General features: G+C 60.1%; 58 protein-coding genes and 5 tRNA genes (1 of these 63 only partly in view). 20 read left to right on the top strand and 43 right to left on the bottom strand.

Going from position 1 to position 54627, the window contains the following annotated elements; translation table 11 throughout:
* Positions 1-221 precede the first annotated feature (221 nt).
* Entirely contained in the window at positions 222-2627 is a 2406-nt protein-coding gene (locus tag CWC48_RS20845) for a TonB-dependent receptor (RefSeq protein WP_100490201.1), read from the bottom strand.
* 218 nt (positions 2628-2845) lie between these two features.
* Between CWC48_RS20845 and CWC48_RS20840 the strand changes: the two genes are divergently transcribed.
* The gene (locus CWC48_RS20840) at positions 2846-3697 is read left to right on the top strand and encodes a lipopolysaccharide biosynthesis protein (RefSeq protein WP_100490200.1); all 852 of its coding nucleotides are present in this window, start codon (positions 2846-2848) and stop codon (positions 3695-3697) included.
* A 66-nt stretch (positions 3698-3763) separates the two neighbouring features.
* Here CWC48_RS20840 and CWC48_RS20835 read toward each other — a convergent pair.
* From CWC48_RS20835 to thrS, 9 genes are all read right to left on the bottom strand, one after another.
* Positions 3764-3840: transfer RNA gene (locus CWC48_RS20835), tRNA-Pro, on the bottom strand.
* 90 nt (positions 3841-3930) lie between these two features.
* A complete protein-coding gene (locus CWC48_RS20830; protein ID WP_003174972.1) occupies positions 3931-4287 on the bottom strand; it encodes a MerR family transcriptional regulator in 357 nt (118 codons plus the stop codon).
* Positions 4268-4570 carry an integration host factor subunit alpha gene (gene ihfA, locus CWC48_RS20825; protein WP_002553164.1) on the bottom strand — a complete coding sequence of 101 codons (303 nt, stop codon included), beginning with the start codon at positions 4568-4570 and terminating at the stop codon, positions 4268-4270. The genes CWC48_RS20830 and ihfA overlap by 20 nt, the downstream gene beginning before the upstream one ends.
* Before the next feature lie 3 nt (positions 4571-4573).
* Positions 4574-6952: a phenylalanine--tRNA ligase subunit beta gene (pheT, locus tag CWC48_RS20820; protein WP_100490199.1), complete on the bottom strand. Its 2379-nt coding sequence runs from the start codon at positions 6950-6952 to the stop codon at positions 4574-4576.
* A gap of 26 nt (positions 6953-6978) precedes the next feature.
* Complete coding sequence (gene pheS, locus CWC48_RS20815; protein WP_100490198.1) at positions 6979-7995, bottom strand: phenylalanine--tRNA ligase subunit alpha; 1017 nt, start codon at positions 7993-7995, stop codon at positions 6979-6981.
* 108 nt (positions 7996-8103) lie between these two features.
* Positions 8104-8460, bottom strand: a complete 357-nt coding sequence (rplT, locus tag CWC48_RS20810) for a 50S ribosomal protein L20 (RefSeq protein ID WP_002553161.1) — start codon at positions 8458-8460, stop codon at positions 8104-8106.
* A gap of 30 nt (positions 8461-8490) precedes the next feature.
* Positions 8491-8685: a 50S ribosomal protein L35 gene (gene rpmI / locus CWC48_RS20805; RefSeq protein WP_002553160.1), complete on the bottom strand. Its 195-nt coding sequence runs from the start codon at positions 8683-8685 to the stop codon at positions 8491-8493.
* 60 nt (positions 8686-8745) lie between these two features.
* Positions 8746-9297, bottom strand: coding sequence for a translation initiation factor IF-3 (gene infC, locus CWC48_RS20800; RefSeq protein WP_169850653.1), 552 nt, complete (start codon positions 9295-9297; stop codon positions 8746-8748).
* Positions 9297-11219: a threonine--tRNA ligase gene (gene thrS / locus CWC48_RS20795; protein WP_025857830.1), complete on the bottom strand. Its 1923-nt coding sequence runs from the start codon at positions 11217-11219 to the stop codon at positions 9297-9299. The genes infC and thrS overlap by 1 nt, the downstream gene beginning before the upstream one ends.
* A 367-nt stretch (positions 11220-11586) precedes the next feature.
* On the opposite strand from thrS, the gene CWC48_RS20790 reads away from it, so the two are divergent.
* A complete protein-coding gene (locus CWC48_RS20790; RefSeq protein ID WP_016978147.1) occupies positions 11587-11901 on the top strand; it encodes a hypothetical protein in 315 nt (104 codons plus the stop codon).
* 289 nt (positions 11902-12190) lie between these two features.
* A complete protein-coding gene (locus tag CWC48_RS20785) occupies positions 12191-12403 on the top strand; it encodes a cold-shock protein (RefSeq protein ID WP_003234260.1) in 213 nt (70 codons plus the stop codon).
* Positions 12404-12476: 73 nt separating this feature from the next.
* Here the strand turns inward: CWC48_RS20785 and CWC48_RS20780 are convergent, their stop codons facing one another.
* Entirely contained in the window at positions 12477-12797 is a 321-nt protein-coding gene (locus CWC48_RS20780; protein ID WP_025857833.1) for an I78 family peptidase inhibitor, read from the bottom strand.
* A gap of 144 nt (positions 12798-12941) precedes the next feature.
* Entirely contained in the window at positions 12942-13250 is a 309-nt protein-coding gene (locus CWC48_RS20775) for a hypothetical protein (protein WP_100490197.1), read from the bottom strand.
* A gap of 171 nt (positions 13251-13421) precedes the next feature.
* On the opposite strand from CWC48_RS20775, the gene CWC48_RS20770 reads away from it, so the two are divergent.
* Positions 13422-13634, top strand: coding sequence for a hypothetical protein (locus CWC48_RS20770; protein ID WP_010209115.1), 213 nt, complete (start codon positions 13422-13424; stop codon positions 13632-13634).
* Positions 13635-13667: 33 nt separating this feature from the next.
* On the opposite strand, the gene CWC48_RS20765 is transcribed toward CWC48_RS20770, so the two are convergent.
* The 7 genes from CWC48_RS20765 to CWC48_RS20735 are packed head-to-tail and all read right to left on the bottom strand — an operon-like array spanning position 13668 to position 20631.
* The gene (locus CWC48_RS20765; protein ID WP_078049392.1) at positions 13668-14696 is read right to left on the bottom strand and encodes a nucleoside hydrolase; all 1029 of its coding nucleotides are present in this window, start codon (positions 14694-14696) and stop codon (positions 13668-13670) included.
* A 25-nt stretch (positions 14697-14721) separates the two neighbouring features.
* Positions 14722-15126, bottom strand: coding sequence for a D-ribose pyranase (gene rbsD / locus CWC48_RS20760; protein WP_078049393.1), 405 nt, complete (start codon positions 15124-15126; stop codon positions 14722-14724).
* The gene (gene rbsK / locus CWC48_RS20755; protein ID WP_100490195.1) at positions 15123-16040 is read right to left on the bottom strand and encodes a ribokinase; all 918 of its coding nucleotides are present in this window, start codon (positions 16038-16040) and stop codon (positions 15123-15125) included. The genes rbsD and rbsK overlap by 4 nt, the downstream gene beginning before the upstream one ends.
* Positions 16041-16063: 23 nt before the next feature.
* Complete coding sequence (locus CWC48_RS20750) at positions 16064-17086, bottom strand: LacI family DNA-binding transcriptional regulator (protein ID WP_078049395.1); 1023 nt, start codon at positions 17084-17086, stop codon at positions 16064-16066.
* 3 nt (positions 17087-17089) lie between these two features.
* Positions 17090-18067: an ABC transporter permease gene (locus CWC48_RS20745; RefSeq protein ID WP_010209107.1), complete on the bottom strand. Its 978-nt coding sequence runs from the start codon at positions 18065-18067 to the stop codon at positions 17090-17092.
* Positions 18064-19617, bottom strand: coding sequence for a sugar ABC transporter ATP-binding protein (locus CWC48_RS20740; protein ID WP_058426259.1), 1554 nt, complete (start codon positions 19615-19617; stop codon positions 18064-18066). The genes CWC48_RS20745 and CWC48_RS20740 overlap by 4 nt, the downstream gene beginning before the upstream one ends.
* A 57-nt stretch (positions 19618-19674) precedes the next feature.
* A complete protein-coding gene (locus CWC48_RS20735) occupies positions 19675-20631 on the bottom strand; it encodes a sugar ABC transporter substrate-binding protein (RefSeq protein ID WP_099492564.1) in 957 nt (318 codons plus the stop codon).
* Between the two features lie 561 nt (positions 20632-21192).
* Between CWC48_RS20735 and CWC48_RS20730 the strand changes: the two genes are divergently transcribed.
* The 3 genes from CWC48_RS20730 to CWC48_RS20720 all read left to right on the top strand — a co-directional run bounded on the left by CWC48_RS20730 (position 21193) and on the right by CWC48_RS20720 (position 23469).
* The gene (locus CWC48_RS20730; protein ID WP_078049397.1) at positions 21193-22281 is read left to right on the top strand and encodes an asparaginase; all 1089 of its coding nucleotides are present in this window, start codon (positions 21193-21195) and stop codon (positions 22279-22281) included.
* Positions 22282-22523: 242 nt separating this feature from the next.
* Positions 22524-22775, top strand: coding sequence for a DUF1654 domain-containing protein (locus CWC48_RS20725; protein WP_177409445.1), 252 nt, complete (start codon positions 22524-22526; stop codon positions 22773-22775).
* 4 nt (positions 22776-22779) lie between these two features.
* On the top strand, positions 22780-23469 hold the full coding sequence (locus CWC48_RS20720) for an endonuclease (RefSeq protein WP_078049398.1): 690 nt from the start codon (positions 22780-22782) through the stop codon (positions 23467-23469).
* Positions 23470-23500: 31 nt separating this feature from the next.
* Here the strand turns inward: CWC48_RS20720 and CWC48_RS20715 are convergent, their stop codons facing one another.
* Positions 23501-23866 carry an SPOR domain-containing protein gene (locus CWC48_RS20715; RefSeq protein WP_032864195.1) on the bottom strand — a complete coding sequence of 122 codons (366 nt, stop codon included), beginning with the start codon at positions 23864-23866 and terminating at the stop codon, positions 23501-23503.
* Positions 23867-24128: 262 nt separating this feature from the next.
* Here CWC48_RS20715 and csrA point away from each other — a divergent pair, with 262 nt between their 5' ends.
* From csrA to CWC48_RS20700, 3 genes are all read left to right on the top strand, one after another.
* Positions 24129-24323 carry a carbon storage regulator CsrA gene (csrA, locus tag CWC48_RS20710; RefSeq protein ID WP_003192511.1) on the top strand — a complete coding sequence of 65 codons (195 nt, stop codon included), beginning with the start codon at positions 24129-24131 and terminating at the stop codon, positions 24321-24323.
* A 210-nt stretch (positions 24324-24533) separates the two neighbouring features.
* Positions 24534-24770 carry a hypothetical protein gene (locus CWC48_RS30580; RefSeq protein ID WP_099492562.1) on the top strand — a complete coding sequence of 79 codons (237 nt, stop codon included), beginning with the start codon at positions 24534-24536 and terminating at the stop codon, positions 24768-24770.
* Positions 24771-24864: 94 nt separating this feature from the next.
* A complete protein-coding gene (locus tag CWC48_RS20700) occupies positions 24865-25158 on the top strand; it encodes a hypothetical protein (protein WP_078049402.1) in 294 nt (97 codons plus the stop codon).
* A 19-nt stretch (positions 25159-25177) separates the two neighbouring features.
* Here CWC48_RS20700 and CWC48_RS20695 read toward each other — a convergent pair whose 3' ends face one another.
* Positions 25178-25855: an HAD family hydrolase gene (locus CWC48_RS20695; protein ID WP_078049404.1), complete on the bottom strand. Its 678-nt coding sequence runs from the start codon at positions 25853-25855 to the stop codon at positions 25178-25180.
* A 207-nt stretch (positions 25856-26062) separates the two neighbouring features.
* Here CWC48_RS20695 and CWC48_RS20690 point away from each other — a divergent pair, with 207 nt between their 5' ends.
* The 5 genes from CWC48_RS20690 (at position 26063) to CWC48_RS20670 (ending at position 29650) form a co-directional block, all read left to right on the top strand.
* Positions 26063-26833, top strand: coding sequence for an alpha/beta fold hydrolase (locus CWC48_RS20690; protein WP_078049406.1), 771 nt, complete (start codon positions 26063-26065; stop codon positions 26831-26833).
* A 111-nt stretch (positions 26834-26944) separates the two neighbouring features.
* Positions 26945-27190 carry a DUF2790 domain-containing protein gene (locus tag CWC48_RS20685; protein WP_025857849.1) on the top strand — a complete coding sequence of 82 codons (246 nt, stop codon included), beginning with the start codon at positions 26945-26947 and terminating at the stop codon, positions 27188-27190.
* 42 nt (positions 27191-27232) lie between these two features.
* Positions 27233-27904 carry a heavy metal response regulator transcription factor gene (locus tag CWC48_RS20680; protein ID WP_010209090.1) on the top strand — a complete coding sequence of 224 codons (672 nt, stop codon included), beginning with the start codon at positions 27233-27235 and terminating at the stop codon, positions 27902-27904.
* A complete protein-coding gene (locus tag CWC48_RS20675) occupies positions 27901-29301 on the top strand; it encodes a heavy metal sensor histidine kinase (protein WP_078049407.1) in 1401 nt (466 codons plus the stop codon). The genes CWC48_RS20680 and CWC48_RS20675 overlap by 4 nt, the downstream gene beginning before the upstream one ends.
* A gap of 124 nt (positions 29302-29425) precedes the next feature.
* Positions 29426-29650 carry a hypothetical protein gene (locus CWC48_RS20670; RefSeq protein ID WP_100490194.1) on the top strand — a complete coding sequence of 75 codons (225 nt, stop codon included), beginning with the start codon at positions 29426-29428 and terminating at the stop codon, positions 29648-29650.
* A gap of 15 nt (positions 29651-29665) precedes the next feature.
* On the opposite strand, the gene pcp is transcribed toward CWC48_RS20670, so the two are convergent.
* The 3 genes from pcp to CWC48_RS20655 are packed head-to-tail and all read right to left on the bottom strand — an operon-like array spanning position 29666 to position 31978.
* The gene (gene pcp, locus CWC48_RS20665; RefSeq protein ID WP_099492560.1) at positions 29666-30307 is read right to left on the bottom strand and encodes a pyroglutamyl-peptidase I; all 642 of its coding nucleotides are present in this window, start codon (positions 30305-30307) and stop codon (positions 29666-29668) included.
* A 7-nt stretch (positions 30308-30314) separates the two neighbouring features.
* Positions 30315-31265, bottom strand: coding sequence for a DUF979 domain-containing protein (locus CWC48_RS20660; RefSeq protein WP_078049409.1), 951 nt, complete (start codon positions 31263-31265; stop codon positions 30315-30317).
* Positions 31262-31978 (bottom strand): DUF969 domain-containing protein, encoded by a 717-nt coding sequence (locus CWC48_RS20655; protein WP_100490192.1) that lies wholly within the window; start codon positions 31976-31978, stop codon positions 31262-31264. Before CWC48_RS20655 ends, CWC48_RS20660 begins: the two co-directional genes overlap by 4 nt.
* 339 nt (positions 31979-32317) lie before the next feature.
* Here CWC48_RS20655 and CWC48_RS20650 point away from each other — a divergent pair, with 339 nt between their 5' ends.
* From CWC48_RS20650 to CWC48_RS20640, 3 genes are read left to right on the top strand one after another with little or no spacing between them, the layout of a single operon-like run.
* Positions 32318-32863: a DUF4410 domain-containing protein gene (locus CWC48_RS20650; RefSeq protein ID WP_100490191.1), complete on the top strand. Its 546-nt coding sequence runs from the start codon at positions 32318-32320 to the stop codon at positions 32861-32863.
* A 9-nt stretch (positions 32864-32872) separates the two neighbouring features.
* Positions 32873-33058: a hypothetical protein gene (locus CWC48_RS20645; RefSeq protein WP_100490190.1), complete on the top strand. Its 186-nt coding sequence runs from the start codon at positions 32873-32875 to the stop codon at positions 33056-33058.
* A gap of 57 nt (positions 33059-33115) precedes the next feature.
* Positions 33116-34537 carry an MFS transporter gene (locus tag CWC48_RS20640; RefSeq protein ID WP_100490188.1) on the top strand — a complete coding sequence of 474 codons (1422 nt, stop codon included), beginning with the start codon at positions 33116-33118 and terminating at the stop codon, positions 34535-34537.
* A 214-nt stretch (positions 34538-34751) separates the two neighbouring features.
* Here CWC48_RS20640 and CWC48_RS20635 read toward each other — a convergent pair.
* A tRNA-Val gene (locus CWC48_RS20635) sits at positions 34752-34828 on the bottom strand.
* A 184-nt stretch (positions 34829-35012) separates the two neighbouring features.
* Between CWC48_RS20635 and CWC48_RS20630 the strand changes: the two genes are divergently transcribed.
* Positions 35013-36296 carry an FAD-binding oxidoreductase gene (locus tag CWC48_RS20630; RefSeq protein ID WP_099492556.1) on the top strand — a complete coding sequence of 428 codons (1284 nt, stop codon included), beginning with the start codon at positions 35013-35015 and terminating at the stop codon, positions 36294-36296.
* Between the two features lie 163 nt (positions 36297-36459).
* Here the strand turns inward: CWC48_RS20630 and CWC48_RS20625 are convergent.
* From CWC48_RS20625 to CWC48_RS20560, 14 genes are all read right to left on the bottom strand, one after another.
* Positions 36460-36536, bottom strand: a tRNA-Asp gene (locus CWC48_RS20625).
* A 105-nt stretch (positions 36537-36641) separates the two neighbouring features.
* Positions 36642-36718 (bottom strand) — tRNA-Asp (locus CWC48_RS20620).
* A 55-nt stretch (positions 36719-36773) separates the two neighbouring features.
* Positions 36774-36849 (bottom strand) — tRNA-Val (locus CWC48_RS20615).
* 107 nt (positions 36850-36956) lie between these two features.
* Positions 36957-37721, bottom strand: coding sequence for an SDR family oxidoreductase (locus CWC48_RS20610; protein ID WP_078049415.1), 765 nt, complete (start codon positions 37719-37721; stop codon positions 36957-36959).
* Positions 37722-37732: 11 nt separating this feature from the next.
* On the bottom strand, positions 37733-38944 hold the full coding sequence (locus CWC48_RS20605; RefSeq protein ID WP_100490187.1) for an O-succinylhomoserine sulfhydrylase: 1212 nt from the start codon (positions 38942-38944) through the stop codon (positions 37733-37735).
* A gap of 65 nt (positions 38945-39009) precedes the next feature.
* Positions 39010-40515, bottom strand: coding sequence for an amidophosphoribosyltransferase (gene purF / locus CWC48_RS20600; RefSeq protein WP_078049417.1), 1506 nt, complete (start codon positions 40513-40515; stop codon positions 39010-39012).
* A 41-nt stretch (positions 40516-40556) separates the two neighbouring features.
* Complete coding sequence (locus CWC48_RS20595; protein WP_003192538.1) at positions 40557-41114, bottom strand: CvpA family protein; 558 nt, start codon at positions 41112-41114, stop codon at positions 40557-40559.
* Between the two features lie 202 nt (positions 41115-41316).
* On the bottom strand, positions 41317-41979 hold the full coding sequence (locus tag CWC48_RS20590; protein ID WP_078049418.1) for an SPOR domain-containing protein: 663 nt from the start codon (positions 41977-41979) through the stop codon (positions 41317-41319).
* Entirely contained in the window at positions 41963-43270 is a 1308-nt protein-coding gene (gene folC / locus CWC48_RS20585) for a bifunctional tetrahydrofolate synthase/dihydrofolate synthase (protein WP_099492917.1), read from the bottom strand. Before folC ends, CWC48_RS20590 begins: the two co-directional genes overlap by 17 nt.
* Positions 43267-44187, bottom strand: coding sequence for an acetyl-CoA carboxylase, carboxyltransferase subunit beta (accD, locus tag CWC48_RS20580; protein ID WP_078049420.1), 921 nt, complete (start codon positions 44185-44187; stop codon positions 43267-43269). The genes folC and accD overlap by 4 nt, the downstream gene beginning before the upstream one ends.
* A 244-nt stretch (positions 44188-44431) precedes the next feature.
* Entirely contained in the window at positions 44432-45064 is a 633-nt protein-coding gene (locus tag CWC48_RS20575) for a phosphoribosylanthranilate isomerase (protein WP_099492916.1), read from the bottom strand.
* Between the two features lie 64 nt (positions 45065-45128).
* Positions 45129-45953, bottom strand: coding sequence for a tRNA pseudouridine(38-40) synthase TruA (truA, locus tag CWC48_RS20570; RefSeq protein ID WP_078049422.1), 825 nt, complete (start codon positions 45951-45953; stop codon positions 45129-45131).
* A gap of 230 nt (positions 45954-46183) precedes the next feature.
* Complete coding sequence (locus tag CWC48_RS20565) at positions 46184-48748, bottom strand: FimV/HubP family polar landmark protein (protein ID WP_100490186.1); 2565 nt, start codon at positions 48746-48748, stop codon at positions 46184-46186.
* Positions 48749-48910: 162 nt separating this feature from the next.
* Positions 48911-49921 carry an aspartate-semialdehyde dehydrogenase gene (locus CWC48_RS20560; RefSeq protein ID WP_099492913.1) on the bottom strand — a complete coding sequence of 337 codons (1011 nt, stop codon included), beginning with the start codon at positions 49919-49921 and terminating at the stop codon, positions 48911-48913.
* A 322-nt stretch (positions 49922-50243) separates the two neighbouring features.
* Between CWC48_RS20560 and CWC48_RS20555 the strand changes: the two genes are divergently transcribed.
* Entirely contained in the window at positions 50244-51176 is a 933-nt protein-coding gene (locus CWC48_RS20555) for a transposase (protein ID WP_100490184.1), read from the top strand.
* A 237-nt stretch (positions 51177-51413) separates the two neighbouring features.
* On the opposite strand, the gene asd is transcribed toward CWC48_RS20555, so the two are convergent.
* The 4 genes from asd to leuD all read right to left on the bottom strand — a co-directional run.
* Positions 51414-52526, bottom strand: coding sequence for an aspartate-semialdehyde dehydrogenase (gene asd / locus CWC48_RS20550; protein ID WP_034107599.1), 1113 nt, complete (start codon positions 52524-52526; stop codon positions 51414-51416).
* A gap of 64 nt (positions 52527-52590) precedes the next feature.
* On the bottom strand, positions 52591-53673 hold the full coding sequence (leuB, locus tag CWC48_RS20545) for a 3-isopropylmalate dehydrogenase (RefSeq protein WP_021491199.1): 1083 nt from the start codon (positions 53671-53673) through the stop codon (positions 52591-52593).
* Positions 53674-53726: 53 nt separating this feature from the next.
* Entirely contained in the window at positions 53727-54491 is a 765-nt protein-coding gene (locus CWC48_RS20540) for a class I SAM-dependent methyltransferase (RefSeq protein WP_099494214.1), read from the bottom strand.
* Between the two features lie 127 nt (positions 54492-54618).
* Positions 54619-54627, bottom strand: partial view of a 3-isopropylmalate dehydratase small subunit gene (gene leuD / locus CWC48_RS20535; RefSeq protein WP_033901804.1) — the 3' portion only. Its footprint extends 636 nt past the window's final position; 9 of the gene's 645 nt are visible here — the last part of the coding sequence; its start codon lies off the right edge, out of view; its stop codon occupies positions 54619-54621.

Genomic DNA, 54627 nt, shown 5'->3' with positions numbered 1-54627 from the left:
ACTATTCCATATCGAGGCGGCGTGATCAAAAAACATTCTCATTTATACCCCGCTCGACGATGTGGATGCAGGCTTGCCCCGCGCTCGGCTGCGCAGCAGCCCCAACAAGAACACCGCATCGTCTCAGGTGGAACGCGGTGCCAGGTTTTGGGGCGGCTTCGTCACCCGGCGCGGGGCAAGCCCACTCACTACAGAAGCAGGCCCACACCGAAAGCCCAGTGTTAGAAGTCGACGGTGGCCGACAGCAGGTAGGTGCGCGGCGTCGACAAGGTCAGCCCCGGCTCACTGTCATCCGACGCGCCGGCCGAGCTCCAATAGCGTTTATCCGCGACGTTTTCCACATTCGCGCGCAGGGTGATGTGTTTATCGTCCACCTTGAACGCATAGCGCGCACCAACGTCGAGGCGGTTCCAGGCGTCGATTTCCTTGACGTTGGACTGGTCCAGGTACTGCGAACTGGAATACAGGCCACGGCTGGTCAACGTCAGGCCTTCGAGGCCCGGCACGTCCCATTCCGCGCCGAGGTTGACGTTGTACTTGGGCGTTGCCGGGGCGCGGTTGCCATCGAAGTTACCGTTGGTGGTGTTGGTCAGTTCACTGTCGATGTACATCACCCCGCCCAGCAGTCTGAAACCTTTGAGCGGCTCGCCGAACACACTCAGCTCCGCACCGGTGTTTTCACGCTTGCCGTTGGGACCAAAGAGCCGCGTGGTGGCGTTGGTTTCATAGGCCGGCTGCTTGATGCGGAACACGGCGGCGGTCACGGCGAATGCGCCGGCGTCGTACTTGGCGCCCACTTCCACCTGGCGACTGATGAACGGCGGGAAGATTTCGTCTTCGTTTCTTGAGGTAGAGGGCGCGATCTTGCCCTGGCTTAGGCCTTCCATGTAGTTGGTGTACAGCGACAGCTTATCGGTGGCCTTGAACAGAATGCCACCCGACGGCGAGACCTTTTCTTCATCGTAGGCGGTGCTGCCTTTGATGCTGTCGCTCCAGTCATCCACCTTCACGCGCTGCCAGCGCGCACCGAGGGTGAGCAGCAGGCGGTCGTCAAAAAAGCCCAGGGTGTCGGACAAGGCCACGCCGCTGAACTTGTTTTCGGTGTAGACCTTGGCGTCCTGGCGGGTAGCGGTGGACGGCGTCGGCGTTTGCACCGGGTTATAGAGATTGCTCGGCGCCGCCCCATAGCGTGCGCCACCGTTGGTGAAGTCCATATCGAAGTAGCTGGCGGCGAGGTTGACCTCATGGCTCACCGGCCCGGTATGGAACCAGTTGCGCACACCGGCCGTGTAGGTGCGCACGTTTTCATCACGGGTAAAATCCCGTGGCTGCACGCTGAAGTCACCCGCCGCGTTGGTCACGGACACCGCGTGACGCAGGAAATCATGGTTGCTTTTACGCGCGCCCACACCGCCGTAGAGCATCACGTTATCGCTGAGATCGTACTCACCGTTGAACGTCCCGAACGTGTCATTGGTGCTGGCCTTGCTCCAGGACTGCGCGTAATTGCGACGCACGTCGTTGGCACTCGGCACCGGGGCCGCCGCCGCAACTTGCACACGCTCCTGCGGTGCATCGGTGTCGCGCTCGGTGTGGCCGATATCGGTGGAAAGACGCAGACGCTCGCCGCGAAAATCCAGGCCCAGCACGGCCATTTCGCGATCAACGCTCTGGTGGTCCCACTCGGTATCGCCGGACTGCTTCACGCCGTTGAAACGAATGCCGAACTGGTTGTCCTCGCCAAAGCGTCGGCCGATGTCGACCGCGCCGCCCGCCTGGCTGTCGGAGGCCCAGTTGCCGGTAAACGAGTTGATGTCCTTGTCGGTGGCGCGCTTGGGCACCACGTTGATCCCACCGCCCACGCTGCCGCGCGGAGAGATGCCGTTGATCAACTGGCTCGGGCCTTTGAGGATGTCGACGCGGTCGGCCATTTCCATGTCGATGGTGTAGGTCGGCAGCACGCCGTACAGGCCGTTGTAGGCCACGTCACTGTTGAACAGGCTGAACCCGCGAATGGTGAACTGCTCGTAACGCCCGCCGGCCGGGTTGGTGGCGCGCACCGAAGGGTCGCTGGCGATCAAGTCGCCCAGGGTGCGCGCCTGTTGGTTCTTCACCGCATCGGCGGTGTAGGTGGTGATGCTGAACGGGGTCTCCATGAAGTCCCGCGTGCCCAGCATGCCCTGGGCCGTGCGGCGTGCAACCTGGCCGCCGGCATAGGTGTCGCCGTCATACAGGCCGGTGGTGCCGAGGATCGAGGTGGGCGCCAATTCCAGGCTGCTGCCCTCCGGCGCCGGTATCAGCCTGTAGCCCTGCTCACCCATTGGCTGCAATTGCAGGCCGGAGCCCTGCAGCAAGCGGGCAAAGCCCTCCTCTACCCCATATTCGCCAGACAACCCGCTGCTGGTTCGACCACTGACCAGCGCCGGGTCCACCGACAGGTTGACCCCCGACAGCCCGGCAAAACGCGTCAACGCCGCACTCAGGCTGCCGGCCGGTACCTGGTAGCTGCGGCGGGTAGCGGTATCTTCGCCGTAGCTGACAGTGGCGAATAACGGGCTGGCGCTGAGGCTCAGCATCAGGCTCAGTTTCAGCAACGGGCGCAAGCGCAAGGGTCGGACTGCGGGCATTGGAGGAAGCTCTCGATGATGTTCACTTACCTGGAATGACAGGCGAAGTGAAAAAAGGGGACAGCTGCCGCCGACATTTTTTTAAAAGCTTCAGTACGCAGACTCAGGATCCCAGCCAGCCGGCAGGTTCATGAACATTGCTTTAAGAAGGAACTCTGCGACGCCCCACAAGGTCGGGTGATGTACGCACTTTCCTTTTAACTGCACGGCTGGGTCGGATGAAACAGATATCCTTGATGGGCACCGAGCCTGCTGGTCATACCCGGCAGGCTTCGCAGGCACGCCGTTCAGGACCACGGGTTTCGAACAAAGGCGAACTGGACCTGCACGCGTTTGAGTCCTGCCGGAACACCGAATCCGGCGCAGTGTTTATCGTCGCCTCAGGCTTGTCCGCACAGTCGTTCCCCGTCGAGAAATTCGCGCACGTGCCAATGATCACGATGAACGGCGCTATCTCGATGTTCTTGGACACTGACGTTAAGCCGTATTTCTACGCCTGTACGGACAGAAGCTTTTCCGAGCAGCAACCGGCGTTATTCAAACACGCCATGGCTGTCAGCCAACGAGTCGCGCTCTGGGAGGATCAAGCACGGTCTTCACAGGCTCGCCCGACCGGGCGGCTATACCCGTTAACCAAAGCCAAGAGACCCTCCTGGCTGGAGTCGGTGCTGGGCAAACACAGCGCCTTGGTCGTCAACCACCCCCTGCTGCCGAGTCGTGAAAGACCGCTGGGGTTTAGCAAAGACATGAGCGAGGGCTTCTTCGACGCCCGAACCGTGGCCTACCTGGCCCTACAGCTGGCGTATCACGTTGGATTCACTCAGGTCTTCCTGGTGGGCGTTGATCTGGACCAGAACGCCGGCAGGTTCTACGAAAACCGCGACAGCACAAACTCTCCCTGCGGCCTCGATCAACATTACTTCACACGCATATTGCCGTCGTTTGAGCTGATGTCCGCAAAGGTCATGGGCAACGACTTCATGGTCTACAACCTGTCTGACACCTCAAAAATCCCGGACAGTGTCGTCCCGCATGTCACCCTCGCGGACGTTGAGGCCATGCTCACTTAGGGTGGTGAACGCCAGAAACGAGAAAGGGGACCAACTACCTAGGTAATTGGTCCCCTTTCGGAATAATGGTCGGGACGGAGTGATTCGAACACTCGACCCCTAGCACCCCATGCTAGTGCGCTACCGGACTGCGCTACGCCCCGACTAGGCGTGTTACTGGGTTCGCTTCTTGACGAAGCGATCCGGAATATACCGCAAGCTTTTGAAATGTGGAAGTATTTTAAAAGCCGGAATTACTTTTTCAACACCACCAGCACATCTTCGAGTTCGGAGATCATCTGGCGGATCAGTTGCTTGTATTGGGTGGTGTCGTCTTTGGCTTCATCACCGGACATGCGCTGACGCGCGCCGCTGATGGTGAACCCCTGGTCGTACAGCAACGCGCGGATCTGTCGGATCATCAGCACATCCTGGCGCTGATAATACCGACGGTTCCCAGTGCGTTTGACGGGGTTGAGTTGAGGAAACTCCTGCTCCCAATAGCGCAGCACGTGCGGTTTTACCGCACAGAGCTCGCTGACTTCACCAATGGTGAAGTAGCGTTTGCCTGGGATGACGGGTAGCTCGTCGTTATGACTTGGTTCCAGCATAAGCCTCAACTCGGGCCTTCAACTTCTGCCCTGGACGAAAGGTGACCACACGGCGAGCCGTGATCGGGATTTCTTCTCCCGTTTTTGGATTGCGGCCAGGCCGCTGGCGTTTGTCCCGCAGGTCAAAATTGCCGAAACCGGACAATTTGACCTGTTCGTTGTCTTCCAGAGCGTGTCTGATCTCTTCAAAAAACAGCTCGACCAATTCCTTGGCCTCGCGCTTGTTCAGACCCAACTCTTCGTACAGACGTTCCGCCATCTCAGCTTTCGTCAAAGCCCCCATACGTCACTTCCTTAACGTGGCGTTCAACCTTTGTTCGAGCGAGGTGAGGATATTTTGTGTCGTGGTATTCACCTCATCGTCATTAAGAGTGCGCGATGGATGCTGCCAGGTCAAGCCAACTGCAAGGCTTTTTCTATGCGGATCAATACCTTTACCCTGATAGACGTCAAATAGCCTGAGGTCTGTCAGCCATTCCCCTGCATTTTCACGGATTACATTCAGAACAGCAGTGGCGGCCACTTCGCGGTCGGCAATCAACGCCAGGTCACGACGCACTTCAGGGAAGCGTGACAGTTCGCTGAATTTAGGCATTTTGCCCGAAGCGACTTCAGCCAGGACCAGTTCGAACACGAACACCGCACGGTCGAGACCGAGGGTTTTCGACAATTCAGGGTGAATGGCACCGACGAAGCCCACCAAACGGCCCTCGCGCTCGATGCGTGCCGTCTGGCCCGGGTGCAACGCCGGGTGGCTGCCCGCGACGAAAGTGAAGGCGTCCAGCGCACCGGCAAAGCCCAGCACAGCTTCCACGTCAGCCTTGACGTCGAAGAAGTCCACGGCATCGCGGCCCTGCGCCCAGCCTTCCGGCAGGCGGCTGCCGCACACCACACCAGCCAGCATTGGCTCTTGCTTCAGGCCGTCGAGTTGGCCGACGAAACGCAGGCCGCTCTCGAACATGCGCACGCGGTCTTGTTGGCGGTTCAGGTTGTGGGAAAGCGCTTTCACCAGGCCAGGCCACAGTGACGAACGCATGGCCGCCATGTCGTTGGAGATCGGGTTGGCCAACAGCAGCGGTTCGACGCCTGGGTTGAACAGCTCGAACTGCTTGGGATCGATGAAGCTGTAGGTCACCGCTTCCTGGTAGCCACGGGCAACCAACAGGCGACGCAGTTCAGGCAAGTGCGCACGCGCCTCAGCCTTGGGTTGCGGCGCCAGACGCGCTTGCGGGTAACGAACCGGCAGACGGTTGTAACCATAGAGACGAGCCAGTTCTTCGATCAGGTCAACTTCCAGGCTGATATCGAAGCGGTGGCTTGGCACTTCAACGGTCCACTGCCCTTCCCCGCCAGCGGAAATACCCAGGCCGAGGGCGGACAACAGTTGTTCGATTTCAGCCGGCTCGATCACCAGGCCGAGCATCTGCTCGACACTTTTGGCGCGCAGGGTGATCGGCGCAACCGACGGCAGGTACTGCTCGTTGACGGTTTCGGTGATCGGACCCGCTTCGCCACCGGTGATTTCCAGCAGCAGGCCAGTGGCGCGCTCCATGGCTTCACGCGCCAGCTTCCAGTCCACGCCGCGCTCATAGCGGTGCGATGCGTCGGTGTGCAGGCCATAGGAACGGGCTTTGCCGGCGATGGCGATCTGGTCGAAGAATGCACTTTCAAGGAACAGGTCACGGGTGGTCTCGGACACACCGCTGTGCTCGCCACCCATTACGCCGGCAATCGCCAGGGCGCGGGAGTGGTCGGCGATGACCAGGGTGTCGGCACGCAGGCTGACTTCCTGACCATCAAGCAACACCAGTTTCTCGCCTTCTTCGGCCATGCGTACGCGGATGCCGCCGTTGATTTCGGCAAGGTCGAACGCGTGCAGCGGCTGACCCAGTTCCAGCATCACGTAGTTGGTGATGTCGACGGCAGCGTCGATGCTGCGTACGTCGGCGCGGCGCAGGCGTTCAACCATCCACAGGGGGGTTGGCTTGGACAGGTCGACGTTGCGGATCACACGGCCCAGGTAACGCGGGCAGGCGTTTGGCGCCAGCACGTCAATCGGGCGTACTTCGTCGTGAACAGCTGGCACGGCGGCAACCACTGGACGGGTGACCGGGGCGTTGTACAGCGCGCCCACTTCACGCGCCAGGCCAGCCAGGGACAGGCAGTCGCCGCGGTTCGGGGTCAGGTCGACCTCGATGCTGGCGTCTTCCAGTTCAAGGTAAACGCGGATGTCCTGGCCCACTGGCGCGTCGGCCGGCAGCTCCATCAGGCCATCATTGCCCTCGCCGACCTGCAGCTCCGCCTGGGAGCACAGCATGCCGTTGGACTCAACGCCACGCAGCTTGGCCTTCTTGATTTTGAAGTCGCCCGGCAGCTCGGCACCGATCATGGCGAATGGGATCTTCAGGCCCGGGCGCACATTGGGCGCTCCGCACACGACCTGGAAGGTTTCCGTGCCATTGCTGACCTGGCAAACACGCAACTTGTCGGCATCGGGGTGCTGCTCGGTGCTCAGCACCTCGCCCACCACCACGCCACTGAATACACCGGCGGCCGGGGTAACGCTATCGACCTCAAGACCGGCCATCGACAGACGCGCAACCAGCGCGTCGCGATCTACCTGCGGGCTTACCCAGCCACGCAGCCATTGTTCACTGAATTTCATCCTGCTCTCCTAAAGATTCGTTACGACTAGCGAAATTGCGCGAGAAACCGCAAGTCGTTGTCGAAGAACAGACGCAAGTCGTTCACGCCGTAACGCAGCATGGCCAGACGCTCAACGCCCATGCCGAAGGCAAAGCCCGAGAACTCTTCCGGATCGATGCCGGACATGCGCAGCACGTTAGGGTGAACCATGCCGCAGCCCATCACTTCCAGCCAGCCGGTCTGTTTGCAGACGCGGCAGCCTTTACCGCTGCACATCACGCATTCCATGTCGACTTCAGCGGATGGCTCGGTGAACGGGAAGAACGATGGACGGAAACGCACCGCCAGTTCCTTCTCGAAGAACACCCGCAGGAATTCTTCGATGGTGCCCTTGAGGTCGGCGAAGTTGATGTCGCGATCAACCAGCAGGCCTTCGACCTGGTGGAACATCGGCGAGTGGGTAATATCGGAGTCGCTACGGTACACACGGCCCGGGCAGACGATGCGGATCGGCGGCTTGTTCGCTTCCATGGTGCGGACCTGTACCGGCGAGGTATGGGTGCGCAGCAGCATGTTCGCGTTGAAATAGAAGGTGTCGTGCATCGACCGGGCCGGGTGATGGCCTGGGATGTTGAGCGCCTCGAAGTTGTGGTAGTCGTCTTCGACCTCAGGGCCTTCGGCGATGCCGTAGCCGATGTGGGTGAAGAACTGCTCGATACGTTCCAGAGTCCGGGTGATCGGATGCAGACCGCCCGAGGCCTGGCCACGGCCAGGCAAGGTGACGTCAATGGACTCAGCGGCGAGTTTGGCCGCAAGATCGGCCTCCTCGAGCGACGCCTTGCGCGCATTGAGCACCTCTGTAACACGCTCCTTGGCGACGTTGATCAGCGCACCGACTTGCGGACGCTCTTCAGCCGGCAAATTCCCCAGGGTCTTCATCACCTGAGTCAATTCACCTTTTTTGCCAAGGTAGTGAACCCGGATATGCTCCAGGGCATTTACATCTTCAGCGCTTTGCACAGCCTCAAGGGCTTGAGCGACGAGCGCGTCCAGGTTTTCCATGTACAGACTCCAGATACAAAATAGGGGAAGAGCTTGAAGGCTCTTCCCCTATTTATGACGTTTAACACCTTGGGCTACAGCGTAACCCAGGGTGACTGTCGGGGGTACTTAAGCCAAGGTGGCTTTAGCTTTCTCGACAATCGCAGCAAACGCCGCTTTTTCGTTCACTGCCAGATCAGCCAGAACCTTACGGTCGATCTCGATGGACGCTTTTTTCAGGCCAGCGATGAAACGGCTGTAGGACAGACCGTTAACACGTGCACCAGCGTTGATACGAGCGATCCACAGAGCGCGGAACTGACGTTTTTTCTGACGACGGTCACGGTAGGCGTATTGGCCTGCCTTGATTACCGCTTGCTTGGCAACACGGAATACGCGTGAACGCGCGCCGTAGTAGCCTTTAGCAAGTTTCAGAATTTTTTTGTGACGTTTACGGGCAATGACGCCACGCTTTACACGAGCCATGAGTTACTTCCTCTATTCTTGATCCAAAAATTAACGAAGGCGCAGCATGCGCTCGACTTTTGCCACGTCAGACGGATGCAGCAAGCTGCTACCGCGCAGTTGACGCTTACGCTTGGTCGACATTTTGGTCAGGATGTGGCTCTTGAAAGCGTGCTTGTGCTTGATACCGTTAGCAGTTTTCAGAAACCGCTTAGCAGCACCACTTTTAGTCTTCATCTTTGGCATGTTCGGATACTCCGCATTCAGTTGATAAACATAATCAGAAGGCCTGCCGTGCCCTGTTGATTACTTCTTCTTTTTCGGGGCGATGACCATGATCAGCTGGCGTCCTTCCATCTTAGGATGCTGTTCGACGGAACCGTACTCGAGCAGGTCAGCTTCAACCCGCTTGAGGAGTTCCATCCCCAGCTCCTGGTGGGCCATCTCACGGCCGCGGAATCGCAAGGATACCTTGGCCCTGTCCCCATCACTCAGGAAACGTACCAGGTTGCGCAGTTTTACCTGGTAATCCCCTTCCTCCGTCCCTGGACGAAACTTGATTTCTTTTACTTGAATCTGCTTCTGGTTCTTCTTCGCCGCAGCAATCTGCTTCTTCTTTTCGAAGATCGACTTGCCGTAGTCCATCACCCGGCAAACAGGCGGGACTGCGTCGGCGGAGATTTCCACCAGGTCCAATTTGGACTCTTCAGCGATACGAAGCGCTTCATCAATCGAGACGATGCCAATCTGCTCGCCGTCAGCGCCAATTAACCGAACCTCGCGTGCCGAGATATTCTCGTTGATCGGGGCTTTCGGTGCAGCTCGTTTATCTTGTCTCATTTCACGCTTAATAATAATTACTCCGAATCTGGGCGACCACGCCGGGAAACCGCTTGCGCGAGGAACTCAGCGAACTGGGCGACGGGCATCGAGCCCAGGTCAGCACCTTCACGAGTACGCACAGCGACAGTCTGCATCTCGACTTCCCGATCTCCGATAACCAAAAGATAGGGAACCTTGAGCAAAGTATGCTCGCGGATTTTAAAGCCGATCTTTTCATTTCTCAAGTCGGACTTGGCACGAAATCCGCTTTCGTTGAGTGTTTTTTCAACTTCAGCGGCAAAATCTGCCTGTTTATCAGTGATATTCATGATCACTGCCTGGGTCGGAGCCAGCCACGCAGGGAATGCACCCTCGTAGTGCTCGATCAGGATCCCGACGAACCGTTCGAACGAGCCGAGGATCGCCCGGTGCAGCATAACCGGGTGTTTACGGCTGTTGTCTTCGGAGACGTATTCGGCTCCCAGACGGATCGGCAGGTTAAAATCGAGCTGCAGGGTACCACACTGCCAGACGCGGCCAAGGCAATCTTTCAACGAGAACTCGATCTTCGGACCGTAGAACGCGCCCTCACCCGGTTGCAGGTCGTACGCAAGCCCCGCACTGTCCAGCGCTGCAGCCAGTGCAGCTTCGGCGCGGTCCCACAGCTCGTCGGAGCCGACGCGTTTTTCCGGACGAGTGGACAGTTTCATTTCGACTTCGGTAAAGCCGAAATCGCGGTAAACATCCATGGTCAGCTTGATGAACGCGGCGGATTCAGCCTGCATCTGCTCTTCGGTGCAGAAGATGTGGGCGTCGTCCTGGGTGAAGCCACGCACGCGCATGATGCCATGCAGCGCACCCGATGGCTCGTTACGGTGACAGGCACCGAACTCGGCCAGGCGCATTGGCAACTCGCGGTAGCTCTTCAGGCCTTGGTTGAACACCTGCACGTGACATGGGCAGTTCATCGGCTTGATGGCGTAGTCGCGGTTTTCCGACTGGGTGGTGAACATGTTGTCGGCGTAGTTGGCCCAGTGCCCGGATTTCTCCCACAGGCTGCGGTCAACGACCTGAGGCGTCTTTATCTCCAGGTAGCCGTTTTCGCGTTGAACCTTGCGCATGTACTGCTCGAGCACTTGGTACAGGGTCCAGCCGTTCGGGTGCCAGAACACCATGCCCGGTGCTTCTTCCTGGAGGTGGAACAGGTTCAGGCGCTTGCCGATCTTGCGATGGTCGCGTTTCTCGGCTTCTTCGATACGCTGGATGTAGGCCGCCAACTGCTTCTTGTCAGCCCACGCAGTGCCGTAGATTCGCTGCAGTTGCTCGTTTTTCGCATCGCCACGCCAGTAGGCGCCGGACAGCTTGGTCAGCTTGAACGATTTGAGGAAGCGCGTGTTCGGCACGTGCGGGCCACGGCACATGTCGACGTATTCTTCGTGGTAGTACAGGCCCATGGCCTGCTCGTCCGGCATGTCTTCCACCAGGCGCAGCTTGTAGTCTTCGCCACGGGCGGTGAACACGTCGATCACTTCGGCGCGCGGCGTGACTTTCTTGATCACGTCGTAATCTTTTTCGATCAGCGCGTGCATGCGCTGCTCAATGGCAGCCAGGTCGTCCGGGGTAAAAGGACGCTCGTAGGCGATGTCGTAATAGAAGCCTTCTTCAATGACCGGGCCGATTACCATCTTCGCGGTGGGGTACAGCTGCTTGACCGCATGGCCAATCAGGTGCGCGCAAGAGTGGCGAATGATCTCCAGCCCCTCTTGATCCTTGGGCGTGATGATTTGCAGGCTGGCGTCGCTGGTAATCAGGTCGCTGGCGTCGACGAGCTTGCCGTCGACCTTGCCGGCCACGGTGGCCTTGGCCAGGCCTGCACCAATGGATGCGGCGACCTCGGCTACGGAAACCGAATGATCGAATGAACGTTGACTGCCGTCGGGAAGAGTAATAGTTGGCATGGCGCCTCCTCTCCTAGTGGTGACCCCTACCAAAGGTCACGTGGGTTGGGATGAGCCAGTACAAGATCCAACACCAGGCCGTTCAGTGATGAACGCCTGCCTTACAGCGGCAGGAGCCTTTCGGCCAACCGATAATCGAACCAGAGTGACTGGAGTGAGCTAAAAAGAACCTGGCAAGGCGGCAATTGGCACGCCTGGAGATAGCCAAGCGCAAGATGCTAGCACAGATGAACGGTCATCGCGGCGCTGCTATCTTGCGTAACGACAAAATCCGGCCTTTATAGCTGCAAAAGTGAACTTGAGCTGTACGCAATGCCTCAAACCCACTGAGAATCGCCGTTCGTCCTCGACCCAAAGGAGCATCCTCATGATGCGTTTTACCTCTACCCTCGCTCTCGCCGCTTCCCTGACCCTCCTTTCCCTCGGCGCGCAGGCAGCAGCCCCGTCGAACTGGCCAGCCGGTGCTCGCGACAGCTTCGTCAGCGATTGCAGCGCAGCTGCCAGCCAGAACGTAGACGTCAAAACTGCCAAAGCCCACTGCGAATGTGGCGCCGACAAGATCAACGCTGAATTGAGCACCGCCGAAATCAAAGAGCTCATGACCAACCAGAACGCCAGCCCGGAGCTTAAAAACAAAGCTGTCGCGGCTATTTCGTCCTGCAAAGTCGTGAAGAAAAAGTAAGATCTGCCACTGATCACACGGCTTTTTCACGGGTAAAACAGCCCGAAAACTGCCATTTCTCACAAATTACGCAGCTTTTACGGCTTTTTTTACCAGTTGATATTTCGAGCCAAAGCCCCGTAGATCGGGGCTTCCAGCCGAAAACGGTACTAAACGCAACGCTATTGATTAGCAAACAATGCCTTGGGGGGGCTCCCAAGCCGAACATTTCGACTATGATAGCCCGGTGTGCCCAGTTGGCCTGAGCAGCACAGCACTACTGAAAATATATGTTTCTTGGAGATACACCATGTCTAATCGCCAAACCGGCACCGTTAAATGGTTCAACGATGAAAAAGGCTTCGGCTTCATCACTCCTCAAGGTGGCGGTGACGACCTGTTCGTACACTTCAAAGCTATCGAAAGCGACGGTTTCAAAAGCCTGAAAGAAGGCCAAACCGTTTCCTTCGTGGCTGAGAAAGGCCAAAAGGGTATGCAAGCTGCACAGGTTCGCGGCGAGTAATTCTCCGCTGAGCTAAAAAAACCCCGTCCATGTGACGGGGTTTTTTATGGGCACTGCAAAAGCCTTGAATGACTTAGCCGCAGTTGACCCGCGTGATCACTAGGTTGTCATCGGTGTTCAGGTTCAGGCGGTCGGAGCGGTATTCCAGGGTAATCATGTCGTTGGGCTTGAGGATGCGTGCGTTCTGCGCACCGGCACGGGTGCGTGCCTGCTCCAGCAACTGGGGCGAAGCTTTCTGGCCGATCGTGAATTCGGCGGCCTTCGACTCACAGCGGCTATGACCGGCATCGGCCACGGCGGCGTCTTTGGCTGGCTCAGAGGCACCCGGGGTGCTGCAACCCGCCAACGCGAGTGCTGCCAACAAAGTACCGAATGATGCGAGCTTCCAAGGCATGAAGCCTCCTATGATAAAAAATGGACAGAGATCGTGCGACAGCGATTGGGCGGATTGGTTTCAAGACGTAAACCGCCGCTTGGCAAGTCTGCCTGACTCTCGGCAGGCATTCGCCCGGTCAATCGTGACCAGATATGAATGTATTCAGTAGATGTCGATGTAGTCGAACGCCGGCTTCGGCCAGTTTTCCTTCAGCGCATTGAAAATCTGCGTCACCCAGACTTCGTCGCTGGCGGCCACATTGCCTACGTACCCGGACCCCTTGGCCCAGGTCTCCAGGCGAAACAGCAGCCCGTCGATGTCCACGCCACCCACGACCCTCCGTGAGGAGATGTAGGCGATCCCGGCCTTGGTCACCCGCAGTTGGGCATGTTCGTCGTCACTGGCACTGGCGAGAAGCTGGCGCACATTCGCCAGCGTCAGGTTCTCGGGGTTGTTCAAGTCGATCTGCACGTGGCGTTCCCCGGCAATTAAACAGGCGGACAGTGTCGCACAGCGCCGCCGTCATTCCGAATCGCCTCATGCCTAAGTATCAGTGCCAAACCCGATACAAAATGGTTAACTGGGCCGGTAAGAACCGCGTTCCAGCGCATTGCCCAGTACTTTCAGCCCCGCGAGACAGTCATGACCACCGTAACGCTCCAAGCCGACATCAAAGCCAAGTGGCCCCAAGGACAGAGCTCCTACAGCCCTGGAAGCCCAGAGGAATTGGCGATCATTGGTATCGACCTGCTGGTCAAGGAGCTAGGTACACAAGCGGCACAAGCGTTCATCGGCCAGATATTCGAGAAATATCCGGCCGATCACATGGGCGCACACGACCCCGAGCGCGAATAAGAACCGGCCGGCGAACGCCGACCGGTCAACACGTTACTTCAGGCGCGCCAGGCGCTCGGTCAGCAGATCGAAGAAGCCTTGGGCATCACCGTTTTCTACCCAGAACGCATTCTTCGGTTGTTTCAGGCCATCGTACCAGTCGACGATGGTCTGGCCGAAGGTCGGGCCTTCACGGCTGTCCACCACCACGTTGACTTCACGGCCGCTGAACAGCGATGGCTTGAGCAGGTAAGCAACGACGGTAGCGTCATGCACAGGACCGCCTGGAATACCGTAGTGCTCCATGTCGCCCTTGACGTATTCATTGAGGATATCGCCAACAACCTTGCTTGCGTTGTTCTTGAGGTCGGCGATCTTTTTCAGGCGGGCCTCGCTGGTCAGTACCTTGTGGGTCACGTCCAGCGGCAGGTAGGTCAGCTTGACACCGCTCTTGAGCACAATCTCAGCCGCAACCGGGTCGGCGAACAGGTTGAACTCCGCCACCGGTGTGATATTGCCGCCATTGAAGTGCGCGCCGCCCATCACCACCACTTCCTTGATGCCCTGGGTGATTTCCGGTGCCTGGGTCAGCGCCAGTGCCAGGTTGGTCTGCGGACCGAGCATGGCGATAGTGATGCTGTGAGGCTTGGCGGTGGTGAGGGTCTTGATCAGGTAATCAACGGCATTACCTTCAGCCAAGCCCTTTTTCGGCTCATGCACGGTGACGCCGGAAATACCTTCCTTGCCATGGATATTCTCGGCATAGATCGGCGTGCGCAGCAGTGGCGCCGGCGCACCCGCGTACACCGGGATGTCCTCGCGCCCTGCCCACTCGCGGGCCAGGCGTGCATTGCGGGAAGTCTTGTCCAGGCGCACGTTGCCGGCGACGGTGGTCAGCGCACGAATGTTCAGTTCCTCCGGAGAGGCCATGGCAAACAGCAGCGCCACCACATCATCGGCGCCTGGGTCGGTGTCGATGATCAGGTCGATTTTTTCCGCCGCCTGGGCGCTTGCAGCAGTGAGTGCGGACAAAAGCAGAACACTCCGAAACAGGTTTTTCAGGGTGGGAAGACCATATTGCATAAAACACTCCTTGTCGTTGAGAACGCTAGAACGTTACGCCGGACACCAGCGCGATATTGCAGTAAGGCTGGCATTCGCCGGTGCGCACCACGGCGCGTGCCTTGTGGCTGAGCTGCTTGAACTCCTCATGACTGACCAGGCGCCGCTCACCGAGGGCCGCCTGCTCTGTGAGCGTATTGAGCTCGGCCAGCGCCGGTGGTTGCTTGAGCAGGATCTCTTCTGCCAGCACGTGTCGCTCCACCTGCATTTCGCTGAGTACGATACGCAAGGTGCTGATGAAGTCCGGGATACCCTGGGTCAACGCCAGGTCGATCAATTCGACGCCCGGCGGGACTGGCAGGCCAGCGTCGCCGATCACCAGGATGTCACCATGCCCAAGCGAGGCGATGACACGCGACAGGGCGATATTGAGCAGAGGTGTCTTTTTCATGAGGGCACAAAACCTTGTACGTCGTGCAGCGTTGGAATAGAGGGTTGCGCGCCGGCACGGGTGACTGACAGCGCCGCCGCGACCTGGCCAAAACGGATGGCCTCGGCCTCGCTTTTGCCATTGGCCAGTGCCGCCGCAAAGCCGCCGACGAAGGTGTCGCCCGCGGCCGTGGTGTCGACCGCCTTGACCTTTGGCGCCAGCAGGTGCTCAAAGACCTGGCCGTCAGTGAACAACGCGCCTTGAGCCCCCAGGGTGATGATGACTTTGCCGGCGCCCGCCTGGATCAGTTGGGTCGCCGCCGCCTTGGCGCTGTCAATGGAGTCGACCGTCACGCCACTCAGTGCGGTGGCCTCGCTTTCATTGGGGATCAGGTAGTCGATCGAGGCATACCACTCAGCCGGCAACGGTGCGCTGGCCGGTGCCGGGTTGAGGATCACCGTCTTGCCCAGCTCACGACCGCGCTTGAGGGCGTAGCCCACCGTATTCATCGGCACTTCCAACTGGCAAACGATCACGTCAGCCGCTTGCAGCACCACGTCAAACGCCTGCAACGAGGCAGGTGTCAGTTCGCCGTTACTGCCTGCCACAATCACAATCGCGTTCTGGCTGCTGTCATCGACCACGATCAGGGCCACGCCACTGGAACCGTCCACGGTACTGACGGCCTGGCAATCGATGCCCTCCACCGTCAACGCGTCACGCAATTGGGTGCCGTAGGCATCGGTACCGACACAGCCAATCATCGACACATCGGCACCCAGGCGTGCGGAGGCTACCGCCTGGTTCGCGCCCTTGCCGCCGGGCACGGTGGAGAACGTCTGCCCGATCAAGGTTTCACCGGCACGCGGCAACCGGCTCGCGCGAGTCACCAGGTCCATGTTCAAGCTGCCTACTACCACTACTTTTGCTGGCATACATCAGTACTCATCAATTCGGTTCAGCGGTATTGGGCGAACGTACCGGCGACAGGCGCCGTCGACTCACGCAATACGATGCTCGGCGTCACGATGCGTTGATCGATCGGCAGTTGGGGTGTCGCAATTCTTCGCAGTAAAAGTTCGGCCGCCGTCTCGCCCAACTGCACGATCGACTGCCCGACCGTGGTCAACGCCGGGTAGACGTAACGGCCCATTTGAATGTCATCGAAACCGATCACCGAGAGCTCTCCCGGCACACGGATATTGCGCTCTGCTGCGGCGCGCAACACACCGAAACCAATCATGTCGTTGCTGGCAAAAATGGCACTCGGCGGGTTGTGCGCCAGCAGCTGCACTGCGGCGGCATACCCGCCGGTGCTGGTGAAGTCGCTTTCCTGGATGCGATTGGCTGCCACTTCCACGCCCGCCTCGCGTAATGCGCGGTGATACCCCGCCAGACGCATTTGCGCGACACGGGTATGGGCAGGTCCGCCGATGCAAGCAATGTCGCGATGACCGAGTTCGAGCAAGTGCCGGGTCGCCAGGTAGGCGCCCTCCTCGTGATCGATACGCACCAGGTCCACATCAATACCATCCAGCGCCCGGTCGACGATCACCATGGGCGTGCGTACCGCGCTCAAGCCAGCGGCAAGGCCGCTGTCGTCGCCGCCGACCGAGGTCACGATCAAGCCGTCGATGCGCTTTTCCAGCAATACGCGCAAATAGCTGCGCTGCTTTTCAGCGTTGTCGTCGGAGTTGCAGAGGATCACGCAGTAACCGTTACGCTCGCAGTAATCCTCGATGCCGCGGGCCAGTTCCGCAAAATACGGGTTGAGGCTGTTGGGCACCAGCAGACCGATGGTGGCCGTAGTCTTGGCCTTGAGCGAACGCGCGACGGCACTGGGCACGTAGTCGAGTTGCTTGATCGCCGCCTCAACCTTGATGCGCACCGGTTCACTGACCGGGCGCGTCTTGTTCACCACATGGGACACCGTCGTGTAGGAAATACCTGCAAGCGCTGCCACATCCTTGATCGTTGCCATGGTTCAGCCTCGCCGACTGGCGCGCTGGCTGCGGTAGGTATCGAGGACCACGGCGATCACGATCACGGCACCCGTGATGATGCGTTTCGTGGGTTCCGTGGCACCGATCTGCGCCAGGCCAGCCGCCAATACCGAAATAATCAACACACCAAAAAAGGTACTGATCACCGAGCCGCGCCCGCCCATCAGGCTGGTGCCGCCGATCACCACGGCTGCAATCACTTGCAGTTCCAGGCCGGAACCGGCGTTCGGGTCCGCCGCTTCCAGGCGCGAGATCTGGAACAGCGCGGCCACACCGGCCAGCAGGCCCATGAGGCTGAACACCAGGATCTTGTAGGGCTTGGGATTGATCCCGGCCAAGCGCACGGCCTCTTCGTTGGTGCCGATACCAATCAGGTAACGACCAAACACAGTGCGGGTCAATACCAGCTGCGCGGCGATGATCACCAGCAAGGCGATGATGAATGACGGCGAGATACCAAAGGCAATCGGGTTGGACAGCCAGGCAAACGAATCACCGATGTAAGCGGTACGCGAGCCGGTCATTTGGTACGCCACGCCACGGGCCATTTCCAGCACGCCCAGGGACACGATAAACGATGGAATGCGCCAGGCCACGGTGATCGAGCCGGTGATGGTACCGGCCAATGCCGCGCAGCCCATGCCCAGCACGGCCGCCGGCAATACGCTCCAGCCCCAGCCGAGAATCGCTACGCTGACCGCCGACGCTGCCAGTGCCAGCACCGAGCCCACCGACAGATCGATTCCGCCGATGATCAGGATGAAGGTCATGCCCACCGCCAGCACCATCAAGTCCGGTATCTGGTTGGCGAGGGTGCTGAAGGTGTCATAGGACAGGAAGTGATCGCTGAGCACCGAGAACAGCGCAATCATCGCCAGCAGAGCACCCGCCAAGCCCAGGTAGGTGCCCAGGCCGTAGAAGTTGCCGCCAGTCTTGCCGGGGGAAGTTGTGGTTTTCATGGGGTATCCCTAAGCACTGCGTCGTTGAGCAGCGCATCACGTTTCTGATAGCCGGCGAAGGCGGCGGCGAGCAATTCGTCTTGGGTCCAGCTGTCGCGCTCGAACGTCTCGATCAAGCGCCCGGCGGACAACACACCGATGCGGTCGCAGATCAGCATGAGTTCACGCAGATCACTGGACACCACCACCAGCGCTTTGCCCTGGCGGGTCAACTCGCCCAGCAAGGCATAAATATCGAACTTGGCACCCACGTCGATGCCGCGGGTTGGCTCATCGAACAGCATCACCGAGCAGTCGCGCTCCAGCCAGCGGCCAATCACCACCTTCTGCTGGTTGCCGCCGGACAATTCGGAAACCAACTGCGCCGGACTGGAACTGCGGATGCGCATGGCGTCGATCTGACGCTTGGCCAGGGCGGTTTCGTCGCGGCTGTTGACCACGCCACCGCCGGAGATCTCCGGCATATTACCCAGGGCAATGTTGGCGCTGATGGACTGGGTCAGCAACAGACCTTCACCCTTGCGGTCTTCGGTGATCAGGGCAATGCCATGGCCTACCGCGTCCACGGGCGAGCGGATGCTCACGACCTGGGCTGGCGAACCAAGCGCCACAGTACCGCTGTCGGCCAGGTCGGCGCCAAAGATCAGCCGCAACAACTCAGTACGCCCCGCACCGATCAGGCCGGAGATACCGTAGATCTCGCCCGCGCGCACCTCGAAGGACACATCGCGGACCTTGTCCGAGCGAGTGAGGCCTTTTACCGTCAGGGCTGGACCACCAATGGAGCGCGGGCCCAGGTCGATGTGTTCGCCCAGCTCGCGACCGACCATCAAGGTGACCAGTTGCTCGCTGTTGTAGTTGGCCATCGGCTCGACACAGACCAGCTTGCCGTCGCGCAGTACCGCAATACGTTGGGCAACACGGGCCAGCTCTTCCAGCCGGTGCGAAATATAAATGATCGCCACGCCCCGGGCCTGCAGGCGGGTGATTTGTTCAAACAGCATCTCGACTTCACGCGCCGTGAGCATGGCCGTGGGTTCGTCGAGGATCAGTACGTGACAATCGCCGATCAGGTTGCGGGCGATTTCGACCATCTGCTGATGACCAATACCCAGGCTGCCAACCAGCGTATCGGGGTCGATGGCGTCCAGGCCGACCTGGGCCATGGCCTCGATCGCGGCCTTGCGCAGTTGCTTTCGGCTAATCCAGCCACAGTGGCTGGGCAGGTTGTCCAGGAACAGGTTCTCGGCGACGGTCAGGGTCGGCAGCAGGTTGAGCTCCTGCATGACCATGCGCACGCCCAGCTCTTCGGCCTGGGTGCGGCTGCCAGGGCGGAAATCCTGGCCATTGAACTGCATGTGCCCGGTGGTCGGTGTGACCAGCCCGCCGATGATCTTCGACAAGGTACTTTTGCCTGCACCGTTCTCACCGGTCAGCGCCAGCACTTCCCCGCGATTGAGCGTCAGGGTGATGTCGGACAGAACCGGCTGGGCATAGGTCTTGCCGATACCGCTGACCGAGAGGACAGCGTTCGGGGCGGAAGATGACATAGGAAAATCTCCAGGCGCCCGCTCAGGACGAGCGGGCGCTGTTGGGTGCTGCCAGGATTACTTCTTGAGGACGAGTTCGACCGGGGTTTCGATCACGCCATCTTTGGCATCGACTTTCTCACCCTTGACCAGCTTGAGCGCGTTCTGGATACCGAACACGGCTTGCTGGGCAGCCGCCTGGTCGGCGGTCGCCAGTACACGGCCGTCCTGCAGCATCGGCTTGATGGCTTCGATGTTGTCGTAGCCTACGACCAGCACCTTGCCAGCCTTGCCGGCCGCACGCACGGCGGAGACCGCGCCCAGGGCCATGTTGTCGTTACCGGCCAACAGCGCCTTGAGGTCCGGGTACTCGCTCAGCATGGCGGATGCCACTTTCTGGCCCTGGTCGATTTCCCAGTTGCCGGACTGAGTGGAAACGATCTTCATGCCGGCAGCGTCCATCGCATCCTTGTAGCCTGCGGTACGTTGCTGGGCGTTGGTGGTCGTCGGCACACCTTCGATGATGCCAACCTTGTCACCCGAGGCCAGTTGCTTGGCCAGGTAGTCGCCCACCAGCTTGGAGCCTTTGCGGTTGTCCGGGCCTACGAACGGAATATCGAGGTTCTTGCTCTTGAGCACATCCGGGTCCAGGCGGTTGTCGATGTTGACGACCTTGATGCCGGCGTCCGAGGCTTTCTTCAGCACGGTGACCAGCGCCTTGGAGTCGGCAGGTGCGATGACGATGGCGTTGACCTTGGCGAGGATCATCTGGTTGACAATGTCGATCTGTGCGCTCGTATCGGTTTCGTTCTTGATCCCGTTAGTGATCATGTCGAAATCGGCGGCGTGTTCTTTCTGGTACTTCTTGGCACCGTCTTGCATGGTGACAAAGAATTCGTTGGCGAGGGATTTCATGACCAGGCCGACCTTGGGTTTGGCGGCATCATCGGCAAATGCAGAGGAGAGAGGCAGGGCAGCGGATGCGGCGGCAAGCACAGCGACAGCAAGAAGACGTCCAGCAAATGGCAGCTTCATGGGTTCACTCCGATCTTATGATTATTGTGAGCAACGCTTGCACCGAAGAGCGCTTCGGCAGCCTTCCCACCCGGGTGGCTGATACGAGCTGTCACGATACTCCAGGCGTGTTCCGTGAGACATCTCGCAAACGTTTGCGTTAGTCAAACTATGAGAACCTTGTCGAGATTTGTCAACGGTTGAAAACAGCCTTTCATCCACGCTATCCAACCCTCCCCCTCGCCTGGCAAAGTGGCGTATTAAACATCCCCCCCTGCCAGTCGTTCTCTAAAACGACAGGCAACGCCGTGTCACTCGGCCAATCTCCAAGCCCCTGGCGCCACTTTTTTCGGACATCCGAACACAATACAGCCAGATGTTCGGAAAGCCGGACACCTGCACGACCGGCCACCCACAAAAAACAATATAAATTGTTATAAATCAGTAATTTATTTTCTAACCGCGAATACGATCAGCCTGGTATAGATCCTGCTCTACTCCATCACCTCGTGGCATTCAGAACCGCCCGGGTGTTCTAGATGAACCTGCTACAGCACTCATCAAAAACCAGAGAGAAAAATAATGAAATCTGCACTGAAGACTTTTGTTCCGGGCGCGTTAGCCCTCCTGCTGCTGTTCCCCCTTGCCGCCCAGGCAAAGGAAGCTGAAACCAAGACTAAACTGTCCAACGTCGTGATCCTTGCCACGGGCGGCACCATTGCCGGCGCTGGCGCCAGCGCGGCCAACAGTGCCACCTACCAGGCCGCCAAAGTCGGCATCGAGCAATTGATCGCCGGTGTTCCTGAGCTTAGCCAGATCGCCAATGTGCGTGGCGAGCAAGTGATGCAAATTGCGTCCGAAAGCATCAACAATGAAAACCTGCTGCAACTGGGTCGCCGCGTCGCCGAACTGGCCGACAGCAAGGATGTGGACGGCATCGTGATCACCCACGGCACCGACACCCTGGAAGAAACTGCCTACTTCCTGAACCTGGTGGAGAAGACCGATAAGCCGATCGTGGTGGTCGGTTCCATGCGCCCAGGCACCGCCATGTCGGCTGACGGCATGCTCAACCTGTACAACGCTGTGGCAGTGGCCGGCAGCAAGGATGCACGCGGCAAGGGCGTGCTGGTCACCATGAACGACGAGATCCAGTCGGGTCGCGACGTCAGCAAGATGATCAATATCAAGACCGAAGCGTTCAAGAGCCCATGGGGCCCACTGGGCATGGTGGTTGAAGGCAAATCCTACTGGTTCCGCCTGCCTGCCAAGCGTCACACCATGGATTCGGAATTCGATATCAAGAACATCAAGAGCCTGCCGGATGTCGAGATCGCCTATGGCTACGGCAACGTAAGCGACACCGCCTACAAGGCCCTGGCTCAAGCCGGCGCCAAAGCCATCATCCACGCTGGTACCGGCAACGGCTCCGTGTCCTCCAAAGTCGTACCTGCCCTGGTGGAACTGCGTAAGCAAGGCGTACAGATCATTCGCTCTTCCCACGTGAATGCCGGCGGTATGGTCCTGCGCAACGCCGAACAGCCTGACGACAAATACGATTGGGTCGCTGCACTTGACCTGAACCCGCAGAAAGCCCGCATCCTGGCCATGGTCGCCATGACCAAGACCCAGGACAGCAAAGAGCTGCAACGGATTTTCTGGGAATATTGATCCCTAGTTTTTCCCCGTAGGTGCGAGCTTGCTCGCGAAGGTCGTTAACGATGATGCGGCGCGTCTGGTTTAACCCATCGCCCTCAAGCCTCTCGCGAGCACGCTTGCACCTACAACTCCCCTCCCCCGCCCCTACAAAATTGCCTGAATTGCTGTCAGACGAACTTCCTGAAGTTTAAGCAGTTGCGAAATCGCCTACAGTTAAATACTGTATGTGCGTACAGCTTATTAAGGAATACTCCGTGGCAAAGTCCTCTTCCGCAGTGCCAACCCCGCCCGATGCCTATGAACGCCTGGCCATCCGCGTGCAAAAGATCATCAACTCGACCCATGCCCAGAAAGCCAAGGCAGCCTTGATCTTCCGTTTGCCGGATGAACCAGAGGATGAGTGGGCGCGTTTGCTGGAAGAAATCGCGGAGAACGATAACGTCACCCTCGCCTATCGGGACGACGGCGGTGTGCAGATTTTCTGGGTTGTACCGAAGGAAGATTGATTTAATGAGTGTCCGTTTTATCGCTGTGTGCTGCCTGTTTTTTGCCGTTACCGCCCACGCCCAGGCACCCCGAACGTTCAGCGAAGCCAAGAAAGTTGCCTGGAAGCTCTACGCCCCGCAATCCACCGAGTTCTATTGCGGCTGCAAATACACCGGCAACCGCGTGGACTTGAAAGCCTGCGGCTACATCCCGCGCAAAAACGCCAACCGCGCTGCGCGCATTGAATGGGAGCACATTGTACCGGCCTGGCAGATCGGGCATCAGCGCCAGTGCTGGCAAGATGGCGGGCGCAAGAACTGCACGCGCCACGATGATGTGTTCAAGCGTGCCGAAGCCGACCTGCACAACCTGGTGCCGAGCATCGGCGAGGTCAACGGGGACCGTAACAACTTCAGTTTTGGCTGGCTGCCAGTGCAACGCGGGCAGTACGGCTCATGCCTGACCCAGGTGGACTTCAAAGCCAAGAAGGTGATGCCACGCCCATCCATCCGGGGAATGATCGCCCGCACGTATTTCTACATGAGCAAGCAGTACGGCTTACGCCTGTCAAAACAGGATCGCCAGTTGTACGAAGCCTGGAACAAGACCTACCCGGTGCAGGCCTGGGAACGCCAGCGCAACCAGACCGTGGCGTGTGTGATGGGGCGCGGCAATGAATTTGTCGGCCCGGTGAACCTTAAAGCCTGCGGTTGAATGTGTGCGGGGCTCGCGCCCCGCCAGGCTATTACTGGGCGGCCTTGTGCTCAATGATCTCTGACACCGTGTCAGTTTTCTTCGCCCGGGCCATCTTCTCGTTAAGCAGCGTCTGCTTGGCCTCGGCCTCCGCCTTGGATGCGAACGGCCCCAGCAGGACTTCATCCTTGCCGTCCATCTTCACGATATAAAAATTGAAACCATGTTCCAGCAACCAGGCCGTGAGGTCGGTGATTGCCTGCAGCTTGTGGTCGGGCGGGCCTACCCGGATATCCCATTCCTGGGCGGCAATTGCGCCGGTTTGAGGCTGGCTTTCAGTCACGGCAGGCTTGGCCTTCGGCGCATCGACGCTTTTGCCTTCACCGCAACCGGCCAATGCCAACACCGCAATTGCCATCGCTACTTTACGCACTGCCCTGCTCCTTCAAAGATAAAGAGGCGACTTTATCATTCACTGTCTATTCTGGCCGTCATAAACGTTGGCTTAAACAATGCGAATCATGTATCGCAGACCTGTATGATGCCGCCATGGGAATTAATGTCGCCTCTATGCGTCCTAAAAGAGGCAGTCACAGGGAAGCGCTTAGCAGTAAGCTACACACATCCGACACCTGCCCTGTCTGAAACATGTGTCCTTAAAAGTAATCAAGGAGAAGTCCATGCTTATACTCACCCGCAAAGTTGGTGAAAGCATAAACATCGGTGATGACATCACGATCACCATCCTGGGCGTCAGCGGCCAGCAAGTACGAATCGGCATCAACGCACCCAAGGATGTTGCCGTGCATCGCGAGGAAATCTACCAGCGTATCCAGGCTGGCTTGACTGCTCCGGACAAAAACCAGACACCTTGAAGCCCCCTCAGTAGCCAGCCCTTTCGTTCACGGTAACGGCTGGCGAAAACTCCTTCAGACTGTTCTTGTCGTTGTTGCGTGACGGACGCTCCCCCCAGTACATCTTCATGGAAAGATGAAACTGTCTTCACGCCTGGAACTTGTTGTTTCATACACGGCCGAATCTCTTGACTGACACTCAGCTATCCGTGTGCATTCAGGAGCACGTTGATGAGGCCTAAGACCACACCGCCACTTGCCTACAGGTCATGGATGATCGCCTTATTGATAGGCCTGGTCTTCATGGGGCTGGCTTATGGCTTGAGGTATGCAATAGAGGGCGCTGAGGCTACCGACCATTCCTGGCTGGACCTGGCGCTGCTGCTTTGCGGGTACCTGTTCCTATTCTGTCTCCAACCTATCCAGAAAGCTGTGCTGCGTCGATTGAGCCAGCGAGCGGCACGCTGATACCACGCGTTTCGCTATCAGATAACCGGTATTTACAGCGCCACAGCAGGACCTATGCTTGGACATGCATGACCAGTCAAAGGCGCCGATACAGATGGATACCCTGAGTAAATCCCAAATCGAATCTGCTCTGGCAGCCCGCCTGCCAAGCTATAAAGTGACCTGCACCCTGCACGCCGACGGGACCCTTTCAGCCGTACTCAGCGGCCCGGAAACCGACCACTTCGCAATTACGGGAATCGTGCGCGCGCATTATCGCGGGCCGGAAGCCATTGCTCGGCTGGCCAATGAGATCCTCAGGGAAATGGTGATGTCACGCCAGGGCATGCGCAATGATCGAATGCAGCCCACCACCCCAGCCAACGCCGAACAAGGCCGAGACCGATAAGGAACTCGGCCTTCTTGTATCAGCCCGCTCGGTTCTGCACGCACAACAAGCCTTGCGCGTCGCGCTGTACGTTCAGGTGTGCGTACCCGGCAATCGTAGGATGCTCGGTCTCCATCGGCGTGTGATGCGTCGACGTCACCACCATTACGTCCGCCCCGGCGGCCTCCCCCGCACGAATACCCACCGCCGCATCTTCAAACACCAGGCACTCCTGCACCGGCACGCCCAGGCGTTGCGCGCCCAGCACGTAACACGCGGGGTTCGGCTTGCCGATGGCAACGTCTTCTGCCGTCACCAGCACCGCCGGCGGCGCAATGCCCGCCGCTTGCAGTCGACGCAACGCCAGTTCCCTGGGTGCCGACGTGACCAGCGCCCATTGGTCGCCCGGCAGGCTGTTCAGAAAATCGACGGCACCGGGAATCGCGACAACACCCTCGACATCATTGAGCTCAGCCTCGGTAATCCATTGCGCCTCCACCTCGGGATCGACGCCGGGCAATGCCTGGCGCGTGATGGTATCGATCGCGCGGGCACCGTGAATGGTCTTCAAGAACGCCGCCACATTCAGGCCGTGGCGTTCGGCCCAAATGCTCCATACCCGCTCGGCGGCGGCGATGGAGTTGAGCAACGTCCCATCCATATCAAACAAAAAGGCACGGTAATGGCGCTTGAATACGGCTGAACCTCGGATGGACACTGCGTGGCTTCCTCGTGGGCTGTAATAAATAATCGGCCCGATGCAATCTACGGATCACCTCGCTGCTTGTAAACGCTACCGACAGCGATTGCATTACAGGTTTGTAATCAAGCTGTAAGTCTTGCCGGCACCCTCACTTCATACAGTGGAGTCGTCAGTCACCCACATCGGATGACGCTACTTCCTACTGATGAAAAGGGTCCACCCATGAAACCTGCAAGTAAACTCTGCCTGATCGCCGCCAGCCTGTTGATGCTGGGTACCGGCACCGCCATGGCGAGCACCGTCACGCCGGTCAAAGCCAATAACGTGGTGCTGGTGCACGGTTCCTGGGCTGACGGTTCAAGCTGGTCCGAGGTGATCACCCGTCTCCAGGCCGCTGGCCTGCACGTCACGGCCGTGCAGAACCCCCTGACCTCGGTGGCCGACGATGTCGCCGCCACCAACCGTGTGCTTGACCAACAAGATGGCCCCACGGTGCTGGTTGGCCATTCCTATGCCGGCACCGTGGTCAGCGACGCCGGGGTCAACCCCAAGGTCAGCGCCCTGGTGTACGTCGCCGCGCGTGCACCGGACGCCAACGAAGACTTCGTCGCGCTCTCGGCCAAGTACCCGACCATGCCGGTGCGCGCCGGTGTCGAAGACCACGGCGGCTACCTCACCCTGAGCCAGGACGCCTTCCTCAAGTACTTTGCCGCCGATGTACCACGCGCCAAGGCCCTCGAGCTCTACGCCGTGCAGCAACCCATCACCAAGACCCTGTTCAGCGGCCGCACCGTCAATGCCGCGTGGCACACCAAGCCGTCCTGGTACGCGGTGTCGGCAAATGACCAGACCATCAACCCGGACCTGGAGCGCTTCCTCGCCAAGCGCATGAACGCCACCACCATCGAGCTGCCTTCGAGCCACTTGTCGCTGGTGTCCCACGCCAAGGAAATCACCGACCTGATCCTCGAAGCCTCTGGCCGTCAGCCCTGAGTCCTGCATTACACATTTGTCATCATCCTGTTGGTTGGCTGTTCGGGGAGCCTGGTTACTGTGAACTCACTGCCACGACCTGGCAGCCAACCCTTTAAGAGAGATACCACCATGAAACTGTTTATCCTCGGCTTTGCCGCTTTGCTCGCGACCGGTTCCGTGTTTGCTGCTGAACCTGTGATCCACGACAAGACCGGCTTTTTCGTACACCTGGATGTGGCCAAAGTGCTGTCGAGCACCGACACCTACGGTCAATGCGGCATCGTCCCGGCACGACTCGACTACCTGGACAGCCAGGGCCGCGAACACGTGCTGGACTACCAGGTCCAGGGCATTGGTTGCGCCAGTGACAATTGATCGGGCTACACTTGCGCCACGCATTGAAACAGGGCACTTCCCATGAACATTCTCGTAGTCGAAGACGAACCCAAGGCAGGCAATTACCTGCTCAATGGCCTGCAGGAATTGGGCTACTCCGTCAGCCTCGCCCGCGACGGCGTGGACGGCTTGCACCAAGCCCTGGAAACGCCGTTCGACGTGATCGTGCTGGACGTGATGATGCCCAAAATGGACGGCTGGGAAGTGCTGCGCCGCCTGCGCAAGGAAGCCGATACGCCGGTGCTTTTCCTGACGGCCCGCGACGACATTGCCGACCGCATCAAGGGCCTGGAACTGGGGGCCGATGATTACCTGATCAAGCCGTTTTCCTTCGCCGAACTGGTGGCACGCTTGCGTACCCTGACCCGTCGCGGCCCGAGCCGGGACGAGGAACAACTGCAAATCGCCGACCTGCAAATCGATGTACTGAAGCGCCGTGTCACCCGCGCCGGCACCCGCATCACCCTGACCAACAAAGAGTTCGCCCTGTTGCATCTGTTCGCGACTCATCAGGACCAGGTGCTCTCCCGCTCGCTGATCGCGTCGCGGGTGTGGGACATGAACTTCGACAGCGACACTAACGTGGTGGACGTAGCCGTGCGGCGACTGCGCTTGAAAATCGACGATCCTTTCCAGCTCAAACTGATCCACAGCGTGCGCGGCATCGGCTACCGCTTCGATACCCAGCCATGAGCAAACCTCGCCATTACTCCCTGACCCTGCGCCTGGCGTTGATCTTCGCCCTGCTCGCCTTCGCCTTGCTGGCGACCCTCGGTGTGGCACTGTATCGCGAGCTGGAGCGGGAATTGATCATGCGTGACGACGCGGCGTTGATCTACCGCATCGATCAGTTGCGCAACTTGCTCAATGACAGCAACACCCTGGACCTGATCAAGACCAAGCCGGAACTGTTCCAGAACATGCTGGGCAACCGCGAATCGGTGCTGAGCATCGCCGCGCCAGGACAGAAGCCATTGCTGACGGTCAACCCCGGCAATATCGAACTGCCTGCCGTGCCGCCGGTCCCCAAACACCATGAACTGACGTTCGCCGACGTGCACCATTTTCCCGGCATCAATGGCGTACCTCTCGCCACCGTGGCCGCGTCCATCGACTCCGGTGACCTGGGCAGCCTGCAAGTGACTACGGGGCGCCTGATGACCGAGCGCACCGCCGTGCTCGCCAGCTATCGCTTGAGCGTTTATATCCTGGCGAGCATTGCCGCCATCATCCTGGCCGTGGTGGGTTACTTGTTCGTCCATCGTGGGCTGTTACCGCTTCGCCGCCTGGCAAGGCATGCCCAGGGCATTGGTGTCGGCAACCTTGCCGAACGCCTCGACAGCCACGGCGCGCCGAAAGAGCTGCTGCCGATGATTGATTCGTTCAACACCATGCTTGAGCGGCTGGCCAAGGGCTTTGTGCAACTGGGCCAGGTGTCCACCGACATGGCCCACGAGCTGCGTACGCCCATCAATAACCTGCTGGGGGAAACCCAGGTCGCCCTGCAACAGAACCGCAGCATCGAGAGCTATCAGCAACTGCTGGCGTCCAACGTTGAAGAACTTGAGCGCCTGGCGCGGATGCTCGACAACATGCTGTTCCTGGCCCGAACCGACCCGGCCAGCGCCCTGCGCCAGCGCCAGGAACTCAGCGCAGCGGACGAGGTGGAACGCATCGCCGAGTACTTCGAGGGTTTGGCGGGTGATGTGGACATCAGCATTCAGGCCGAAGGTGACGGCGTGATCTGGGCGGAACCGATGCTGCTGCGCAGGGCGCTGGCGAACCTGTGCGCCAACGCCGTCAAATATGGTGCGCCGGGGACAACACTGGAGATCCGGGCGATTCCAAGTGCCGAAGGCATTTACCTGAGAGTCAGCAATCGAGGCGAAACCATCGCCGCCGAGCACCTGCCGCGACTGTTCGAACGGTTTTACCGGGTGGATGAGTCACGGGAACGTTCGGCGCAGTCCAATGGGTTGGGCTTGTCGATCGTGGCGACCATCATGCAACTGCATAACGGCCGTTACAGCGTGAGCAGTGATGCGGGGGTGACGTGTTTTGAGCTGTACTTTCCGAAACGCGAAAACTGAACGGCGAACGCCCAGTGTTATTTTGCAAAGGTTTGTCGCTTACGGTTGGACTGAAGCCACACTATTCTCATTTCCAAGGGGCTCAAGGCAGAGCCGGCAACCGTCGACAAATGGAGATTCGGAAATGGAAATACGTTTAGGTTTACTGGAAAAGGGGCTGGTTGAAATGAATGAGAAGCTGATCACCGTTTCGAGCAAGGCAGACGCCATGGATAAGCACTTCGCGTCCAAGGCAGACCTCGCAACCACTGAACTGAACCTTATCAAGTGGTACGTGGCCACTGCCTTCGCAATGACAGGCCTGGCCTGCGCCATCACCTTCGGGCTCACTCGACTGTTTGCAATTTGAGAAGCGTCGGGCCGGTCAGCTGACTTGCCCGCCCGCTTCTTTCGTGTCCACCGGTGTATGCCACGCCGTCAGTACAGCCGTCTGCAATCCCGCGACCATCGTATCCAGCGCCATCGAGGGCCGCTGTGCTCCCGCCACCTGTTCCGGCAAAAGCGGTACGTGGATAAACCCACTGCGTATCCCAGACCCTGCAAGCGCATGCTGCAACAGATAAAAAATCTGATTACACACGAACGTCCCTGCCGTCTGCGATACCGAGGCCGCGATTCCCGCTTCGCGCACGGCCTTGACCATCGCCTTGATCGGCAGCGTCGTGAAATACGCCGCCGGGCCGCCAGCCACCACTGCCGTATCGATTGGCTGCTCGCCGAGGTTATCGGGGATGCGTGCATCGTTGATATTGATCGCCACCCGTTCGACTGAGATATCGCTACGCCCTGGCCCCAGGCCAGTGGCGATCACCATCGCTGGGCGCAGCTCGTCGATCAACTGACTCAGGCGCTCGCCAGCGGTGGCAAATGCACAAGGCAGGCGGCGCGCAACAATCTGCGCATCGACGCCCAGTGGCACGCCGTCCAGTTGGCGCACCGCTTCCCAGGACGGGTTCACCGGGTCTTGATCAAAGGGTTCAAACCCCGTCAGCAGTATGATTTGCATCCTGGCCTCACATCAGCAGGTAAAGCAGCACAATATTGACCACCAGCATCATCAACGCAGTTGGCAGCTGAGCCTTGATCACTGCGTTCTTGTCCGGCAGCTCGAGCAACGCCGCCGGCACGATATTGAAGTTGGCGGCCATCGGGGTCATCAGGGTACCGCAGTAGCCGGAGAACATGCCGATCGCCGCCATCACCGCCGGATTACCGCCGTAGATACCGACCAGCACCGGCACGCCGACGCCGCCGGTCATCACCGGGAACGCCGCGAAGCCATTCCCCATGATCACCGTAAACAACGCCATGCCCAGCACGTAGACCATCACTGCCACCAACTTGTAATCCAGGTTGATATAAGTGGTGGTGACATGCGCGACAGCCGTGCCGACCCCGGCTTCGTTAAACAGCAAACCCAGCATTGCCAGCATCTGCGGAAGCACCATGGCCCAGCCAAGCGCTTCAGTCAGGCGACGGGACTCACGCAAGGCCTGTACCGGCGTATCACGGGTCAGCCAGCAAGCCAGGCCCAGGGCGATCAGGCAGCCGATGCCCAGGGACACAAAGGTGGTGTTTTTCGGGTCCAGCAGCGGGACGCCGCCGATCTCGGTGTGTTTGAGCAATACCGAGCCGATCACGGTGGTCAGGGGAATGGCCAGCGCCGGGATAAACAGCTTATGACCCAGGCGGCCGGCACTGGCACGGGATGCCTTGTCATGCAGTTCGGCATGTTTGCCACGGCCAACACCGCCCATGCCGGCGATCAACGCCATCACCACGACACCAGCGCCGATGGCCACTGAGGGCAGACGCTCGCCGATCAGGAATGGAATGGCGAACAACAGCCAGAACAGTGCCGTGGACCAGCGCTTGGGATGGGTCCGGTCCATCACGATCATGCCTGCCGTGATCAGCAGCAGAACCCCGGCCAGCCAGTAAAGGTATTGAATGGAAATAATCATTGCGCGGCCTCCACCGGGGTGGCGGCAGTCGTCATCTCACGGGTGAGCCTTCGGTCGAACCGATGCAGGCGGATGGCGTGGATGATGAAGGCGCAGATCGCTGTCGGAATCCCCCACACCGCAATGTGCAGTGGCTCCACATCAATGCCCGAACCGAGCAGGAAGGTGTGCATCAGCGCGATCGCGCCAAAGGCGACAAAAATGTCTTCACCAAAAAACAGCCCGACGTTGTCCGTCGCGGCGCACATGGCCAACACCTTGTGACGCAACTTGTCTGGCAGCTTGCCGTAGCGTTTCTCCGCCGCGCCTTCGGCCATCGGTGCCAGCAGTGGACGCACCATCTGCGGGTGCCCACCCAGGCTGGTCAAGCCCATGGCGGCCGTGGATTCGCGCACAAACAGATAGATGATCAACAAACGCCCTACCGTGGCGCGCTCGAACCGCGCAATCCAGTTCTGCGCATGCAGGCGCAGCCCGTGACGCTCCAGCAGGCCGATGACCGCCAGGGGCAATAATAGAATCAATTGCAGGGCACGGGTTTGAAGGAAGCCATCGCCCATGGTGGCGAGGATTGTTTCCAGCGGGAAATGAGCGGCAAACCCGGTGGCTATAGCGGCGGCGGTCACCACCAGCAAAGGGTTGAAGCGCAAGACAAAGCCAACCACGATCACAAGTACGCCGATCAACGGCCATAAGTTCACAACAGTTTGCATGGCGGTGAGGTCCTTAAGTGCGCGCTGCGGCGCCATTACAGCAGGATGTGAACAAAGGGTTCACAGCAAGAAGTGGCGTGCAGTCGGCTCGGTTTTTTATTGTTGACCCGAAAGGTCGAGCGTCAGTGGCGGCAACTTTGCTGCCTGGGAGCGGGAGGTGTCCAACAAGAAAAATTGTTGCTGCGAACCAATAAATTTTGTCGGTGATGCCACACCGCGCATGTAACGAGATGTGGACAGACCGGCAGGGATTCGCGCATCTTAGCGCCGCCTGTTTATCAGGCACGCACCTCAAATCATTACACCCCTCCCGATTACTGTTGCGGATATGGAAATTCAATGAAAACCCAAAAGGTCCTGATCGCCCTCTCCTGCGCCGTTGCGTTGTCCATGCTGGGCGGTTGCGCCGCCAAGGTAAAAAGTGGCGGCAGCGCCGCACTGGCGATCCCGGAATCCGCGAAACACAACCTCGTGGTCAGCATCAAGGGCGAAGGACAGGTCGAGCAAAACCCGGACTGGAACCTGCTCAAGCGTGACTGGAACAACGCGCTGCAGGTCGAAGCTCGCCAGGCCGGCTTCAATGTCACCGAAAGCCCCGCAGTGGCGCCGAGTGGTGAAGACGGCGTCGGCATTAACATTAATGTGAGCAAGTTCCGCTACATCGAGCCGGGTTCACGCTATGTCGCCGGTGCATTGGTCGGCAACGCCTGGGTGTTCTCCCGCGCCGACTATTCCGACCTGAAATCCGGCGCCCCGATTGGCTCGCGCACCTACGACACGTCATCCTCCGCCTGGGAAGGCATTGCCTCGGCCATGACTCAGAAGCAGGTGCAGGCGATTGCCAAGCAGATGATCAGCGATATCAAGAGTGCAAAGGCCAAGTAAACCGCCGCTGTGAGCGAACTCCTCGAATGTATCTGGAAGCTCATCGACGTCGTGTTCAAGCTGCTTGAGTTCGCGGGCGACTACACACCACCGCGGCGAAAACGCGTGTTCTCATTGGGGTTCGTGATGTTTTTGCTGCTGGTGGCGGTCGTTGAACTGGCGCTGCTGCAGTTTTTTCTTGGCGGTAGCGGCTAAGGCTGCCGCCCGGTATCGTCAGCCCAAGCGACCTTCATTGAACAAGGGCCTGCACCGGTGACTTCTTCCACAACACCCGACACCGACCTCAGCGTAAAAACCCGCTTGATTGCCCTGGTGGTCGCCGTGACCTTCTTCATGGAAAACCTCGATGCGACGGTGATCGCCACCGCCCTGCCGACCATGGCATCGGCCTTCGGGGTGACGCCGGTCGACATGAACATCGGCATCACCGCCTACATTCTCGCCGTGGCGATCTTCATCCCACTGTCCAGCTGGGTCGCTGACCGATTTGGAGCGCGCCGGGTATTTGCCGGCGCGATCATCGCCTTTACCCTCGCCTCATTACTGTGTGGCCTGAGCCAGAGCCTTGAGATGTTCGTGTTCGCCCGCGTCCTGCAGGGCATCGGCGGCGCCCTGATGGTGCCGGTGGGGCGCCTGGCAGTGCTGCGCAATACCGACAAAAAAGACTTGGTGAAAATGATCGCGATCATCACCTGGCCAGGGCTGGTGGCGCCGATCCTGGGGCCATTGGCCGGTGGGTTGATCGTGACCCATGCTTCGTGGCCATGGATCTTCTACGTGAACCTGCCGCTGGGCGCCTTGGCACTGGCCGCCGCACTGTGGCTGGTACCGGAAGGCCGCGAGGCCAGCGTGCGCAAGTTCGATGCGAAGGGCTTTGTGTTGCTCGCGGGCGCCTGCGTGGCATTGCTGGGTGGGCTGGAATGGCTGGGTAGCCAGTCCGGCGAAATGCTCATCCCCGGCGCCGGATTGGTGGCGGCGGGCCTATTGCTGTCGGTCTGGGCCGTGCACCATTGCCGGCATTACTCCGACTCGTTGCTGCCGCTGGAAACGCTGTCCATCAACACCTTCCGCGTCAGCATCTATGGCGGCTCACTGTTCCGCCTGGCCATCAGCGCACTCCCCTTCCTGTTGCCGCTGCTGTTCCAGGTTGCCTTCGGCTTGTCCCCGGTGGATGCCGGCTTGTTGGTGCTGGCGGTCTTCGCCGGCAACCTGGCGATGAAGCCATTCACCACAGCCATCATGCAGCGCTTCGGGTTTCGCAAGGTGCTCATGGTCAATGGCATGATCGGCGTGGCGTCAATCGCGGCCTGCGCCTTGTTTACGGCGCAGACACCGTTTGCAGTGATTGCAGCGGTGTTGTTCGTGGGCGGGCTGTCACGCTCGATGCAGTTCACTTGCTACAACTCGATTGGCTTTGCCGACGTGCCCAAAGCACGCATGAGCGAGGCGTCGGCATTGTTCAGCATGTCGTTCCAGCTGGCCATGGGCATGGGTGTGACGGTGGCCGCGTTGTTGTTGCGCGCATCCATGACGGTGCAAGGGCATGAGGTTCAGGCCCAGGTTGTGGATTTCCGGGTGGCGTTTGTGGGGGTGGCGTTGCTGGGGGCGTTGGCGTTGGTGGATGTGTATCGGTTGCCGGCGCAGGCGGGGGAAAGTGTATTGACGCGAAGCTGAGTGAGCCATTCCGGTTGGAGCGTCGTTCGACGATTTCTTATCGTGCTCGACATTGACGAACACCCTGCCGGAGAGCCCGCCCAAGATTGAAGGTGGGCGCCGAACTGGCGTTCTGAGGTGGGGGTTTTGCAAAAGTTTTGCAAATCGCAGACAACAAAAAAGGGCCCACCTTTCGGTGAGCCCTTCTAGACCGCCCAGCAGAGCGGATTTTGTTTGGTAGGCGCGATTGGACTCGAACCAACGACCCCCACCATGTCAAGGTGGTGCTCTAACCAACTGAGCTACGTGCCTGCTGTGAGGCGGCATTCTACGGAATTCCGGAGGGGTGTCAACATCTTTTTTGCAGCTAACCCTATGAATATGCGAATTTTTTATTTGCGTGGGGCACACCCGTGGAATTCGGGTGGCTGGCAGGCAATTTTCAACTCAGGTAGGATCGGCGCACTCGTAAAAAATATAAAACAGAGGTTCCAGGATGGCGAACACCCCCTACCCCCAGTCGTATTACGCCGCTTCCGCGAATGCCGTTCCTCCCCGTCCCGTGCTGCAAGGCGAGGTCGAAACCGATGTGTGCGTGATCGGCGCTGGCTACACCGGCCTCTCCAGCGCGCTGTTCCTGCTGGAGAACGGTTTTCGCGTGACGGTGCTGGAAGCCGCCAAGGTGGGGTTTGGCGCCTCGGGCCGCAACGGCGGGCAGATCGTCAACAGCTACAGCCGTGATATCGATGTGATCGAGCGCAGTGTCGGGCCCAAGCAGGCGCAATTGCTGGGAGAGATGGCGTTTGAAGGCGGCAGGATCATTCGCGAGCGGGTGGCCAAGTATCAGATCCAGTGCGACTTGAAGGACGGCGGCGTGTTCGCCGCGCTCAACAGCAAGCACATGGGCCACCTGGAATCGCAGAAGCGCCTGTGGGAGCGCTACGGCCATACTCAGCTGGAGCTGCTGGACGAGCGCCGCATTCGTGACGTGGTGGCCTGTGACAACTATGTGGGTGGCCTGCTGGACATGAGCGGCGGGCACATCCATCCGCTTAACCTCGCACTCGGCGAAGCGGCTGCCGTGGAATCCCTGGGCGGTACGATCTACGAACAATCGGCTGCGGTGCGTATCGAGCGCGGTGCCAACCCGGTGGTGCACACCGCCGAGGGCAAGGTCAGGGCCAAGTTCATCATCGTCGCTGGCAATGCCTACTTGGGCAACCTCGTGCCAGAGCTGGCGGCCAAGTCGATGCCGTGCGGCACACAAGTGATCACCACGGCCCCCCTGGGCGACGAACTGGCGAAGACGCTACTGCCGCAAGATTACTGCGTAGAAGACTGCAATTACCTGCTCGACTACTACCGCCTCACCAGCGATAAGCGCCTGATCTTCGGCGGCGGCGTGGTGTACGGCGCGCGCGACCCGGCGAATATCGAGGCGATCATTCGTCCGAAGATGCTCAAGGCATTCCCGCAGCTCAAGGATGTGAAGATCGACTACGCCTGGACCGGCAATTTCCTGCTCACCCTGTCGCGCTTGCCGCAGGTGGGGCGCCTGGGCGACAACATCTATTACTCGCAGGGCTGCAGCGGCCACGGCGTGACGTACACGCATTTGGCCGGCAAGGTACTGGCGGAAGCCCTCAGAGGCCAGGCAGAGCGCTTTGATGCATTTGCCGACCTGCCGCACTACCCGTTCCCAGGCGGGCAATTGTTGCGTACACCGTTCGCGGCAATGGGCGCCTGGTATTACGGCCTACGCGACAAACTGGGGTTCTGATCCGAAACTCGTAGGAGCCCGCACGCGGGCTCCTACGGGTCGTACTTATCAAATCGCAGACACAAAAAACCCCGGTCTTTCGACCAGGGTCTTTGCTATCGGATCAAAGTAGCCAGAGGCTTTCTTTGCGCTTCAAGGCGTTCAGTGGGCCTTGAGGCAGATATGGCGCAGCGGACGGGACTCGAACCCGCGACCCCCGGCGTGACAGGCCGGTATTCTAACCGACTGAACTACCGCTGCGTATCGCTTGACCGGTTGAGCGTAAGGCCTCAACCGTCCTTGAACATCTGATCGATCAGCCTTGGCTGTTCAATCTCAAGCCCGACAAATCAGACTTGGAAAATATGGCGCAGCGGACGGGACTCGAACCCGCGACCCCCGGCGTGACAGGCCGGTATTCTAACCGACTGAACTACCGCTGCGCGTCGGTGCAACCTTTAGCGTTGCGTCTTGCCCTGGGGCAAAACTCTCAAGAAGTGGTGGGTGATGACGGGATCGAACCGCCGACCCTCTGCTTGTAAGGCAGATGCTCTCCCAGCTGAGCTAATCACCCTTTGCTTCGTTGAGGCCGCGAAATTTACGCAGGTAGCGGACCTAAGTCAATAGCCCGCTTGAAGTTTTTCTGAAAAAGACAAAATGACTTCAAGACGGCAACCCGCCCTACTCGCTGTAAATCATCTTCTTGCTCATGCCACCGTCCACGACAAACTCTTGCCCGGTGACAAACCCCGCCTGGCGCGACAGCAGCCATGCCACCATCGCCGCTACGTCTTCTACAGTGCCCACCCTGCCCGCCGGATGCTGGGCGTGGTCGGTGTCGCTCAACGGCTCGGCACGACGTGCTGCAGGATCACGCGCATCGATCCAGCCAGGACTGACCGCATTGACCCTTACTTCCGGGCCCAGGCTCATCGCCAGGGCATGCGTGAGGGCCAGCAGGCCGCCTTTGCTTGCGGCATAAGCCTCGGTGTCCGGCTCCGACTGGCGAGCCCGTGTCGACGCCAGATTGACGATGGCGCCACCGTGGGCGCGCAGGTACGGCGCGCAGTGCTTGGCCAATAACATCGGCCCACCGAGGTTCACGGCCAGCACCCGATTCCAGTAAGCCAGGTCCAGGCTTTCCAGGGTGATATTGCGCGGGTCGGCCACTGCCGCGTTGCAGACCAACGCGTCCAGGCGCCCAAACTGCCCCAGCACTTCGGCGACACCCTGGGCCACTTGCTTCTCGTCGGCCACGTCCATGCTGATAAACCAGGCGTTCTCGCCCAGCACCTTGGACACCTTGGAACCGCGCTCGCGGTCCAGGTCGGTCAACACCACCTGCCAGCCTTCGCTGATCAGCCACGCGGCAATCCCGAGACCAATGCCCCGCGCCGCACCGGTGACCAGTGCGACACGCCCGTTACTGGCGGCTGCGGCTTCCATGGACCACTCGATCACAAGGCTGCCAGCCCGCGAGCCAGGTCAGCCTGCAAGTCAGCCACGTCTTCCAGGCCAACCGCGATGCGGATCAGGCTGTCACGGATACCCGCTGCCTCACGCTCCTGCGGCGCCAGGCGCCCGTGGGAAGTGGTACTCGGATGGGTAATGGTGGTCTTGCTGTCACCCAGGTTGGCTGTGATGGAGATCAGGCGCGTCGCATCGATAAAACGCCAGGCGCCCTCTTTGCCGCCCTTGACTTCGAAGCTCACCACGGCACCAAAACCGCGCTGCTGGCGCTGGGCCAACGCGTGCTGCGGGTGGCTCTTGAGGCCGGCGTAATGCACCTTCTCGATACCGTTTTGCTGCTCCAGCCACTCGGCCAGCGCCTGGGCGTTGGCGCAATGGGCCTTCATGCGCAGGTTGAGGGTTTCCAAGCCCTTGAGGAAGATCCAGGCGTTGAATGGGCTCAAGCTTGGGCCAGCGGTGCGCAGGAAGCCCACGACCTCTTTCATCTGCTCACTGCGACCCGCAACCACACCGCCCATGCAACGACCCTGGCCGTCGATGAACTTGGTCGCCGAGTGCACGACGATGTCCGCGCCCAGCTTCAACGGCTGCTGCAGCGCCGGGGTGCAGAAGCAGTTGTCGACCACCAGCAGCGTGCCCTTGGCATGCGCCACTTCGGACAATGCAGCGATATCCACCAGTTCGGCCAATGGGTTGGACGGCGACTCGACGAACAGCAACTTGGTGTTGGCCTTGATCGCTGCCTCCCAGCCAGACAAGTCCGCCAAGGGTACGTAGTCCACTTCGATACCGAAACGCTTGAAGTACTTTTCGAACAGGCTGATGGTCGAACCGAACACACTGCGCGACACCAGCACATGGTCGCCGGCACTGCACAGGCTCATGACCACCGCCAGGATCGCCGCCATGCCGGTGGCCGTGGCCACAGCTTGCTCCGCGCCTTCCAACGCCGCGATACGCTCTTCGAACGCGCGCACGGTCGGGTTGGTATAGCGCGAATACACGTTGCCCGGCACTTCGCCAGCAAAGCGCGCAGCGGCATCGGCGGCGGTGCGGAACACATAGCTGGAAGTGAAGAACATCGGGTCGCCGTGCTCACCTTCCGGGGTGCGGTGCTGGCCGGCGCGCACAGCCAGGGTATCGAAAGCTACGCCATCAAGGTCGCTGTCCAACCGACCGGCATCCCATTCCTGACTCATGCTGCGACTCCTTACTCAATTCTTTATTTAAGATACAAAACCGGCCCCTCAGGGCCGGTTGTCACTCAGTTGTTGTACAGGTCGATGATCGCGCTGACCGCCTGGGTCTTGATCTTCGACGAGTCGTTACGCGCCTGCTCGATCTTGTCCAGGTACGCCTCGTCGACGTCACCGGTCACGTACTTGCCGTCAAACACGGCGCAGTCGAACTGGTCGATCTTGATTTTGCCACCACCGACCGCTTCGATCAGGTCCGGCAAGTCCTGGTAGATCAGCCAATCGGCACCGATCAGGTCGGCCACGTCCTGGGTCGAACGGTTGTGAGCGATCAGTTCGTGGGCGCTCGGCATGTCGATACCGTATACGTTCGGGTAACGCACGGCAGGTGCTGCGGAACAGAAATACACGTTCTTCGCACCGGCTTCGCGGGCCATCTGGATGATCTGCTTGCAGGTGGTGCCACGCACGATGGAATCATCCACCAGCATCACGTTCTTGCCGCGGAATTCCAGCTCGATGGCGTTGAGCTTCTGGCGTACCGACTTCTTGCGCGCTGCCTGGCCCGGCATGATGAAGGTCCGGCCAATGTAGCGGTTCTTCACGAAGCCTTCGCGGAACTTGACGCCCAGGTGGTTGGCCAGCTCCAGCGCAGCGGTACGGCTGGTGTCCGGGATCGGGATCACCACGTCGATGTCATGCTCAGGACGCTCGCGCAGGATTTTCTCGGCCAGCTTCTCGCCCATGCGCAGACGCGCCTTGTACACCGAAACGCCGTCGATGATCGAATCCGGACGCGCCAGGTAGACGTGCTCGAAGATGCACGGGGTGAGTTTCGGTGCCACGGCGCACTGGCGGGTGTGCAGCTTGCCGTCTTCGGTGATGTACACCGCTTCGCCTGGCGCGAGGTCGCGGATCAGGGTGAAACCCAGCACGTCCAGGGACACGCTTTCGGAGGCGATCATGTACTCGACGCCTTCGTCGGTGTGACGCTGGCCGAACACGATCGGGCGAATGCCGTGCGGGTCACGGAAGCCGACGATGCCATAACCGGTGACCATGGCCACTACGGCATAACCGCCGACGCAACGGTTGTGCACGTCGGTGACGGCAGCGAACACGTCTTCTTCGGTCGGCTGCAGCTTGCCGCGCTGGGCCAGCTCGTGGGCGAACACGTTGAGCAGCACTTCCGAGTCGGAACTGGTGTTGACGTGGCGCAGGTCAGATTCGTAAATCTCCTTGGCCAACTGTTCAACGTTGGTCAGGTTACCGTTGTGCGCCAGGGTGATGCCGTAAGGCGAGTTGACGTAAAACGGTTGAGCTTCGGCCGACGTCGAGCTACCGGCAGTCGGGTAACGCACATGGCCAATGCCCATGTGCCCGACCAGGCGCTGCATGTGACGCTGGTGAAACACGTCACGTACCAGGCCATTGTCCTTGCGCAGGAATAACCGGCCGTCGTGGCTGGTCACAATACCGGCAGCGTCCTGGCCGCGGTGCTGGAGGACGGTTAGCGCGTCATACAGCGCCTGATTGACGTTCGACTTACCGACGATACCGACGATGCCACACATGCGACGCAACCCCTACTTAATGAATCTTGACTGAACACAGCTTACTGAGGCGTTTTGGCCGGTAAGAGGTGTTCCTTGAACGGAAGATCAGCGGGTACGCTGATTCCGCTGGCCAGCCACTGACTGCTCCACCCCAGAATGAGGTTTTTGGACCAATCTGCAACCAATAGAAATTTTGGCACGAGTACCGACTCCTGCCACCACGAATCCTGCTGTACCGGCCCCAGGCTCAACAGCCCGACCGCCACGACCACCAGCAACGCGCCACGCGCGGCGCCGAAGGCCATGCCGAGAAATCGATCGGTCCCGGAGAGGCCGGTGACACGTATCAACTCGCCAATAAGATAATTGACCATTGCCCCCACCAGCAGCGTGGCGATGAACATGATGGCGCAGCCCGCGATGACGCGAGCCGAAGGTGTCTCGATGTATCCGGCCAGGTAGACCGACAATGAACCGCCGAACATCCAGGCTACGACTCCTGCGATGATCCAGGTCAGCAACGACAGTGCTTCTTTTACGAAGCCGCGGCTTAGACTGATCAAAGCGGAGATGGCGACGATTGCAACGATCGCCCAATCAACCCAGGTAAATGGCACGTTTGAGCCTACGGACAGATAAGGCGGCGCATTTTAGCAGAGCGTCGGGCTATCGGTAAGCTGTGATTACGGCAGCTTTGCAAATCAATGGGTTGTACCCCTGAATGTAGGAGCCCGACTTGCCGGCGATAGCGATCTTATCGACGCCATCGCCGGCAAGCCGGGCTCCTAAAGGTATGCCGCATCTCAAGCAGGGATCAAATCAGCCGCGTTCAGGCTGGAAACGAGTGACGAATCCTTTAAGGTTCTGCTGGCGATCCAGCAGGTCCCGCAGGCGATCCGCCTCGGCACGCTCGATCAGCGGGCCGATAAACACCCGATTCTTGCCGTCGGCGCTTCGAATATAGGCGTTGTAGCCCTGGCTACGCAGCTTCTTCTGCAAGGCGTCGGCGCCTTCGCGATTGCCCAGGCTGGCGACCTGGATCGACCAACTGATCGGCAAGCCATTCGGGTCGATACGGCTCTGCCCCACATCCGGCTTGCCCGGGGCGGCAGGTTGCGGCGCTACCGGCTTGGGTGCAGGTGCGGGCGCAGCGGGCTTGGTGGCGACAACCGGCGCCGCGGGTGCTGGCTTGACCACTGGCACGCTGGGTTGCACCGGCATCGACGGTGCCTGCTGCGCAGCCACTTCATCGTCAGTCGGTACAGGCTCTTCTTCAGGCAATGCCTGGGGCTCAGGCACCACCACCGGTTCAACCTGCACCTGGGGCACTGCGGGCGCCTGGGGCGCAGCCGGGGCTTCGACGACAACCTGACGCTCTTCGTCCTGGCGGGAAAACAGCATCGGCAGGAAAATCACCGCCAATGCCACCAGCACCAAGGCTCCGACCATTCGCTGCTTGTATGCGCTATCCAGTAATGCCATGTGCAGCTTCCTCCGTGGAGCGCCGGGCCAACCACTCAAGCGCCTCGGCAACACAATAAAATGACCCGAACAACAGAATCTCATCGTCGGGCGTGGCAATGGCGCACTGTGCTTCAAGGGCATCGGTCACGCTTGCATACGACGTCACCGGCGCACCAAGGTTCTGCAAGGCCACTTCCAGTTCGGTCGCCGGACGGCTGCGCGAGGTATCCAGAGGCGCCACGGCCCAAGCCTGGACATTGCCCAGCAAGGGCGCGACCACGCCCTCCAGGTCCTTATCGGCGAGCAAACCGAATACTGCAAGGCGACGGCCGACCGGTGGCCTGCGCGACAGGCGTTGTGCCAGGTACTCGGCCGCATGGGGGTTGTGGCCCACATCCAGCAGCAGGTTCAGGCGCCTGCCCTGCCATTGGAACTCACGTCGATCCAGACGCCCGACCACGCGTGTCGCCAACAAGGTGGCGGCGATCTGCTCGGCATTCCACGGCAGATCCAACAGCAGATAAGCCTGCAGCGCGAGCGCGGCGTTTTCCATCGGCAGGTTCAGCAGCGGCAGATCGCGCAGCTCCACAGCCTGGCCTTGTGCATCGCGCCCACGCCATTGCCAGTGCTGCTCACCAATCTCAAGGTTGAATTCGCGACCACGCAGGAAAAACGGGCAATCCAGCTCGCGCACCTTGTCCAGCAAGGTGTGTGGCGGATCCAGGTCACCACACAGCGCTGGCTTGCCCTGCCGGAAGATCCCGGCCTTTTCGTAGGCCACGGATTCGCGGGTATTGCCCAGGTAGTCGGCGTGGTCCACACCAATACTGGTGACCAGCGCCAGATCGGCATCAACTACATTGACCGTGTCCAGGCGTCCGCCCAGGCCGACTTCCAGCACCACCACATCCAGTTGCGCACGCTCGAACAGCCAGAACGCCGCCAGGGTGCCCATCTCGAAGTAAGTCAGGGATGTCTCACCCCGGCCGGCATCGAGTGCGGCGAAGGCTTCGCAGAGTTGCTCATCGGTGGCTTCGACGCCATTGAGCTGCACCCGCTCGTTGTAACGCAGCAGGTGCGGGGAATTGTAGACGCCGACTTTCAGCCCTTGGGCCTGCAGCAGCGCCGCGACAAAGGCACAGGTAGAGCCTTTGCCGTTGGTGCCGGTCACCGTGATCACTCGCGGTGCCGGCCGGCCCAACCCAAGGCGGGCCGCTACCTGTTGCGAGCGCTCCAGGCCCATGTCGATGGCGGACGGATGCAACTGCTCAAGGTAGGCGAGCCATTCGCCCAGGGTACGTTGGGTCATAGGTTTGCAGGCACCGGCGGCACAACGATCGGCTCGACCTTAGGCGCGATGTAGACGGGCGTCGGCAGGCCCATCATTTGTGCCAGCAGGTTCCCCAGGCGTGGACGCAGCTCGCCGCGCGGGATGATCAGGTCGATCGCGCCGTGCTCCAGCAGGAACTCGCTGCGCTGGAAGCCTTCCGGCAGTTTTTCACGCACGGTCTGCTCGATCACGCGCGGGCCGGCAAAGCCGATCAGGGCCTTTGGCTCGCCAACGATCACGTCACCCAGCATCGCCAGGCTGGCGGATACGCCGCCGTAGACAGGGTCAGTCAGCACGGAGATGAACGGGATGCCTTCTTCGCGCAGACGCGCCAGTACCGCGGAGGTCTTGGCCATTTGCATCAGGGAAATCAGGGCTTCCTGCATACGCGCACCACCGGAGGCGGCGAAGCAGATCATCGGGCAACGGTTTTCCAGGGCGTAGTTGGCCGCGCGGACAAAGCGCTCGCCGACGATGGCACCCATGGAGCCGCCCATGAAGGAGAACTCGAACGCCGACACCACGACAGGCATGCCCAGCAGCTTGCCGCTGACGGAAATCAGCGCGTCTTTCTCGCCGGTCTGCTTTTGCGCAGCGGTCAGGCGGTCCTTGTACTTCTTGCCGTCACGGAACTTGAGACGGTCAACTGGTTCCAGGTCGGCGCCCAGCTCGTTACGGCCTTCGGCGTCGAGGAAGATGTCGATGCGGGCGCGGGCGCCGATACGCATGTGGTGGTTGCACTTGGGGCAAACGTCCAAGGTCTTTTCCAGCTCCGGGCGGTACAGCACCGCGTCGCAGGATGGGCACTTGTGCCACAGACCTTCAGGAACCGAGCTTTTCTTCACCTCGGAACGCATGATCGAAGGGATCAGTTTGTCTACTAACCAGTTGCTCATGCTTTCTTTCTCCAGTACCGGTGGCTTGAACACAGCCCCGCGTATGCCCTTGAGCTAAATTCATATGTGGCGATGACACATGCTGGACGGGGTCAGACGTTCGACCGGCCTTTTCCCGCATGTATCCTCAGCCTTCCAGACAACCTGCCAGCGCAGGGTTGCCACTTCATTTCCGAGCCACCCACAGGCGGCGCCGGGCTGTTTTACACAGTGGTAGTTATGGACGGCGGCAGACTGCCAGCCGTCACATCCCACCGCTGCTGTTGCGCACGGCCTGCATGAATGCGCGAATCTTGCTGTGATCCTTGATGCCCTTGCCCTGCTCTACCCCACCGCTGACATCCACGGCATACGGGCGAACCTGCTCGATCGCCGCCCCGACATTCGCAGGGTTGAGCCCGCCGGCCAGGATAATCGGCTTGCTCAGCCCTGCGGGAATCAGCGACCAATCGAACGCTTCACCGGTTCCACCGGGCACGCCTTCGACGTAGGTGTCGAGCAGGATCCCGCGAGCGCCACCATAGGCGGCACAGGCGGCCGCAATGTCATCCCCGGCCTTGACGCGCAATGCCTTGATGTAGGGGCGCTGGTAGCTTTCACATTCGTCGGGCGTCTCGTCGCCGTGAAACTGCAGCATATCCAGCGGTACGGCATCCAGGGTTTCGTTGAGTTCGCAACGGCTGGCGTTGACGAACAACCCCACGGTAGTCACGAAAGGCGGCAAGGCGGCGATGATCGCCCGCGCCTGCAACACATTCACCGCCCGTGGGCTCTTGGCGTAAAACACGAAACCAATGGCATCCGCCCCCGCCTCGACTGCCGCCAGCGCGTCTTCTATGCGGGTAATCCCGCAAATCTTGCTGCGAACGGCTGACATGTCGTGGAAACCTCAGGGGTTGGACCGAGAAAGTCCCGGATGGTAACAAAAGCTTTTCCGGGCGTCAGCCGCCAAGTTCGCTGAAACCTGTGAGGAAGTGTGGCCCGATGAAACGATCCGGCAGTTCGAACTCGTCGCGGTACTCCACATCCACCAGGTATAGGCCGAACGGATGCGCCGTGACCCCGCCGGTACGGCGGACGCGGCTTTCCAGCACTTCCTTGGCCCACTCCACCGGGCGCTCGCCGGTGCCGATGGTCATCAGCACCCCGGCAATGTTTCGAACCATATGGTGCAGGAACGCCCCGGCGCGGATATCCAGCACGATCATCTTGCCGTGGCGGGTCACGCGCAGGTGATGGACTTCCTTGATCGGCGACTTGGCCTGGCACTGGCCGGCACGGAAGGCGCTGAAATCATGCACGCCCACCAGGTGCTGCGCGGCTTCGGCCATGCGCTCGGCGTCGAGCGGGCGATGGTTCCAGGTGATTTCTTCGTTGAGGTGCGCCGGGCGGATCTGGTCGTTGTAGATCACATAGCGATAACGCCGGGCGATGGCCTTGAAGCGCGCATGGAAATGCGCGGGCATGACCTTGGCCCAGCTGACACTGACGTCATGGGGCAGATTGATATTAGCGCCCATCACCCAGGCCTTCATGGAGCGTTCTGCCTGGGTGTCGAAATGCACCACCTGGCCGCAAGCATGCACGCCCGCATCGGTGCGCCCGGCGCACATCAGCGACACCGGCGAATCAGCAACTTTGGACAGGGCATTTTCCAGGGTTTCCTGCACCGTCAGCACGCCAGACGCCTGACGCTGCCAGCCGCGATAGCGCGAACCTTTGTATTCCACGCCCAGGGCGATGCGGTAAAAGCCTGCGGCCGCCATTTCGGCAGCCGGATTATCTATATTTGCCAAGAACTGAGAGCCTGATGAGTTGCGCAAAGGCGGCCATTATAAAGACCGTAAAGCGCGATGGGCACTTTTGTTACGGATTGGCCCCTAGCAAAATGTGGGAGCGGGCTTGCTCGCGAAGGGGGCGGATCAGTCACAACTTCATTGACTGACACGCCGTCTTCGCGAGCAAGCCCGCTCCCACACTGGGTAGGCGTCGCCCGTTAAATGCGACCGAGCATTTCCTTGGCATCGCCACGCTGGGTCTCGTCACCTTCGGTCAGCACTTCCGAGAGGATGTCCCGTGCGCCGTCTGCGTCACCCATGTCGATATACGCCTGGGCCAGGTCGAGCTTGGTGGCAACTTCGTCGGTGCCGGAGAGGAAGTCGAATTCCGGCTCATCATCGCCCAACGCCGCATCTTGCGCAGTGAAGGACGGTTCGATGGACGGATGCTCCAGGCTCTGGGACAGGCGGTCCAGCTCGGCGTTGACATCATCCAGCTCCGACGCAAATGCATCAGGCTTGGCCGGCGCTTCCGGCTCATCGGCCAGGGACAGGTCGAAATCTTCCGGCAGGTCGAAGTCGTCCAGTGCCGCAGGTGTGAGGGTCGGTGGCTCGACGGCCGGCACGTCCTTCATATGGTCTTCGAGGCCCGATAGAAAGTCGTCATCGGATTGCGCCGAAGCCGGGGCGTCCAACTGCAGGTCCAGATCGAAGTCCGACAGGTCGTCCGGGCTGGCCTTGGCTTCAGTCTGCTGCTTTAGAAGCGACTCAAAGGTTTGCTGATCGTCCTTGACCTCGGCCGGGGAAGCTTCTTCGAGATCGTCCAGGCTCAGGTCAAAATCGGTATCAAAGACCTCCGGCTGCGCAGGCGCCGGTTTGTCTTCGAGCAAATCCTTGACGTATTGAGCGTCCAGGGCAGCAGCGGCCACCGCCGCGCTGACGCCTGCCGCCAGCACGGCCATGGCCGGGAAGCGACTCTTGAGCTGCTCGACCTGGGCATGGTTTTCACCATTGGCCACCAGCTGACGCTCCTGTGTCACAAAGCCGTCCTTGTCGTTTTGCAGGCCGTAGACTTCCATCAGCTTCAAACGCAGGTCGCTGCGCTTGGGCTCATGCTTGATCGCCTGTTGCAGCACGTCGGCGGCCTGGTTGAGGTGGCCACGGTCGATATGGGATTGAGCCTGGGCCAACGCATCGCTTGAGTTCACCGGAGCCACGGCAACGGCCAGCGGCGCGAGCACGGAAGCAACGGTCGGCACCGCAACAGCCGGCGCGACCACCGGGGCCGGTGCTGGCGCCGCGGCCAGCTTGACGTTTGGCGGCGGCACTTCCAGGCCTTCGAAGCTGTCCGGCGGCAGGTCGTGATCGATGTTCGAGGTGAACTCTGGCTCTTCCGCCAGGGCCCGCGCCATGCGCAGGTGCTTTTCTTCTTCGCGGCGCGCATTGCGATGGCGCGCCCACAACAGCAGGAGCAACAGCACCAGCAAGATAGCGGCGCCGCCAAGTACGCCGAGCACGACCGGGTTGGTCAGCAGGTCGTTGAATTTGCCCTCGGTGGTGGCCGGCGCTGCATCCGCCTTGACCGGCTCAGGTGCTGGCGCTGGTGCGGTGGGTGCAGGGGCAGCAGTGGACGTGGCGGTGTCGGGCGCTACCGGGGCAGCCGCCGGTTCACCTGCCAACTGCGCGGGCATCGCCGCCGTGGCCGCGGTAGCCGGGACACCCTTTTCCGCCTGCAAACGCGCCAGTTGATCGTTCTTCAGTTGAATCAGCTTTTGCAGCTTGTCCAACTGGCTTTGCAAGTCGGCCGCGCGGCTTTTCAGTTCTTCGTTGTCACGGCGGGTGGTGTCCAGTTGCTCCTGGGTCATCGCCAGCTTGTCGCTGAGTGCCGCGCTATCGCCGACCTTGCCTTTGGCCCCCTTCTTGGCCGCCTCGGCCGACACCAGGCTCAAGTTGTCCTTGGCGTTGGTGCTGGCTGGAGCGTTGCCGGCCTGGGTGCGCTTGGTGGCGTCCAGTTGCTGCTTGCCGGCTGCGGGATTGGTCGCGGCACGCCGACCCTGGCGCCAGGCGGCGTTCTGCGCGCTCACCTCGGCAATCGCCTGGGGTTGCGGCAATGCGGTGCTTTGTACGGTGTCCGGCAGGCGCAGGACCTGGCCGGTTTTCAGGCGGTTGATATTGCCGTCCACAAAGGCATCGGGGTTCAGCGCCTGGATCGCCAGCATGGTCTGCTGCACCGAGCCGCCATTGCGGTTCTTCGCGGCAATTTCCCACAGGGTGTCACGGGAGGTGGTGGTGTGCTGCGCCGTTTTGCTCGCGGCCGGCGCGGTGCTGGCCGGTGCAGCCGAGCGCGGTGCCGGCGCGGCGGTCGTCGGTGCCGGCTGGTCGAACTTGGCCGGGTCGAGCAACACGCTGTAGTCACGCATCAGACGGCCATTAGGCCATTGCACCTGCAACAGGAAACGGACGTAGGAATCAGGCAGCGGCTTGCTGGAGGTGACGCGCACCACACTGCGGCCGTTTGGATTGACCACCGGGGTAAACGTCAGGTCATCGAGAAATGCCTGGCGATCAACGCCCGCGTCCACAAACGCCTGGGACGAAGCCAGGCTCGGCGTGATCTCGGACGCCGTGAGGCCGCCGACATCGAGCAATTCGATTTCCACCGCCAACGGCTGGTTCAACTTCGACTTGAGGGTCATCTCCCCCAGCTGCAGCGCCTGCGCCATACCGGAGGACAGCGCCGAGGCGGCCGCTATTGCTAACACCAGTTTGCGAACTTGAACCATAGCCTCATCCTTTGTTTGAACACTCCCCGGCCTGCGAGAAGGTTGGTAACCGCTGCCATAAGGCATGGCGAGCCGATAGGTCACCGACGCGCAACTTTTCCTGCCTGGGGCCAAGCATAGCGCTTGGCTAGAATCAATCTACAAATTGCCGCCAAGTATCTTTTACGCAAGGCCTTTTATCAACAACTGCGCCAGCTGCACGGCATTCAACGCGGCGCCTTTGCGTACGTTATCTGACGTCAGCCACAGATTTAGTTCCGCCGGGTCATCCACGCCCGCCCTGACACGACCGACGTAGACCACATCCTGGCCCACTGCGTCACCTACGGCTGTAGGAAAATCCCCTTCATCCACGAGCTCGATCCCCGGCGCAGCGTCAAGTGCGCGGTTCACCGCAGCGAGGTCGACCGCCGCGCCCAGTTGCAGGGACACAGTCAGGCTATCGCCAAAAAACACCGGGGCTTGAACGCAGGTTGCGGAAATCTTCAGCAAAGGTGATTCCAGCACCGCACGCAGCTCATGGACGAGGCGCTTCTCCAGGGCGGTATGACCTTGGGCGTCCGGCGTGCCGACTTGTGCAAGCAGGTTGAAGGCTACCTGGCGATCGAAGAATTTCGGCTCCAGTGGGCGCATGTTCAACAGCTCGGCGGTTTGCCGGGCCAGCTCGCTGACGGCCTCACGCCCCTGGGCTGACATCGCCAGGCTGGCGGTGACACTCACTCGCTGGATATCCAGCAGGCCACGCAAGGGCGCAAGGACGACCGCCAGGTTGGTCGCCGATGGGCTTGGGCTGCCGAGCTGGAACGGTTTTTCCAGGCCATCCAGCACATGGGCATTGGCTTCCGGCACGACTTGAGGCGCCTGCTCGGCCGGCAAGGCGCCGGACAAGTCGATCACCGAGCAACCCGCTGCCGTGGCACGCGGCGCAAAACTCAGGGTGGCCGCCGGCCCCGCCGCAAAGAACGCCAGCTGTACTTTGCTGAAGTCGAACTCATCGACCTCCCTCACCCGCAGGTTCTTGCCGCGAAACGGCACCGAGGCACCGGCAGAGTTGTTGCCGGCCAGCAGGTGCAGGGTGCCAACCGGGAAGTCCAGCTCTTCGAGGATCTGCACCAGGGTTTCGCCGACGGTACCGGTGGCGCCGATCACGGCGATATCAAAGGTCTGGGTCATGGGGGCTGCCTCGGGCATTGCGGGGGGAGCGGCACTTTACCGGGTGGTGCTGGGTGAGGCAATTAACCCGGCTTTTGTGGTGTGGCTGATGGCCTCTTCGCGAGCAAGCCCGCTTGTGTCTTGAGACAGGATTAAGCTGAAGGTGAGAGGGTGAGTGGCAAGCTGAATGCCCGAAGTGCTTAAAGCACGTGTGGGAGCCCATGCTGCCACTCACTTCTCCGCTCTGGACATGAGCCCGAACAGTTGAACGAGCCCACCTCGAACAGTTACAAGCGTGGGCCAAGCCAGAGCGCTCTCACTTTGAGTGTAAGAGGGTTTGGCTATGTTTTCCTATCCAGCAGGCATTGATGTTTCCAAGGACAGCCTTGAGGCTCGAGTTAATCTGATTGACGTTGGGGTAAGTTGCGCTAACGCCGAAGATGATTTCCCTGGGTTGATTGGGTGGCTATTGCTTCACCAGGTCGGTCGCGTGCTGTTGGAGGCCACTGGCGGTTACGAGCGCAAAGTCATGAAGGCGCTCCAGGCTGCGGGCCTCAACGTCATCTGCATCAATCCCCGTCGAGCCAAGAGTTTTTCCACGGCGATGGGCCAACAAGCCAAAACCGACCCGATAGATGCAAAGTCCCTTGCACAGTTCGCAGCGGTACTCGACTCGCCAAACAGCCGAATCACCAGCCCGAAACATGACGAGTTGCGCGCGTTAGTCCAACAGCGAGAAAACTTTATTCAGCAGAGAGACGATGACAAAAGGCGCCTGAAAACGGCCTCATGCGACGTAGTAAAACCAGCGTTGCAGAGTCATATCGACTACCTGATCAAGGCTGTGAACGCGATAGATCAGTTGATTCGTCAAAGCGCCAACGTGTTAGATCGCGAAAAAGTCGAACGCCTGTGTTCAGTTAAGGGGATCGGGCTCGTTACGGCGGCTAGCCTTATGGCATACCTGCCGGAGTTGGGTGAGGTTGGCAAGCGTCCGATCGCTGCCCTAGCGGGCCTCGCGCCGTATAACAACGACAGTGGGAAGCACATAGGCGCGCGTCACATTCGTGGCGGAAGGTTTTCCGCACGTCGCTCGCTATACATGGCCTGCTGGGTCGTCATTCGGGACCAGCCTGAATTCCAGGCACGCTATAAAGCACTGCGTGGCAAAGGAAAATGCGCAAAAGTTGCGCTAATCGCATGCATGCGTGTTTTGTTAATCCGGCTGAACGCAATGCTGCGTGATAGGACTGAATGGAAAGAACACGCTGCCTAAATCGGCAGCGATGTGTCGTTGAAGGTCACACGGCTTGAAGCTGTGGGAGTTTGGCTGTCTTTGAAAGCGATGGCCAAGATATGGTCATCAAGACAGTTGCTCCCACATTTGATTGCATTTCAACTGAATAAACTCGGTCGAATGTGGGAGCGGGCTTGCTCGCGAAGAGGCCCCAAAGGCCAATAAAAAACCCGCGCCTGTCACCAGAGCGCGGGTTTCCAATATTGCCTCAAGCGATCAACGCTCCAGCAGAATCCGCAGCATGCGACGCAGCGGTTCGGCGGCGCCCCACAGCAGCTGGTCGCCAACGGTGAACGCGCCGAGGAACTGGCTGCCCATGTTCAACTTGCGCAAACGGCCCACCGGTACATTCAGGGTGCCGGTGACCTTGGTCGGGCTCAGCTCCTGCATGCTGATGTCGCGATTGTTCGGCACCAGCTTGACCCATGGGTTGTGCTGGCTGATCAACGCTTCGATATCGGCGATCGGCACATCTTTGTTCAACTTGATGGTCAGCGCCTGGCTGTGGCAGCGCATGGCGCCGATGCGCACGCAGATGCCGTCCACCGGGATCGGGTTCTTGAAGCGGCCGAGGATCTTGTTGGTCTCGGCCTGGGCCTTCCACTCTTCGCGGCTCTGGCCGTTCGGCAGCTCTTTATCGATCCACGGGATCAGGCTGCCGGCCAATGGCACGCCGAAGTTCTCGGTCGGGTAGGCGTCACTGCGCATGGCTTCGGCCACACGACGGTCGATGTCGAGGATCGCGCTGGCCGGGTCGGCCAGTTGATCGGCAACGGCGGCGTGAGTCGCGCCCATCTGCTTGATCAGTTCACGCATGTTCTGCGCGCCGGCACCGGAGGCCGCCTGATAGGTCATGGCGCTCATCCACTCGACCAGGCCAGCCTCGAACAGGCCACCCAGGCCCATCAGCATCAAGCTGACGGTGCAGTTGCCACCGACGTAGTTCTTGGTGCCGGCGTCCAGTTGCTGGTCGATGACCTTGCGGTTCACCGGGTCAAGGATGATCACCGCATCGTCCTGCATGCGCAGGCTCGAGGCAGCGTCGATCCAGTAACCCTGCCAGCCGGCTTCGCGCAGCTTGGGGAAGACTTCGCTGGTGTAGTCGCCACCCTGACAGGTCAGAATCACGTCGAGGGTTTTCAGCTCTTCAATGCTGTAGGCGTCCTTGAGCGGAGCAATATCCTTGCCCACAGACGGCCCTTGGCCACCCACATTCGAAGTGGTGAAAAACACCGGCTCAATAAGATCGAAATCCTGCTCTTCCAGCATCCGCTGCATGAGCACGGAACCGACCATACCGCGCCAACCGATCAGACCTACACGTTTCATCGCAACTACACCTTGTTAAAAAGTGGGCCGCCTTGCAGCAACAACTGCAAGCGGGCCCGAGAGATTACAGATTCCGCAGCGCGGCGACTACTGCGTCGCCCATTTCTTGCGTACCGACCTTGGTGCAACCCTGCGACCAGATGTCGCCGGTGCGCAGGCCTTGGTCCAACACCAGGCTCACGGCCTTCTCGATGGCATCCGCCGCTTCGCTCAGGTTGAAGCTGTAACGCAGCATCATCGACACCGACAAAATGGTCGCCAGCGGGTTGGCAATGCCTTGGCCCGCGATGTCCGGCGCCGAACCGTGGCAAGGCTCGTACATGCCCTTGTTGTTGGTATCCAGGGACGCCGACGGCAGCATGCCGATGGAACCGGTGAGCATCGAGGCCTGGTCGGACAGGATGTCACCGAAGAGGTTGTCGGTGACGATCACGTCGAACTGCTTGGGTGCACGCACCAGTTGCATGGCGGCGTTGTCGACGTACATGTGGCTCAGTTCGACGTCCGGGTAGTCCTTGGCCACTTCTTCAACGATTTCGCGCCACAGTTGGCTGGAGGCCAGCACGTTGGCTTTATCCACCGAGCAGACCTTCTTGCCACGCACGCGGGCCATGTCGAAACCCACGCGGGCGATACGGCGGATTTCGCTCTCGCTGTACGGCAGGGTGTCGTAGGCCTGGCGCTCGCCATTTTCCAGCTCACGCACACCGCGCGGCGAGCCGAAGTAGATACCGCCGGTCAGCTCGCGCACGATGAGGATATCCAGGCCCGCGACCACTTCCGGCTTGAGGCTCGACGCGTCGGCCAGTTGCGGGTAGAGGATCGCCGGGCGCAGGTTGCCGAACAGGCCCAGTTGCGCGCGGATCTTCAGCAGGCCGCGCTCAGGGCGGATATCGCGTTCGATCTTGTCCCATTTCGGGCCGCCGACGGCGCCGAGCAGTACAGCGTCGGCCGCACGCGCACGGTCCAGGGTCTCGTCGGCCAGCGGTACGCCGTGCTTATCGATGGCAGCGCCGCCGATCACGTCGTGGCTCAGTTCGAAGCCCAGGCTGTACTTGCTGTTGGCGAGTTCCAGGACCTTGACCGCTTCGGCCATGATTTCCGGACCAATACCGTCGCCAGGGAGAATCAGAATCTGCTTGCTCATGCGTTCCTCATTTCATCAAGCGACCCGCCCGTGGGCAGGTCGGGAAAAATCAATCAGCGTTCGGCAAAGACCACCAGCACGTCGGTGCTGAAGGTGCCGTCGGCCTGAATTTCGTAATAATCGCGCACTTCCTGGCCCATCGCCTGTTGCAGCTCAAGTATCGCTGCGCGCAATACCTCTGGCGTGCGCATGCGCTCGACCCAGGAGGTGTATTCCAGGCGCAAGCGTTGGCGGCTGCTGTTGCGCACATGCAGGCCGGACTCGCTGAGCTGCTGCATCCACTCGGCGGCAGCGTAATCGCGCACGTGGCTGGTGTCGCGCAGCACTTCGACGGTTTGCAGGTAAGTGTCCAACAGCGGGCTGCCCGGTGACAAGACGTCGACGAACGCCGCTACGCCGCCCGGTTTGAGCACGCGGCGCACTTCGCGCAGGGCCAGGCCGAGGTCGCTCCAGTGATGGGCCGAATAACGGCTGAACACGAAGTCGAACTCCCCATCGGCGAACGGCAGGCGCTCGGCAGCGCCGTGCACCGTACGGATATTGCCCAGGCCACGGTCCACCGCAGCGGCGGTGACCACGTCAAGCATCTGCTGGGACAGGTCGTAGGCCACCACTTCTTTAACCAATGGCGCCACGTGGAAGCTGACATGACCGGCACCGCACCCAAGGTCCAGCAAGCGCGCGCTGCCCTGCCCGGCCAGTTCGGCCTGCAGCAGCGCGAATTCGGTGCCTTGGGCGTGCACGGCACTGCTCAGGTAGGCTGAGGCTTGCTCGCCGAATTGTTTTTGCACGACTTGGGTGTGGGCGGTGCTGGTCATGGTGGTTTCCTTGGGTTTTGGGGTGGCTGTACGGGCGCTATCGCAGGCAAGCCAACTCCCACAGTTGGAATGCATTCCAATGTGGGAGTTGGCTTGCCCGCGATGGGGCCCGCACGGTTACCGCAAATCAGGCATC

The organism is Pseudomonas sp. S10E 269 (assembly GCF_002798465.1).
GTDB lineage: Bacteria > Pseudomonadota > Gammaproteobacteria > Pseudomonadales > Pseudomonadaceae > Aquipseudomonas > Aquipseudomonas pergaminensis.
This window is presented reverse-complemented; position numbering and strand designations above follow the sequence as displayed.

Coding starts and splice junctions, on each gene's coding strand:
- CWC48_RS20845 (WP_100490201.1), bottom strand. CDS start 2,627: ATGCCCGCAGTCCGACCCTTGCGCTTGCGCCCGTTGCTGAAACTGAGC.
- CWC48_RS20840 (WP_100490200.1), top strand. CDS start 2,846: ATGAAACAGATATCCTTGATGGGCACCGAGCCTGCTGGTCATACCCGG.
- CWC48_RS20830 (WP_003174972.1), bottom strand. CDS start 4,287: ATGCTGGAACCAAGTCATAACGACGAGCTACCCGTCATCCCAGGCAAA.
- ihfA (WP_002553164.1), bottom strand. CDS start 4,570: ATGGGGGCTTTGACGAAAGCTGAGATGGCGGAACGTCTGTACGAAGAG.
- pheT (WP_100490199.1), bottom strand. CDS start 6,952: ATGAAATTCAGTGAACAATGGCTGCGTGGCTGGGTAAGCCCGCAGGTA.
- pheS (WP_100490198.1), bottom strand. CDS start 7,995: ATGGAAAACCTGGACGCGCTCGTCGCTCAAGCCCTTGAGGCTGTGCAA.
- rplT (WP_002553161.1), bottom strand. CDS start 8,460: ATGGCTCGTGTAAAGCGTGGCGTCATTGCCCGTAAACGTCACAAAAAA.
- rpmI (WP_002553160.1), bottom strand. CDS start 8,685: ATGCCAAAGATGAAGACTAAAAGTGGTGCTGCTAAGCGGTTTCTGAAA.
- thrS (WP_025857830.1), bottom strand. CDS start 11,219: ATGCCAACTATTACTCTTCCCGACGGCAGTCAACGTTCATTCGATCAT.
- CWC48_RS20790 (WP_016978147.1), top strand. CDS start 11,587: ATGATGCGTTTTACCTCTACCCTCGCTCTCGCCGCTTCCCTGACCCTC.
- CWC48_RS20785 (WP_003234260.1), top strand. CDS start 12,191: ATGTCTAATCGCCAAACCGGCACCGTTAAATGGTTCAACGATGAAAAA.
- CWC48_RS20780 (WP_025857833.1), bottom strand. CDS start 12,797: ATGCCTTGGAAGCTCGCATCATTCGGTACTTTGTTGGCAGCACTCGCG.
- CWC48_RS20770 (WP_010209115.1), top strand. CDS start 13,422: ATGACCACCGTAACGCTCCAAGCCGACATCAAAGCCAAGTGGCCCCAA.
- CWC48_RS20765 (WP_078049392.1), bottom strand. CDS start 14,696: ATGCAATATGGTCTTCCCACCCTGAAAAACCTGTTTCGGAGTGTTCTG.
- rbsD (WP_078049393.1), bottom strand. CDS start 15,126: ATGAAAAAGACACCTCTGCTCAATATCGCCCTGTCGCGTGTCATCGCC.
- rbsK (WP_100490195.1), bottom strand. CDS start 16,040: ATGCCAGCAAAAGTAGTGGTAGTAGGCAGCTTGAACATGGACCTGGTG.
- CWC48_RS20750 (WP_078049395.1), bottom strand. CDS start 17,086: ATGGCAACGATCAAGGATGTGGCAGCGCTTGCAGGTATTTCCTACACG.
- CWC48_RS20745 (WP_010209107.1), bottom strand. CDS start 18,067: ATGAAAACCACAACTTCCCCCGGCAAGACTGGCGGCAACTTCTACGGC.
- CWC48_RS20740 (WP_058426259.1), bottom strand. CDS start 19,617: ATGTCATCTTCCGCCCCGAACGCTGTCCTCTCGGTCAGCGGTATCGGC.
- CWC48_RS20735 (WP_099492564.1), bottom strand. CDS start 20,631: ATGAAGCTGCCATTTGCTGGACGTCTTCTTGCTGTCGCTGTGCTTGCC.
- CWC48_RS20730 (WP_078049397.1), top strand. CDS start 21,193: ATGAAATCTGCACTGAAGACTTTTGTTCCGGGCGCGTTAGCCCTCCTG.
- CWC48_RS20720 (WP_078049398.1), top strand. CDS start 22,780: ATGAGTGTCCGTTTTATCGCTGTGTGCTGCCTGTTTTTTGCCGTTACC.
- CWC48_RS20715 (WP_032864195.1), bottom strand. CDS start 23,866: ATGGCAATTGCGGTGTTGGCATTGGCCGGTTGCGGTGAAGGCAAAAGC.
- csrA (WP_003192511.1), top strand. CDS start 24,129: ATGCTTATACTCACCCGCAAAGTTGGTGAAAGCATAAACATCGGTGAT.
- CWC48_RS30580 (WP_099492562.1), top strand. CDS start 24,534: ATGAGGCCTAAGACCACACCGCCACTTGCCTACAGGTCATGGATGATC.
- CWC48_RS20700 (WP_078049402.1), top strand. CDS start 24,865: ATGGATACCCTGAGTAAATCCCAAATCGAATCTGCTCTGGCAGCCCGC.
- CWC48_RS20690 (WP_078049406.1), top strand. CDS start 26,063: ATGAAACCTGCAAGTAAACTCTGCCTGATCGCCGCCAGCCTGTTGATG.
- CWC48_RS20685 (WP_025857849.1), top strand. CDS start 26,945: ATGAAACTGTTTATCCTCGGCTTTGCCGCTTTGCTCGCGACCGGTTCC.
- CWC48_RS20680 (WP_010209090.1), top strand. CDS start 27,233: ATGAACATTCTCGTAGTCGAAGACGAACCCAAGGCAGGCAATTACCTG.
- CWC48_RS20675 (WP_078049407.1), top strand. CDS start 27,901: ATGAGCAAACCTCGCCATTACTCCCTGACCCTGCGCCTGGCGTTGATC.
- CWC48_RS20670 (WP_100490194.1), top strand. CDS start 29,426: ATGGAAATACGTTTAGGTTTACTGGAAAAGGGGCTGGTTGAAATGAAT.
- pcp (WP_099492560.1), bottom strand. CDS start 30,307: ATGCAAATCATACTGCTGACGGGGTTTGAACCCTTTGATCAAGACCCG.
- CWC48_RS20660 (WP_078049409.1), bottom strand. CDS start 31,265: ATGATTATTTCCATTCAATACCTTTACTGGCTGGCCGGGGTTCTGCTG.
- CWC48_RS20655 (WP_100490192.1), bottom strand. CDS start 31,978: ATGCAAACTGTTGTGAACTTATGGCCGTTGATCGGCGTACTTGTGATC.
- CWC48_RS20650 (WP_100490191.1), top strand. CDS start 32,318: ATGAAAACCCAAAAGGTCCTGATCGCCCTCTCCTGCGCCGTTGCGTTG.
- CWC48_RS20630 (WP_099492556.1), top strand. CDS start 35,013: ATGGCGAACACCCCCTACCCCCAGTCGTATTACGCCGCTTCCGCGAAT.
- CWC48_RS20610 (WP_078049415.1), bottom strand. CDS start 37,721: ATGGAAGCCGCAGCCGCCAGTAACGGGCGTGTCGCACTGGTCACCGGT.
- CWC48_RS20605 (WP_100490187.1), bottom strand. CDS start 38,944: ATGAGTCAGGAATGGGATGCCGGTCGGTTGGACAGCGACCTTGATGGC.
- purF (WP_078049417.1), bottom strand. CDS start 40,515: ATGTGTGGCATCGTCGGTATCGTCGGTAAGTCGAACGTCAATCAGGCG.
- CWC48_RS20590 (WP_078049418.1), bottom strand. CDS start 41,979: ATGGCATTACTGGATAGCGCATACAAGCAGCGAATGGTCGGAGCCTTG.
- folC (WP_099492917.1), bottom strand. CDS start 43,270: ATGACCCAACGTACCCTGGGCGAATGGCTCGCCTACCTTGAGCAGTTG.
- accD (WP_078049420.1), bottom strand. CDS start 44,187: ATGAGCAACTGGTTAGTAGACAAACTGATCCCTTCGATCATGCGTTCC.
- CWC48_RS20575 (WP_099492916.1), bottom strand. CDS start 45,064: ATGTCAGCCGTTCGCAGCAAGATTTGCGGGATTACCCGCATAGAAGAC.
- truA (WP_078049422.1), bottom strand. CDS start 45,953: ATGGCGGCCGCAGGCTTTTACCGCATCGCCCTGGGCGTGGAATACAAA.
- CWC48_RS20565 (WP_100490186.1), bottom strand. CDS start 48,748: ATGGTTCAAGTTCGCAAACTGGTGTTAGCAATAGCGGCCGCCTCGGCG.
- CWC48_RS20560 (WP_099492913.1), bottom strand. CDS start 49,921: ATGACCCAGACCTTTGATATCGCCGTGATCGGCGCCACCGGTACCGTC.
- CWC48_RS20555 (WP_100490184.1), top strand. CDS start 50,244: ATGTTTTCCTATCCAGCAGGCATTGATGTTTCCAAGGACAGCCTTGAG.
- asd (WP_034107599.1), bottom strand. CDS start 52,526: ATGAAACGTGTAGGTCTGATCGGTTGGCGCGGTATGGTCGGTTCCGTG.
- leuB (WP_021491199.1), bottom strand. CDS start 53,673: ATGAGCAAGCAGATTCTGATTCTCCCTGGCGACGGTATTGGTCCGGAA.
- CWC48_RS20540 (WP_099494214.1), bottom strand. CDS start 54,491: ATGACCAGCACCGCCCACACCCAAGTCGTGCAAAAACAATTCGGCGAG.